Here is a 57,671-nt window from a genome sequence, read left to right as displayed (position 1 = left end):
TTTTTCCTTTGTCGGGTTATCAATTCCCAACTGAAATATATTTCAACATATTTAACGGTCATAAGCGTGACACACTAGTAATGGTATCACCAGAGATGGACCAGTCCCTCAATCATGAGAAGACGCTGCTGTCCCGGCAGGTTGAGGCGGCGGATGCGGCGATCGATGCGCTGGTGTACGAGTTGTACGGGCTGACGGTAGAAGAGATTGCGATTGTTGAAGGAACTACAGTTCCACACAATCCAGTTCAGGAGTAAATATGGGAGACATCAGACTTTTTAAAATAAACGGCAAGGCCGTTTCAGAGCTTCAGGGATCATCATCCTCGATTGAAAGATCTCTCCAGTCATTCATGGAATCTCAACTCAATGATCTTCTGGGTGTACGGTTTCTGGCAACGGAATACTCCACCGGAAAAACACACGGAGGCCGAATCGATACATTGGGTATAGATGAAAACGGGTGCCCGGTGATTATTGAGTTCAAGCGTGCGATGAACGAGAATGTTATCAACCAGGGTCTTTACTATCTCGACTGGCTTCTCGATCATAAAGCAGAGTTCGAGCTTGCAGTCCAGAAAAAATTCGGTAAAGACATTGCTAATATAATCGAATGGAGTAGTCCCCGGTTACTATGTATTGCTGGTGATTTTACCAAGTATGACATTCATGCAATCCAACAAATCAATCGCAATATCGAGCTCATCAGATATCGCAACTATTATCCTGATCTTTTTCTTCTGGAACTTGTCAATGTGAAAAATGCAGATTCTAACGGTTTGACAATTTTAAAAGATGGGGAAAAGAAAGAGACAATTTACAAAACAGTTTCAGAGCAAATGGACTCTTGTGACACAGAACTCTGCGATATATATGAGTCATTGAAATCATATGCCGAAGCTCTTGGAGATGATGTCCAGGTAAAAATTCTGAAATATTACATTGCCTTCAAACGGATCAACAATTTTGCATGTGTTGAAATTTTCCCCCAGAAAAAGGAACTTAAAGTGTATCTGAAAATTGATCCCAACACGATTACTCTTGAAAAAGGATTTTCCCGCGATGTTAGCGACATTGGACATTGGGGAACGGGCAATCTGGAACTTGTCATAAAAACAGATAATGACCTTGAAAAAGCAAAACCGCTGATAGCCCAGAGTTACGACAAAATGTAAGTGAGAATCTCAATTAATAATTGTTGTTAAATCACTCAACACAGTTATTGTATTATCGAATAATTTTTTGAAAATCATATATTTTTACCATATAGGGTTTGGCAATTTTTTTTGCAATTGATTCAACATACTTATCTAGTACTGGGGATTGTGTTGCCCTTGACGCTGCAAAACCAGCCGTTGCACCCCCAATAGATCCAATAAGTCCACCTAAACTACCGATACTGAAACCTACAATTCCACAAATGACATCGACACCCAATTTACATTTGGCCTTATTTCCTTGTATTGCGGTATCATGCCAAACATTATCCATTATTTCTTCTAACTCATTTTTATTTTCAATAATTTTTGTTGAATTCTTATCAATAACTGCTTCATTTAAGGCAGAATATACAGAGTATAAATCATTCTTTTTATAATCAGCAATGACACATTTGCACGCATGCAGACTATCCGGATATTGTGTTGTCTTTTTTAACAGGAAATTGCCAACTTCCGGGATAAATACATTTTTTGGGTCGATTTTTGTTGATACATTCAACGTTCTGGTGTTTTGGATCATCTCTAATGGAACAACAGGATTTGCTTTAAACGGGTCAATAAGAGGATGAACCAACATAGAATATGCAAATTCGAGGTTCTTGGTTGCAAATTCTGGATCAATTAGTATTGTGTCAAAAAATTGCTCACTTAGTTCAGTAAAACCGAAATGCTTTAAAAAGGCATATTGCCGAATGTAATCCTTACGGAAATGACTTTTTATCGAGGGATCTGGGATTTTCCTTAATACTATTTTGAGTATAGAATCAAGATCCTTTTCAGATTGGTCAAAACTTTGCTGCATTGCAGTATTTTGATAATTTTTATTCATTGCATAAACCGGCGGTGCGAGTTCTTCTAAAATTGGATCTAAGTAATCAAGCCCGGCATATGATATGGGGGGCTCTGATAATACAAATTGGACTTTATTTGTATCTTTAACAAATTTTACAAACTCAGCAATATCATTTATTGAAATATTATACGCATTTTCAAAAGTTGCTTGATTCATTGGACTTAAGGGAAAAACGACAGTTCCTGCGAATGCTATCTGACTCCAAATTGATGGTGTTGGACATGAGATATTAAACACAGGACTATCCAACTTGGGGATTCTATCAACAATGGATTCATATTTTTCAAATTGATCTTGTTCATGAAGTTCGTATTCAATTAAATTGTTTTTATCCATGTAATTTTGCTTTATATTTTATGACGATAAAAGCAGTAGGTATAAAAATTCGAGAACATTCTCTTCTATTCATATCAGTCATCCCCTACCGCGGCAATCCCATCGGAGTTATTGAATCTGCTAACAAGTGGAACAGATACCCAAGGAAAAAGCACGATGCCAGATAGAAAGCTGAAAATTCTGAAAAGAATGCGATACCGAGAGCAATCAGTGCTGTTAAACCGAACAGGCAAAAAATGACAACTAATGTCCCGAAACTATGGAAGAATCCCCGGTGCCGGTAACTGGTAGCAGGTTCAATAAAATCGGGAATAATCGAACCAATTACAACTGCTGCTGCTCCCCAAATCAACGCATTGTTTATTGAACTGACAATGTTACCGATAAAATAAGCATACATGAAAAATGCGATAATTCCGATGAAAATATGCTCGCGGGAATTCATTTCTGATTTTCATTTAAATCTCACCATAATAAACATGAGGGCATGTGAAGTGAAAGTGTTGACCCCTTGGTTTGACAAAATACATCATTCCACCCCTTCAGGTTGCATCGATTCAACTCCCGCTTCGCATATAGATCCATTCCCTCACCCAAAATTCCGGGAGGGGAGGTCCCCACACTCCAAACCCCAAGCGGGGGGGTCCCCCACCCCCCTCTCCAAAACCCGAGGGGGGGTATCCACCCCACCACACACCCCCTCTTGCCAAAGACAGGGTACCACCCCCCCTTCCCTGCACGTGCCCCGCCACGGTTTCCGCTGGAGTCACGACGCAGGGGCCTTCCCCTCAGCCCGATCCCGGAGGGGGGTACCCCCCACTCAAAAGTACGAGAGGGGGTACCCTACCCCCCTGTCAAAAAAACGAGGGGGGGTATACCCACCCCCTCTCCAAAAAGTGAGGGGGGGACCCCCTCCCCCCTTGTCTGCACAAAGACAGGGTACCTCCCCCCCTCCGGGTGCAGGCACCGGGCCACGGCATCTTGTGGAGTCACGCCGGAGAGGGGTTTTTGTGGAGGGGGGGTTATGAGGGGGGGATACCCCCTCTCATCCGTACGAGTGGGGGGGACCCCCTCCCCCTCTCCAAAAAATGAGCGGGGGTATACAGCCTACCCTACCCCCCCTCTTGTCCAAGACAGGGTACCACCCCCTCCCCCTCTCCAAAAAATGAGAGGGGGTATACAGCCCCCCCTCCCCCCCTCAAAAAAAGGGAGAGACCCCCCATTCTCAGATCGCGCAACGACCAAAACTACCGGTGCCGGTAAGACCGGGAAACAATTGACCGATAACACCTTGCCATCATCCTACCCATCTAACCATCATGAATAAAGAAAAAGGTCAGTCTCCAAAGATCGAAAATATTGTTGCTTCGGGATCTGTCGCTGATTCGATCGATCTTGAGATGCTCTCTGCCAAAATAGACAGCTGCGACCTCAATAAAAAACGATTTCCCGGTGCAGTATTACGCCTTCAGGACCCCAAAATCGCGGTACTCGTATTTTCTTCGGGAAAGGTAGTATTAACCGGCGCCAAAAGCCCGGAGGATTTGGTCCGTGGCCAGAAGGTTCTCATCCAGAAAATGAAAGAGGCCGGAGTAATCTGCCATGATAAACCGAGTGTGGCCATTACCAATATGGTCTGTTCCTATGACCTCAAAAAGTACATTAACCTCAATAAGGTCGTTATCACGCTCAATGTGGAAAATATCGAATATGAACCGGAACAGTTTCCCGGGTTAGTATACCGTATAGCAGATCCAAAAATTGTTGTTCTTATCTTTTCATCAGGAAAAATAATCCTTACCGGGGGAAAAACCATGGAAAATGTAGAGAGAGGAGTTGTATTCCTTGAACAAATGTTAAAACAGATTTAATTATACTATTTTTTAGAATTCTCCATCCCGCCAAACCCGGCCCCGGCACAAACCTATTGAGCACCGGAATAGTAAAGAGAAAATAAACAATCATCCCGATCCACAAATGGAGGGAACTAAAACAATGAGCTGGCAGGACACTCTGTTTTTCCCGGGCGTAATACCCCAGATCGCGGGGTTTTTTGTCTGGGTATATGGGTTAGGCACCGGGGATCTGGTGATCCAGATACTGGGAGGGGCACTCATGTTCGTCCCTATTGCATTGCATATCGTCCCACTCCTCTGGCGGGAACCGGCCGGGTCTGAATAGCACAGGATACCGGCACCGCATAAGTGAAACCCGGACAAACCGGCAAAAAAAGTTACCTTCCCCCTCACCAGGACAGCAACCCGGGGAAGGATTGGATTATTCCGTATCGATGACCGTATCCACAAACGTGGTCAGCTGGCTGATGAGCATCGGGTCGAGCCCTTTTTCCACGGCAAGGAATATCCCGGAAAGGTCCATGAGCCGGAGTTTGTTGGTAACGAAATGGATGAACTTCGAGATGTTCTGGGACGAGAGGTAGATGAGCATGGTGCTGACCGAATCGTACAGGATGCAGACTTTCTTACCGGAATGATCCTTTAACACTTCCGTGACCGCAATACCAAGGTCAGTAAGGTTAGCCGGGTTATTCACAAAACGGACAACCCCGGGAATATTCTCTGCGCTGCCAATGGAGTTCCGTGTCACGGCATCGATAAACGAGACCGTTGATATGTCAACCCCGTTCTCCACATAGAGTTTTGAGAGGATGTTATACGGGAAATTTATCGTCACGATGATCGTGTGATACCCGTTTGCCGAGATCTCCTTGATCAGTTCGATATTCCGCTGCCGGATATTTGCAGACGCTGCAAGGATCAAAAAGATCTGTTTTTTCTCCAGGTCTTCACGGCTGACAATGGCACCCACTTAATCACCCTCAAGGAATTTCCGGTAGGCCTCGGGAATCGCCCGGTTCTTCTCTAAAATCGCCTGCTGGAATTCCTGCACATTGGCGGCAACCTGCCGGGCGTTCCTGACCTGGCCGTCAAGCAGCATCGCCGTCTCTTCGGTCGTAATCTTTCCTGCCCGCAAAAGCTCTGCCACCTCATGGAGATTATCCCGGATGATCTCCACCGGCTGTTTTATCCGCATCGCCATCTCGGTCATGTAGGCCACGAGCGCCTCTTCGGCAATGCGCTGTTCGGTGATATCGACACCGATAGAGATCACGTGCTTCACACCGCCGATGTTGATCTGGCGGGTGTTCCACGAGATGACCTTCTTCCCGCTGGTTTTGGTCGTGACCCGGGTCTCAAGGTTTGAAAAATGCTGCTGTGCCGAAATGACCTCTTTTATCTGCCGGGTTACGGTCTCCCGGTAATCCTCATCCGGGTAGAGCAATTTCCAGATCCCGTACCCGCCGATCGCTTCAGAAGGGGAATAGCCGGTGATCTCCTCTGCGGCCTTGTTCCACGTCACTACCTTGCCCTTATCGTCAAGCACCGTGATCAGGACATTGGCACTGTCGATGACACTCTCCCGGAAGGAATCGAGTTCCCGGATATGGGTGAAGTCCTGTCCAATGGCTATTACATGCTTCATCCCATCCAGTTCAACTTCCTTGGTGTTCCAGAGGATAACCCGGTGTGCCCCGGAATGGGTGCGGATCATTGTCTCAAAATTTTCGAAATAATTCTTTTTTGCAAGAATTTCTGCCAGCCTGCTGTTAACACTTTCACGGTAGGCTTTGTCCGGGTACAGGTGCCTCCAGATGGAGGTAGTACCGATAACATCCTTTTTGGAATAGCCGGTGATCGTCTCGGCAGCATGATTCCATGCAAGGACCGTTCCTTTCGGGTCAAGAACTGCAACAATGACAAGGGCATTTTCCAGTATTCCCGCTTCAATACATCCGATATGTCCTGGTTTTTTCTCGGTCATAGGTTCCTCGTTGTCCTGCTTACTCCGTTCTCTGGTTCAATTCAGAAAGAGTTGGTAAATGCCACATTTTCAGGTATTCAAATGGGACAAAAGTGGTCTTTTCCACCGTATACCAAGACATATCAGGGTAACTTTAAAATCATTTGCACGATTGATGCATCTCAAAAAAAATTGCCGGCATACCCTGCAGGGATCTTACCGGTACCCCATCGCCGCCCCGAGCAGGTTTGTCGTGATGCGCAGCGCTTCTACCTCATCCGGTGACCGGGTTATTTCGGCCTTATCGAAAAACCCGATAAAACCCCAGAAGTTGTCCCGGATGAAAATCGGAAGGACAACTCCGGACTTTACCCGGAGAAGCTCAAAAAACCGTTTCTCATCTTCAGGAAGGGTAGAGAGCGTGTCTGATATCACATCGCCTTTCACCAGCAGGTCACGCCATCGGGAAAGGTTCAGGTCAGCAAATTTAAAATTTTTCAGTTCCGAATTAAAGAGGTTGGATTTGTACACCGGGCATATCCATTCATAGATGAGGCTGAGTGTTTCCTGACCCGATGTATCGGTATCTGCCTTGAAGATCCCGATTGCGCCGGCATCCAGTGCAAGGCCGATAGGCTCGAGGATATCCCGGATATCCGAGGATTCAAAAATACGGGGAATCGAGCATTCATCGCGGGAGATACGGAGCAGCCATTCAACCGCTGAGCTCACCGCAAAGAGGATTGCATCGCGTTTCTTGATCTCGTGCTCGATCCGGTGCTTGTAGAGCGCCATCTCGATCACCGAGTGGAGTTCCCGCTCATCATAGGGTTTGATAACATACCCGTACGGTTCGGTCACCTTGGCCCGTTCGAGCAGGGCCTTGTCGGCATAGGCGGTGAGATAGATGACCGGGATATCATAGAGCACATGGATCTTTCCGGCGGCCTCGACCCCGTCCATGGAGGTGGCAAGGTGGATATCCATGAGCACGAGTGCGGGATGGAGTTCTTTGATCTTTTCCATGGCGATCTCTCCGGATTTTGCAATACCCGCAACATCGTATTCCAGGCTTTTTAGGGTCTCCTTGATATCATTGGCTACAATCGCTTCATCTTCTACGATAAATATTGCCAATTTATCCATCATGCTCCTTATACGTAATCGTTCATCTGGTAGAATAGATAACAGTTCCGATATAAAATACTCGATTTATCTGGCCGGAACGGTAATTGTCGTTCTCTCTTGATGGGAGAGGTGCCGGAAACACGATAATTTTTTTACAACCGGTGCGGTTGTTCCCCCTGAGGTTAAGAGGAACTGCTTTTACCGGCAGGGGTTTTCTGGATCTCGATAATAAAGGTCGTTCCGTCTCCCGCGCCAAGCACAATGGTGCCGTTTAACTGGCTGACGAGGTCATTTACCAGCCGGAGACCAAGGGATTCGGTGTTCGTCCAGTCAAACCCTTCAGGTATACCGATCCCGTTGTCGTGATACACGAACCGGAGCCTGTCTGCACCATGCGGGGTACATTCGATGGAGACTTTGCCTTCCCGTCCATCAAGGAAGGCATGTTTGAGCGAATTGGACAGCAGTTCGTTCATGATAAGCCCGATGGGAATCACCGTATCGATATTGGCCATGGGGTCTGCCGGGGTCACCGTAATGGTAATCCTGTTCGGATGGAGGGAGTATAACCTGAAGATCTGCTTTGCCAGGTAGTCCAGGTACTCCATGACATTGATCTCTCCAATATTTTCAGACCGGTAAATCCGCTCGTGCACAAGGGCCATGGCCCGTACCCGGCTCTGGCTGTCCCGTAACGTTTCTAAGACCTTGGGATCGGTGATATACCGGGACTGGAGATTCAAAAGACTTGCAATGATCTGGAGATTGTTCTTCACCCGGTGGTGGATCTCGCGGAGCAGGAGGTCTTTTTCTGCCAGCGATCGGGTGATCTGCTGCTCGGCAAAGTTCCGTGCCGAAATCTCGGCAGTCAGCTGCAGGTTGGCCATGCTCAGGGCCCGGGTCCGTTCTGTTACCCTTTTTTCCAGGGTCTCGTTTGCTAACCGTATAGTCTCCTCAGCCTGCTTTAATGTGGTAATATCCGTCAGGACATTCAGGCTTGCTGGTCTGCCCTCGTATTTGATGACAGCGCCATTGACCAGGACCGTGTGGTACGTCCCATCCCGTGCTGCAATCTCTATCTCGTAGGAGGGAAATTTCTCTCCCGTCATCCGCTTCGGAATCGCCTGCCGTATTGTATCATGATACTCCGGTGCTATGAACGGGAGAACCGGTTTGCCGATGAGTTCTGCGGGTTCGTAACCAAAATACGAAGCCGCTACCGGGTTGACATAGAGTAAGATCCCGTCGCGATGGACAACCACGTAATCCGGCAACTGGTCGATGAGGGTACGGTAGCGTTCCTCACTCTGCTTCAGTTCGTTCCGGGACTCGGCAAGCTGGGAAAATACCGGATCGATCTCCTGCACAAGCCGGGATAGTTCATCCTCACCCGTGTCACCGGGTAAAACGGCATCATGCCCGTTCTCGCCGTTCTTTCGCACGGTACTGATGACCGCGTTGAGGCGGGAGAGAACGATCCGGTCAATGAACAGCAGGACAAACAGGATGATGAATATACCCGCACCCAGCAGGCTTGCGAGGAAAACGAAGAGGGTGTCCTGCCCGATATGATAGGTTGTCCGGGGCCCGGTGATCCTGACATAAAAACCGCCCGGGTTCCGCATATCTTCGACATGGACGTACCCCGTCACAGTATCGGCATCCTCCGGGACGACCACTACGGGAGATTCAGGGGTAATCTGGGCTACCGCACGGGCAAGGGAAGGATCCGTTGCGATCTCCTGCGGCGTAATCAGGGTTACCTGGTATCCCTCACGGGTGGCGAGAGCCGCAAGGTAACGGCTGTCGATACTGCGCAGGATGTACAGCCTCCCGGCAGCAGGCCCTTTGAAACCATCATTGAGCACCGGGTGAGACGAAAAGATGAAAAGGCCGGCCGGGCTGTCAAGAATCCCGTACGTGCCTTCCGTTGAAGTAACATTATTCTCCGCCCTGTTGAGGTCCTGGAGATCGCTTTTGAGCGGTGCCGGCACCATCTCGATCATCTGCGAACTCGCATTATACCCTCTTCCGAACACGAACGTATTTGAGCCGTTGAAGAGCAGCACGTAATCAAGATCGAACCGGGTAAAGAAATCGCTCCCGGCATTATGGTCAACCCAGCCGGGATTCTGGCCTTCAACAAAAAGGTAGGTATCCGTCCAGGCGGCATAATCGCGGTTGACCGAGTACGTGTGTTTCATATCGCTCTCAAGAGAGCTGACCGCATTTTCCAGGGTATTCTGGACTTCCTGCTTTTCGAGCGTTCGGTAACTCTGCTCCAGGGAAATATACGAAAAGACGGCCACAAGGGTAAACGAGACCATGAGCGCAATGCCGATACCCAGGAGTAATTTCATTCGCAGGTTCATGGGAACACACGGAAATACGAATATAAATGGCTATTATTGCCTTTTTTTATAAGGATTTAGATATTCCTTTTTGCCTTCCTTAACCACAAAAAGAGCAGAATACTTCGCCGTACACGTTCTCCAGATGAGGCAGGGGGAAAAGAGGTCTGTTCCCCGGGAAACCCGTTAAGATTCGGGTTTTCTTTTCAGCGTAACGGTAAAGGTTGTTCCCTCGTTGCTGTCCAGTGTGATGGTTCCGTCTACCTGGTCGACAAGACTGGTCACCAGGCGCATACCCAGCGAGGTGGTGTTTTTCCAGTCAAGATCTGCCGGCATCCCGATGCCATCATCCTGTACAGCCAGGGTGATAAGATCCCCGGTGTCACCGCCACTGATACGGATCGTTCCTTTCCTCTCGTCCGGGAAGGCATGCTTGAGGGCATTGGAGACGAGCTCATTCATGAGCAGGCCGAGGGGAACAGCCGCATTGATGTCCACCATGATCTTTCCCATGGACATGTCCAGCTGCACTCTCTGCGTATCCATGCCGTAATAGGAAAAGAGCTGGGTTGCAAGGAACCGGGTATAATCGGCAAAGTCGATCCGGGAGAGACTGTCAGAGCGGTAGAGTTTCTCGTGGACCAAAGACATTGCCCTCACGCGGTTCTGCGTTTCGGCCATGATCTGTTTTGCCGCGGGATCATCGGTCTGGCGCATCTGGAGGTTGGTTAAGCTGATGATGATCTGGAGATTGTTTTTTACCCGGTGATGGATCTCCCGCAGCAGCAGGACTTTTTCTTCCAGTGACGCCCGAATCGATTCCTCATCCTGTTTCTGGCGGGTAATATCATGGGCGGCAACGATAATCCGGTCTTTTCCCCCGTCCATCCCCTTAATGACCGAGGCGTGCACGGACAGGGGAGTGACATGGCCATCGGTTCTCCGGACCTGGATAACATACTCGATCTTGCCTTCCGAAAGGAGTTTTGAAAATGCATTTAAGATATTCCCATCGTCAACGAGAAGGCTGATATACGACATTCCGATCAGCGTTTCTTTGGGCATACCGGTCATGATTTCACCGGTGGCATTGACATCCAGGATAATACCATTCTCGTCGAGGACTGTCACGAGGTCAGGGTTTGATTCGATAACCGACCGGGTGTAACTGAGCGCTTTCTGTACATCCTGTTCGGCACGTATGCGCTGGGCAACTTCATCTTCCAGCAACCGGGTCCGGTCCTTAACGATCTGTTCAAGATCCCGGTTCATCCGGGCCAGATCAGCCTCTGTTTCCCGGATACGGGAGATATCCCGCAGGGATTCGATCGCGCCGGTGATCTTTCCCTGTGCATCGACAAGCGGGGATGCAACAAGCGAGACGGGTATCCTGTGCCCGTTTTCGGGTACAGTAATCTCAGCCTGGGCAGTGACGGTGTTGTCCTCCGAATGAATATGGGTATAATTCATCCTGGCGGCGTCCTGGTCCGGGTGGAGAACCAGATCGATAAGGATCGAACGACGTTTCCCATACTGCCAGAGACTGTACTCGTGGTCGCCTTTACCGATGATCTCTCCGGCAGGCACGCCGCTGAGTTCTTCAAGGGCCCGGTTCCAGGCAAGCACCTTCCCGTCATTGTCGATGACAAATGTTGGATCCGGAAGGAAACGGATAATATCCGAGAATAACTGCCGGGACTCGTGAAGCGCTTCTTCAGCCCGTTTACGATCGGTAATGTCCCGGGCCATGGAAATGACGCAGGGCTGACCTTTGATTTTAATGAGCCGGATACTCGTCTCTATGGGCAGGAGCGTGCCATCTTTCCTGACCACTTCACTTTCAAAGGTGGCATATTTTTTTATGGGCAGTTCTGCTAAGATCGATGGCAGCTTCCGGATGATATCAGGAGAGTCGATTAAGGCAGAAGTTCCGGACAGGAGTTCTTCTTTGGTATAGCCGGTCTGTTTGACGACCATATCGTTCACATCGATAATCCGGCCAATCATCCCGTTCTCCAGGACTCCCATTAAGAGAATCGCATCATTGGAATTTTCAAAGATCATCCGGAATTTCTCTTCACTATCCCGCAATGCCTCTTCCACCCGCTTGCGCTCGGTGATATCCTGGTTCGCACCAAAAGTCCTGAACACGTTTCCCTGTGCATTCAGGATTGGGGCATACCGCGCAATAATCATCCGGATCTCCCCGTCACGCCGGATGATCCGGTGTTCCATCTGGCCACGGTAGAGGGGATCTTTTGTTGCCAGTAATTTTTGGATCTCCGCACCAACCGTACTAACGTCGTCGGGATGGACAAATTCACGGGCATAGGTCTCCGCAGACATCCGGTAGCCTCCTTCCCGTTCTGCAGTGGTACCATACAGGGCGTAGAACCGGTCATCGAAGGTAAACTCCCCGGTCCCCACATCGAACACCCAGTTCACGATTAAGGCGAGATCCATGGCATTTGCCAGCAGCATCTGGTTCTGGCGGAGCAGTTCTTCCACTTTTTTCCGGTAGGTGACATCCCACACGGTTGATATCATAATTTTTTTATCAGGAACCGGAACATTTCTCGCAATAACAAACGTAGTCTCTTCTCCCTTACGGGTGATCGGGATATCGGGCCAGTTCATACGTTCAAGATCGCCACTGGCGCAGTCGTCGAGCACTTTCTTTTTCATCGTTTCCCGGAGGACCGGATCCTCATAAACCACGTCCCAGAAAGCATCCGGCCGGGCAAGTGCCTCGCGTGTTGTCCGGTAAAATTTTGCGAAATTGTCGTTCATGTAGGTAAACGTTACCGCGGGATCGACTGAGTTTACGGCAACCCCGATCGGGAGGCTGTCCATGACCGCCTTGATATAGGCTTCATTCTCCCGCAGGGCATCTTCTGCACGTTTTCGCTCGGAGATATCGTGTGCAACTACCTGGACTCCGGCATATACCCCGTGGGTGAAAACAGGAATACCGGAACCTTCAAAAACAGCGAGGGATCCATCGCCTTTCAGCATCCGGAACTCGACCTGCTCTTTTGCGCTTCCGTTTTTCAGCCTCTCCATTGCCTGCGCTATCTTCATGAGATCTTCTGCCGGAATAATGTCCGGGCCCGCCCTTTTCCCGATAAACTCTTCCGGTGGACGTCCGAGAATAGAGGTAACGGAAGGCGAAACAAACGTTGGGTATCCTTCCGGATCTACGATGATGATCAAATCGAAGATTCTCTCGGTGATACCGCGGAACCTTTCTTCGCTGGAGCGCAGCGCCTCCTGAGCGAGCTTGCGATCGGTGATATCAAGAATGATACCTTCGTAATGGGTGATAATTCCCTCATTATCACGGCGGATATGAGTATAGTCATGTATCCAATGCTCCACGCCGTCTTTTCCTAAAATCCGGTAGATTTGACTGAATTCGTCGATAATATTTTTACTGTTATTTTCTACTTCTGCAGCTACCCGCTCAAGATCCTCAGGATGAATGATAGAGCTGAATGGCACCCTGCCCGATACAAAATCATCAACAGAATACCCGAACTGGGAAATATTGCTGCTCACCATTTCGACAGGCCAGTTCTCTTCTGCTTTCCAGAGGAACGCAACCGCCGGGCTGGTATTGATAATCCTCAGCTGCTCTTCTTGTAAGTGAAGCAGCTCTTTGATGCGATCCTGGATTGCTTTCGTCCCGGTAATATCCCGTATTGAGCCCTGGAAACCAATAGTATTACCGGCTGCGTCTTTCCGTTCAACCGTGGTGATGAGTGTATTGAGTATGGTTCCGTCTTTTTTCTTTAAATCCACAGGATATTCAACCGAAAATCCTTTTTCGCGAATATACCGGATATGTGCGTCCCTTTCGTCAGAATTTGCATATATCTGGGAAATTTTTGTCTTGAACAGATCTTCCCTGCTTTCATAACCAAGTAATTCAACTGCCGTATCATTGAAATCCACCCACCTGCCATCCAGGGTAGTGATAAAAACGCAGTCCCGCGACGTGGTAAAGAACGCACGGTATTTCACTTCGCTCTCGCGCAATGACTGTTCTGCCTGTTTGCGATCCGTGATATCGATGAGGAGGAGGAGAATGGCGGGATTATTCTGGTATTGTATATCGGTAGCTTTTACAATCACCGATCTCCGTGGGCCGTTTTTGGTGATCATCTCGATCTCATAAGGCGAGGTGTCCCCTCCTTTCTGGCGGGCAGTCATTTTGGCAATGACCGTTTCGTGATACTCTTTTGCCACATACGAAAGCACGTGGGTGCCAACCAGCGTACCTGCATCATACCCCAACCCCTTCGCCGACGCAGGGTTCACGTAAAGGAGATTGCCGTCCAAGCCGTACACAGCAATATAATCCGGCAGGTTCTCCACGAGACCACGGTTGAATGACTCGCTCTCCTTCAGCGCGATCTCCATACGCTTGCGATCCGTAATATCAAGGAAGGCACCGATCAACCCACCCAGGGAGCCGTCTTTGTTGAAAAACGGGGCTTTGTAAAAGATGACGTCACGGCGGGAACCATCCGCATACTGCACCTGGGTCTCGTAGCGCTGGGAAACAGGATTGTCAAATACCTCCCGATCGGCCGCGGTGTATTTGTCTGCAAGGTCCTTTGGCGAGATATCATAGGCGGTCTTCCCGATGAGACTGTCACAGCTGCTCCCGATATACTCTGCAAACGGGGGATTGCAGCCCAGGTATTTCCCGGTGGTGTCCTTGAAGAAGATCGGGATGGGAAGCGTGTCGATCATGGCGGCAAGGAAGCGCGAGCTTTCCCCGGCACGGAGCTCGGCTGATCTCTGCGCCGTAACATCACGGCCTATCGCGATATAGCTGGTGATGACCCCGTGATTATCATGCAGTGCCCGGGTATTCCAGACAATGGTCTTTTTTGTCTGGTCTGCACACTGGATCTCGGTCTCAAAGTTCTCTAAAAACACGTCCCGCCCGATAACCCGCTGAATATCCCCGGTCACTTTCCGGCGGTATGTTGCATCCGGGTAGAGTTGCCTCCAAACGGTCTTCTTTCCCAGCACATCCCTTTTCTTGTACCCGCTGATCGCCTCGGCAGCATCGTTCCAGACAAGGAGGATGCCGTCCGGATCGAGCACCGAGATCCAGACATTCGCGTTGGCAATTACGTTCTCCTGGAACTGCTGCATCTCTTGAAGAGCATCCTGCGCCCATTTCTCCTCGGTGATATCCTCACCAAACCCAAGCACTCCCGTAATGGCCCCACTCTCATCGTGCATAACGGTGTTATGCCACCGGATGATCTTCCCGGTACCGCCACGGGCCAGTACCGTATTCTCGATAACCCGGTTGGGTTCAACCACACCGGCAATCATCTGTGAAAATACACGGTTCACCCGTTCCCGGTCTTTTTCCGGCAGGAACTGGTCAGCCCAGGATTTCCCGACAACCTCTTCGGGGAGATACTCAAGGATTTTTCCGCCGTTCTCATTGAGGTAGGTTATCACCCCGTTCCGGTCAAGAGCGAGGATGATCGCCGGTGCAAGGGAAAGATATCGCTCCCGGAGTTCGGTGGACTGATGCCGGGCATTCCGGGCCTCGATAAGGCGCTCTGAGAGGTACGCCACAACCGCAGCGATACCCACAAAAACAAAGAACCGGTATAATGCACCCAGGATAACATCCGGCTGCCCGGGTTCGAAAATGATGACAAGGCCAAGATAGGCAAGGCCAAGGAGCGTGGCAAGACCGCATCCTTTCCAGCGGTAACGATAAGCAAGGAGAACAATGGGGAAATAATAGAGGTGCATGAAGATGGTGGTGATCCCGTTAGCCAGGCACCAGATAGTAAAGAGGATGACTGCTGCTGAAAGCGCAAGGATAATGCCCTTCCACCACGTTTCTGTCAACAGTAATGACGAGGAAGCCGGATGATTCATGTACCGATCACGCAGCTCCGTTTCATGTAACACCAACCTGTGCAAAGGAGCTGATATCGCGCTCCCCTGCGTATTTCACGGTTCCCCGTGAACTGGCTTTACCGGTATCCATCACTCAAAATCCCTTCTTGCTGGATCTCCCTGCAGTACAGGTATACTGACTGTCAGGTTCGATCCTCAATAATGTTTCGCAGGTTTTTGTCCGCACAGGGGGATATACAAGAACCGGGGACTTGACCGGGTTATAGGAATCGTATCATAGATCCGTTGGGATTACGGGAAAGGCAACACTCATACCAGATAAATAACCTATACCTGTTTCAGGAATCGTATGGAGATCGTAACGGGTATTCACCAGGTGGACGGGGTCAACGCCAATTGTTATATCCTTGTCCGCGATGGCCTCACGGTGATCGATACCGGCCTGCCGGCCGGCAGCGGGAAGAAAATCATTTCCTATATACAAAATACGCTGTACCGGGAGCCATCGGAGATCAAAACCATTGTCATCACCCATTTCCATATGGACCATATCGGGGGAGTGGCAACCCTGAAAAATGCTGCACCGGGTGCAAAGGTTGCGATAGGAAAAGAAGATGCAGGGTATGTATCCGGACAGATTCCCCAACCGGTATATCCGGGAATCCGGGGTCTTCTGCTGCGGTTCGCTGGTGCGATCATGCATCCCGGCCTCTTTTCCATAGATATACGGTTAAACGACGGGGACCGGGTTGACGGGCTCCAGTGCATCCATATTCCCGGACATACTCCCGGGAGCATCGGGCTGTACGATGAGCGGACAAAAACGCTCTTTGCCGGGGATATTCTAAGGTACAACGGGACTGCCCTTGCCGAAGGCCCGGCTCCGTTTACCCTGGACCTTAACGGTTCGCGCCAGTCGATCCGGAAGATTGCTGCTCTCGATTTCGATCTCCTGCTCCCCGGTCACGGCGTACCGCTCCAAGACGGGGCATCAGCAAAGGTGCGGGAGTTTGCTGCATCGCTTCCCACAGACGGGTAAAGTCACGCCCGGATTTGCCCATTTATTTTTCCTCTAACCACGTATGGGCATGTATAAACCCGAAAAGTACCCACCTACTACTTAAGAGACTTTTCCATGCAGCTCCACTCCTGCAAAAAGACCTACAACATCGAGACACAGCGGGCGAGTCCGTTAGATGAGACACTTGCCCGCATCGAACCCAAAGTTCCCACTGCCGGCATCACCCGGGTTGCGGATATCACGAGCCTTGACCGGATCGGGATACCGGTCTTCTCCTGCATCCGCCCGACGGCAGAAGACGGTGCGATCACCGTGTACAACGGGAAAGGCGCAACCATTGAAGAGTCGCGGATATCGGCGATCATGGAGGGGATCGAGCGGTATTCGGCCGAGGTGCATGACCGGGATATCCGGGTAGCACTGTTCCAGGAACTTGAAGGAATCGAGCCCGTCATCAATCCCAATGACCTGATCATGCCGGAAGGTGCCACAACAGACCGGTTCATGTCCTGGTGCCAGGGATACGATATCGTCAATAACCAGACGGTCTGGGTCCCGGCCTTTGCGGTCTTCCACCCGGTCCCACCCCGGCACCGCGGGCCTTTCCGCACGAACTCAAACGGCCTAGCCTCGGGAAACACGATGGAAGAGGCGATCTTCCATGCCCTGTCCGAGGTCATCGAACGGGACGCGTGGTCGCTGGTTGAGACCACCCGGAACACCGGCCCCGCGGTTGTGGGTATCGATGACCCGGTGATCATGGACATGCAGAAGAAGTTTGCCGATGCCCAGGTCGAGGTCACGATTCGGGACATTACCAGTGACATCGGTATCCCGACGATCGCCGCAGTAGCAGATGACGTGCTCTTAAAAGACCCGAGTCTCCTCACCATCGGCATCGGGACGCATACCAGCGCACGGATCGCCGTTATGCGGGCGCTTACCGAAGTGGCCCAGAGCCGGCTCACCCAGATCCACGGGGCACGGGAAGACACCACTCTCGCCGATCTCCGCAAGAAGATGGGCTACGAGCGGGCGAAACGGATCAACGGGTACTGGTACCGGGATAACGGGACCGTGGATTACGCAAAGATTCCTTCGTCGGATACCGATGATTTCTTAAAAGACATCCATAATGTCATCGAAGCCCTGGGAACGAAGGGACTCGACCGGGTCATCGTCGTTGACCTGACAAGAGAAGAGATCGGGATTCCGGTCGTGCGGGTGATTGTGCCGGGCCTGGAAGTCTTTGCAATGGACCCCGAACGCCGGGGCGAACGGGTGAAGCATGCCAAAGATCATCGTATTTCTCGGCCCAAGTCTTGATAGAAAATCGGCAGAAAAGATCCTCCCTGCCGACTACCGGCCTCCTGCTAAACGGGGCGATCTTATCACAGCGGCACGGGAGGGTGCAACCATCATCGGCCTGATCGATGGCGTCTTCCACCAGGAATCGGCCGTTGCCCACCGCGAGATCCTTGCAGCAGTGAAAGGCGGCATCCGGGTGGTCGGCTCATCGAGCATGGGCGCTCTCCGGGCAGCCGAGATGGATACGCTCGGCATGGTGGGCATCGGGGAGATCTACCAGATGTATAAGAGCGGGGAGTTGATCGCCGATGATGAGGTCGCCCTTGTCTTCGATCCCGAGACTGGGCTCTCGCTATCTGAGCCACTCATCAATATACGGTTCACCCTCAAAGAGGCGGAACAGCAGGGAATTATTACGGCACCGGAACATGCAGCCCTGCTTGCGGCTGCACAATCCGTCTTCTACCCGCAAAGGACATACGGGAGGATTGTATCAGCAGCAGGTGCGACACTTGCCTTAGAGACGCAGGAGCGGTTCTTAACCTGGGTAAAACTGCATGCCTGCGACCAGAAGCGGGTCGATGCGGTTGCGGCGCTGGAGTATATCCGGGGGATTGCGGGAGAGGAGAGCGGGGAGTAAATTCCGTTCCCCTTTTTTTGTGACCTGCACAAACACAATTTATAAAAAAATCTCAGCAACAGAAAGGAGAGTGACCCCCTCTCTCCCCCAGAGGGGGAGGCAGCCCAAGGGGAGCGTCCCCTTGACCCCCGGTACTGAGTTTTTTTCATTAACCATTCTGACGGCTTTCGCAATATTGAGCGGTAATCGAGCAGGGTAAAATCAGCGCACTTCGCGGCGGAACGATGACTGCTGAAATATGTTAAAACCTCCTTGCCCCGCCGTGCCTCGGAGAGGCCCTGAGGCGGGGGACCCTCATAATAGTAATGAATTTTTATTTTTCAATCACCGAACTCACGGTTTATGTACTTTTCAAACAGAATTCAAACGAACTACAATTCGGGATATCACCCAATTAAAAAAAGAAAGAAAATTATTGTTTTAATAGCCGCCCATGCCGGGTGGCATTCCACCCATGCCGGGGGGCATACCGCCCATACCGCCCGGGGCACCGGACTGGGACGATGCAATGACGTCGTCAATGCGGAGGATCATGACTGCTGCCTCCGCAGCGCTGGAGATTGCCTGGGTCTTTACCCGCAGGGGTTCTACGACTCCTGCCTTGAGCATGTCAGCAGGTTTGCCGGCACTGATATCAATCCCGTAGGTCTTCTTGCCCGATTCATGGGCTGCACGGAGGTCGACTAACATATCGATCGGATTAAGCCCTGCATTCTCGGCAAGAACGAGGGGGATGATCTCCATTGCGCTTGCAAAGGATTCGATGGCAAGCTGGTTGCGGCCACCAATGGTTGAGGCATACTGGCGGAGTCTTAACGAGAGTTCGGTTTCAGGAGCACCGCCGCCGGGCACAATCTTTTTGCCGGAAACTACGACACTGACGACCATGAGGGCATCGTGGATTGCCCGCTCGAGTTCATCAACCACATGCTCGGTTCCCCCACGGACAATGATGGAGACCGCTTTGGGGTTTTTGCATTTCGAGATATAGATCATATCGTCGTTCGAGATAGTTTTCTCTTCGACAAGGCCGGCCATGCCGAGATCCTTTGCCGTGATTGTATCCACGCTGTTGACGATACTTGCACCCGTTGCACGGGCAAGGTTCTCAACATCGCTCTTTTTTACCCTGCGGACGGCAAGGATACCGGCCTTTGTCAGGTAGTGCTGGGCAACATCGTCAATGCCTTTCTGGCAGATGACAACGTTTGCCTTGCTCTTGATGACCTTGTCCACCATGTCGTGGACCATCTGTTCCTCTCCATCGAGGAATGCCTGTGCCTGCCCGGGTGAGGAGATGTTGATCTTTGCGTTCACTTCGGTCTTTTTGTATTCAAGGGCTGCATTGAGGAGCAGGATCTTTGCATCCTTGACGAGCTTGGGCATGCCCGGGTTTGCACGTTCCTTACTGATGACCATGCCCTCGACAAGGGCCGAGTCATCCACCGAGCCGCCAACCTTCTTTTCCACGTTGATGTGGGCAAGATCGGCTTTACCGTCAGCATCGGTGACGAAGGAGATTGCCCTGACAATGATATCGCAGAGGTGGCCTTTTGCCACTTCGGAGTTCTTGCCGGTGAGTGCAGTCTCTGCGATCTTCTTGAGTATCGCGGTATCGGTTGGCTTGACGGTGATGGCGTATTTATCGAGCAGCTCGAGCGACTTCGATGCGGCCATCCGGTAACCCTCGGCGATACTGGTCGGGTGGACACCCTGTTTGAGCAGTGCTTCGGCGTTCTTTAAGAGTTCGCCGGCAATGACTACGGATGTTGTCGTTCCATCGCCGACTTCAGCATCCTGCGTCTTTGCGATCTCGACCATCATCTTTGCGGCCGGGTGATCTATATCGAGCTCCTTTAAGATAGTGACCCCGTCGTTGGTGATGGTAATATCCCCAATACCATCGACGAGCATCTTGTCCATGCCCCGGGGGCCAAGGGTTGACTGGACTGCAGTAGCAACGGCTCGTGCAGCGGCAAAATTACTGTTCTGGGCGTCCTGTCCGTGGGTCGTCGTTGATCCTTCCCTGAGAATTATAATGGGTTGTCCCCCGAGTTGTTGTGACATTGTTAACCTCGCTCTTAATTGTTCCATCCATTGTGATTTTACGACGGCAATGATATGTTTTTGATGGGATCAAAAACAATGCGGATACCGGTGCCGGTAAAACAGAAGTCATCGGCCCTGTTCGGGCGATTGATGGTGGACTTCATCACCAGATGATAAAACAGATTAACCTGCATCCATTTTATGTGTATCCATCGGATGCGTGGGAACTGCCGGGATCCTTTTTTATGATCTGATCGTCCGATGTATGCGATAACGGGGAGAAAACGGAAAAATATGTTCTTACCGGGTATCCCGTAACATGACCGCGTTATTGCCATCCCATTGCAGGACGATATTCGAGCTTCCCAGCAGTCTGCCCGTTGTTGTATCGGTGGCCGTGACCGTAATGATCACCGGCTCAATGGTTGATGCAGGCTGTTCGGTAAACGACCAGTAGAGTTTCTCGCCATGATTGATGGCCGTATTTCCTATCTCATCTACGGTGTAATTTACCGGGCCCCACGAGTAAAACTTACCGTACGTGGCATTCCATGCGAACCGGGATCGGGCTGCATCAAAACCATTGGCATCGACCGTGATACCTATCCCCGGGGTGGATGACATGATGGGGGAGTAACGCTGCGGACTTGCGGTGAGCGTGACCGAGGTCTTAGTAATGAGCGATGGCGTTGTGGGCTGTGCCTGTATTACGGAGCATCTCCCATTCGTGCACCCGCAACTGCCGGCGCCGCAGTCAAGGGGTCCTTCGCAGCTCATGGTGCAGAGCGCAGCAGTACAGTCAGGTTTTGCTGCCTGTCTGACGCAACCGGTCGGGTGGCAGCACTGGGCCGGGACACAGTCGGAATCAATTGTGCAGGTCTGGTCATCAACGGGGACGGCCGGTAAGGGTGTTGTCGGGGGAATCGTGGGGGTGACTTCCACCACCGGAGTTGATGAGGGGGATGTGCAGCCCGCAAGCAGGACTGCAGCAATGCAGATGAAAATGAGTGCTGGTGCGTATGTATTCATACAGAAAAATGATCCGTTGTGGCACGTATTAAACCAGATGGAGAGGGTGAAGAACTTCACGGGTCAGGAGAAAAAAGGAGAAAATTGCTATGAGGGTAAACAAAAAAAGGAGAGATCACTCCACCTTCGCCCACACATACGCAAACCGCTGGAACGCGGTGATATGCCCGAATATACCAAAGAACAGCAACAACCAGCCGAACCAGCCGAGCCCGAAGAAGATCATCGGTGCAACGAGATTAATAATGCCGACTGCCATGATCAGGACGAGCCGGTCCGCCCTGCCCAGCAGCCCGCCGTAATAGCGCCCGACACCCACGGCCTGTGCCTGCGTGCCAAGATAGGATGACATCAGGACCCCGGTGAGTGCCAGCACGCCGATTGGCCACGGGACCATGCCGCTGGCAAAGATACCGGTGATGATGAAGATATCCGCGTACCGGTCCACCGCATGATCGAGGAAGTCCCCGCGTTTGCTCTGGCACTTCATCTCACGGGCGACCGCACCGTCCATCGAGTCGCAGAATGCATTGAGGGCAACGGCTAAAACGCCCCAGAGTTCGAGCCGCAGGTAAAACAGGATACCAGCTGCGGCCGAAGCAATCAGGGCGGCGATCGTAAAGAAGTTCGGGGTGAGCCGGCACCGGATTGCAATGGCAACGAGCGGATCAAAGTATACTTTTACATGGGAACGGTACTGGTCGAGCGTCATGGTTTTAGATCTCCAGGAATTCCGACCAGTCGAGGTGGCCGAAGTCTGCGGGAATCTCTCCCCGGTAAAATCCCTCGATCCGGTCGGCACAATACGCGGCATCCTGGCCGGTGGTGTCCAGTTCAAAGATCTGCGAGGGTTCAAACTCATCTGCGGTCTCGATGAGGCAGACATCGAGTGCCTCGGCTTCAGCGTTCTCCCGGATCTTCATCTCCCGGTACTTCCGCTGGGCGAGCCGTTTTTTCAGCTCATCGGGTCGGCAGCGGAGAACAACAATCTTGTCGCAAGGGAGCAGGTGGGCGATATGTCCCTCGACAAAACCGTTGACGGGGACAAACTCATCTGCCCAGCGATCCACATCAATAACTTGTGCATCGCGCTCCTCATCATCGCCGATCACATAGGGGCCTACGGTTGCGGTCAGGTGGACAACCGTGTGCCCCCGCCGGGCAAGCTCATCGCCGATAAGCGATTTGCCGGTGCCCGGGGTGCCGGTGATGCCACACATCATAGTTTGTTGATCTCCTGTACGAATAACTCGTTCTCCCAGTCCTCACCGACACTCACGCGGATGTAGTGGTCGGGCAGACCGGCAAAGCTCCTGCACGAGCGGACGACAACGCCTTTCCTTGCAAGGCTTTCGACCATGGCATCGCTCTTGTGAGGTGCGACATCGATCATGACAAAGTTCGCGTCCGAAGGGAGCACCGGGTACTTCACCTCATCGGCAAACCGGGTGCGCCACCGCTTCACCTGCGCGATATACCGTTCTGCACGTTCCTTGTCCGGCAATGCCGCTGCTGCCGCTGCTGCCGATACCGAATTGACGGTAAACGGTGTACCGGCCCGCTGGTACCAGGGAGGAAGCCAGCGCGGGGTGAAGGCATACCCTATCCGGAGCCCGGCGAGAGAGTAAACCTTGGAAAATGTCCTTCCTAAGACAAGGTTCTCGTGTTTTTTCATGAGGGGGAGATAGTCGATACCGGAGAACTCGATATAGGCATTGTCTAAGAAGAGAAGACCTTCGATTCCCTCGAGGATCTCGGCAACCGCTTCAACAGAGGTTGCATTTCCCGTGGGATTATTGGGAGAACAGAGAACGGTAATCTTTGCCTCTTTGGCAGCCTCAATCAGTTTCCCGCAATCAACCGAGAAATCCGCTTCCCGAGGTATCGTAATTACTTCCGCACCCTGGCCCATTGCCGCAAGTGCATAGAAGGAAAAAGTCGGGGTGGAGATGGCCACCGTCTCTCCGGGTTCGACAAGTGTGCGGATGATCGTCTCGATCACGCCATCCATCCCGACACCGGTAACAAAGTGATAGTCGCCGTAATATGCCCGCAGGGCATTCATCAGGATGTTGACCCGCTCATCGGGATACCGGTTGACGGTCCGCAGCGCCTCTTCAGCTGCGGCTAATGCAGCGGGAGAGAGAGGTTCGGGATTCTCATTGCTGGCAAGCCGGGCAATCTTACTTATCCCGTACTCGCGGGCGATATCCTCCGCTTTTTTGGCAAAGACATAGCCGCTCTTTTTTTTATAGCAGGATCTAACCAAGTGCTCCATTGATCACTCCGACCACGCGGTCGATCTCGGTATCGGTAATCACCAGCGGCGGGACAAGACGCAGGTTCCCGTCTGCTGCACAGTTGACCAGCACACCATTTTCAGCACATTTCTTCTGGACATCCGGGCATTTGTCGCCAATGGTCATACCGATCATCAGCCCGCGGACACGGGGGTTCAACTGAACCAGACCCTTGCCGAACCGCTCGCCTTTCCGGGAAACATCCGGAAGGATCTTCTCGATCACACCGATGGTGGCAAGCGCTGCTGCACAGGCAAGCGGTCCACCGGCAAACGTGCTCCCGTGCTCGCTCTTTTTGAACTCAAGGTCTTCGCGGGCAACAAGTGCGCCCATGGGAAACCCGCTCGCAATCCCTTTTGCGAGCGTGACAATATCGGCCTGCACCTTGGTGTGCTGCATGGCAAGCCATTTACCGGTACGTCCCATGCCGGTCTGGACTTCATCGGCGATCATGAGAGCGCCGGCATCATCGCAGATTTCACGGATGCCTTCAATGAAACTGTCGGGCGGGATGATAACCCCTGCTTCACCCTGGATCGGTTCGAAGATGACCCCGGCGGTATCCTTGTCCACGACCTTTTTCAGCGCGTCAAGATCACCCCATTCGACAAAGGTCTTGACCATACCGAGCGGTTCGAACGGCTCGCGGATGGCAGGCTTGTGTGTAACGCTGAGTGAACCTACGGTACGTCCGTGGAACCCATGGGTAAAGGCAACAAATTTCTTCCTTCCGGTCCGGACCCGGGCCAGCTTGAGTGCCCCGTCGGTTGCTTCTGCTCCCGAGTTGGAGAAAAACGCTTTGTGCATTCCCGTAATTTCTACGAGTTTCTTTGCGAGATCCCCCTGGTGCGGCACGTAATAGAGGTTCGAGCAGTGGATCAGCTGGTGTGCCTGGTCACAGATCGCTTTTACCACGGCCGGGTGGCAGTGCCCGGTGCTGCAGACTGCAATGCCTGCGACACAGTCGAGATACTGTTTTCCTTCTGCATCCCAGACGGTTGATCCCTCGCCCTTGACGATTGCCATGTCCCGCGAGAACGCAGGCATAAAGTAGCGTTCATCGAGGGCTTTGAACTGGCTTGTAGTTTCCATTTTTATCACAATTCTTTGTTGGTTGATTTTGTTTGATCTTTCTTTGTTTTTGTTCCACGTTATTCATATTCAATGGTTGCCGGCGGTTTTGCCGTGATATCATAGACAACTCTTGCAACCCGGGGAATGTCGGCTGTAATTCTCGAGCCGATTCTCACCAGGTGCTCAAAGGGGATATCGAGCGGGTCTGCCGTCATTCCGTCCCGGGAGTTCACGGCCCGTACCGCAACGATCCACCCGTGGATCCGGTTGTCGCCTTTGACCCCGGTGCCAAGGCCAATGAGTGCAGCAAAGCACTGCCAGGGCCGGTACTTCTCGACCAGTTCGTCTTCTACGATCCAGTTTGCCTCGCGGATGATCTCCACTTTTTCTTTCGTGATATCCCCGATGATACGAACCGCAAGCCCGGGGCCGGGGAATGGCATCCGGTGCTGGATCTCCTTTGGCATACCAAGGGCTCCGGCAACTTCCCGCACTTCATCCTTATAGAGGTCGCGGATCGGTTCGATCACTTTCGTGAACTCCATGTGCAGCGGCATACCGCCCACGTTGTGGTGGCTCTTGATCCCGCCCTCGCTCTCGATGCGGTCCGGGTAGATGGTGCCCTGCAACAGGCATTTTGCCCCTACCTTCTTTGCCTCGCGCTCGAAGACCCGGATGAACCGCTCGCCGATTGCCATCCGCTTGGCTTCGGGATCGGTGATTCCCTTGAGCGATGTAAGGAATTCATCACTGGCATCGACTATCTGGAGATGGATATCGCTAAAGAGCGTCCGGATTCGTTCGGTCTCACCTTTGCGCATCAGGCCGGTATCGATATAGATAGGGATGAGATTGTCGCCAATCGCACGGGCCGCAAGTACCGCACAGACCGAGCTGTCCACGCCGCCCGACAGGGCCATGACCACCTTATCATTACCGGCTGCGGTCTTGATCTCTGCAATGGATTTGGCAATGAATTTCTCTGTATTGACCATTCTTTTGCTCCTTTAAGTTGTCCTCTTGTTTGCCCTGCACGCCTCAACAAACCCGAGATACGGGGGAGACGGGTGGGTTGGCCGGGACCGGAACTCCGGGTGGAACTGCGTGGCAAAGAAGAACGGGTGATCGGGAAGTTCGAGGCACTCCATCCGGTTCTTATTGGTTGCCGAAAAGACGAGCCCTGCCTTCTCCAGGTCCCCGATATACTTCGGGTTCACTTCATACCGGTGCCGGTGGCGTTCGGTAACCTGCTTTTCCTTATAGAGTTTCATTGCCAGCGTGCCGTCACGGATATCTGCAGTGTAATTCCCCAGCCGCATGGTCCCGCCGAGTTCGTTGACACCTTCCTGTTCCGGCAGAAGCCCGATCACGTGGGTGCCTTCGCCGAACTCCTCGCTCGTGGCATCGGCAAAACCTGCCACGTGACGGGCGTACTCCACGGTTGCCAGCTGGAACCCGAGACAGAGCCCGAGGAATGGCACCTTGTTCTCGCGGGCAAACTGGATCGCTTCGATCTTGCCCTCAATGCCCCGTTTCCCGAACCCACCGGGAATCAGGATGCCGTCATAGTCCTTGAGATGGCACCGCTCATAGCGTTCTGCATCCAGCCAGGCAATCTTCACTTCAGTGGAGAGTGAACGACCTGCGTGCTTGAGCGATTCCTTGATGCTGATATAGACATCCTCGATGCCGTACTTGCTGACGATTGCAACTGTCACGCGGTTGGTATATTCCTTGTTTACCACCCGGTACCAGCTGGTGTCGACCTCTTTCTTATCGAGCCCGAGATGAGCGGAGAGCACATCGGCAATGCCTTCCTTTTCCATCTCCATCGGGACAGCGTACGTATCCGGGGCGGTTGCCGCAGAGATAACAGCTTTCTGGGGGAGATCGCAGAAAGCGGATATCTTGCGTTTTGTACCGGCACTTATCGGGTTCTCGCTCCTGCCGACAATAATGTCTGCATGAAGACCGAGTTCACGCAGGGCTTTTACCGAGTGCTGGGTGGGCTTGGTCTTCATGTCGCCCATCGTATCTTCGGGAATCAGGGTGACGTGGATGAGCACGATATCGTGTTCGGGAAGTTCGCCGTGCATCTGGCGGACTGCTTCTAAGAATGGCATGCTCTCGATATCACCAACCGTGCCGCCAACTTCCACAAGGCAGATATCCGCTTTTGTGCCATCCGGGAACTCCTCTTCTGCGGCCTGCCGGATGCAGGTCTTGATCTGGTCGGTGATGTGGGGGATGATCTGCACGGTCTCGCCGAGGAAATCGCCGCGGCGTTCCTTGTCGATGACCGTCCGGTACACCTTGCCGGTAGTAATATTGTGAGCAGCGGTCAACTCAATGTCTAAAAACCGCTCGTAGTTGCCGAGGTCAAGGTCAACTTCGCTGCCATCCTTGAGCACGAACACTTCGCCGTGCTGGGCCGGGTTCATCGTCCCCGCATCGATATTTAAGTAGGGATCTATCTTGACTGCTGTGACCCGGTAGCCACGGTTCTGCAAAATCCGTCCCACTGATGCTGCGGTAATGCCCTTGCCCAGACCGCTCATCACACCGCCGGTAATAATGATGTACTTCACGAAAATCTCCCCGATTGCATTATATTTGACTCACAATCCTAATAGTGTTATCTTCCTTGAATGCAACGGGATAAAACCAGGCTTTTCCCGCTGGCGTAATCTGCACCGGTACCGGGCAATGGTTTAAGTAAGATTAATTTGCGAAAACATCTCACTGAGTAGCTATGAACTTCAGGCAGATTATTCATATCCTGGCAATCTTTGCATTGATTGCCTGCTTCATCCCGCCGGTGCTCGCAGCGGACGAAACTCCAAACGCCGATGCACCGAAGGACGAGGCAACCACCCTCTATAACCGGGCGGAAGTGCTCCTCAACACGAATGACTATACCAGGGCGATTGAAACATTTGACCAGGCGCTCGCAGCCAACACCTCCATGATCAAGATGTCCGATGCCCTGCTGTACACCTATCGCGACAAGGGCTATGCACAGATCCAGCTCAAAAAATATGATGATGCCATCCAGACCTTTGACCAGGGCCTCGCGCTCTATCCCGAGGACAAGATGCTCTGGAACAACAAGGGCTATGCAAACTATAATCTTGGAAAGTATCAGGACGCACTCGCAGCCTACAACAACGCCATCAAGTTTGAGACGGGTTATACAACTGCCCTGATCAACAAAGGCGACACGCTCTCAAAGATGGGAGATTACACCGCAGCAGTGGATTCCTATACCAAAGCCCTTGAAACGGATCCCGGCAACCGCGATGCAACAGCCGGCCTTGCCGCTGCACAGAAAGGAGCAGCCTCTGCCTCGCAGACAACCATGATGGTGGTCGTTGCCCTGGTAATCATTGTCGCGATTGGCGCTGTCTGGTATATCAAATTCAGAAAACCGGAAGTAAAACCAGAAGAGAAGAAGACCCAAAATAAGAAGGAATAATCTTTTTTTATTCTTTTGCCGTCACGGCAAAGGCAGCCGAAGTCCGGGAAAGCATCGTCTTTTCGCCATTTTCCAGGAATACTTCGGCCTCGGCAAAAGCAACACGCCTGCCCTTCTTGATCACCTTTGCCTCGGCAACGATCACACCCTCCCGTACCCCTTTGACAAAACTGGTGGACTCGGAGATGGTGGCAATCCCTTCGTTCTCTTTAAGCAGGGTATAGAGAGCCAGTGCAATCGCTTCATCGGCAAGCGCCACGAGCATGCCACCCTGGAGCCAGCCGACCCCGTTGAGCATGTCGGGCCGGACCTGCATTTTCAGTACTGCCGTTCCTGCATCATAGCTGACGATATCGATCCCCATCTGGCAAAAGAACGGGTTGGCATTCCGGCCCTGCTGCCGGATATTTTCAAGATAGGACATGATTCTCGTATGAGAATTTATCCGGACACAGATTAAGAATATGCCTTTGTCGAAAAGCCGGTTGCTTAATAATGATGGTTGGACTTACCTATTCACCATGCAGGACCCTGAAACAAAAGAGATGCTTGCCGACCTCATCTGGCTCAATGCGGTCATCGCAACAGAACTTATCCAGATCACCGAGAACACATCAGCCATCCTCCGAAAAAGTCCGCCACCCGAAAGTTGCCTTGCCGAACACCACGAACTCCGGAAAACCGCGCTCCATATGGCAGAAAAATATCGCCCCACAACGGTGCTTGGCCAGCACCTGCTCAAACACCAGTAACGTTATTGGGACACTCTGCCCACGAATATAGTACAATAAACCGGTTGCTACGGAAGAGTCCGCTTAAGCATACGATACAATAGCGTAACACTCTTCACCTGTACATCTTTATTACCTGGAGCAAGCCCGTCATGACCAATCCCGGCGTATCGTTCAGTCTCGTCATTCCCGCATACAATGAGGAGAACCGGATCCAGTCCCTCTTTGATGAGATATCAGTGTTTGACGGCGAACTTATCGTAGTCTGTGACGGGACCGACAGGACTGCTGATTGTGTCAGCAGGATCGCAGATAACCGGAAGGATCTCACGATCCGCTGTCTCGTTTTCGATCACCGGCTGGGAAAGGGAGGCGGCGTGATCGAAGGACTCAATGCCGCACGGGCGCCGCTGGTGGGGTACTTCGATGCGGATGGATCTACAAGTATCGGTGAGATGATCCGGCTTTTCTCCCGGCTTGCTGATTCCGACTGTGCGATCGGTTCACGCTGGGTGCCGGGTTCAACACTTCGCGTGAGACAGGGATTTATGCGCAGGATGGAGAGCCGGGCATTTAATCTCCTGATACGGATGCTCTTCGGGCTCACCTTCAATGACACGCAATGCGGGGCAAAGGTATTCAGGAAAACCGCAATCGATACGGTTTTGCCACAGATGACGTCGCGGGGATTCGAGTTCGATGTCGAACTGCTCTGGCGGCTGCAGCGTGCAGGATACAGCATAACTGAAGTTCCCATCATCTGGCAGAACCAGGGGGACTCGCGGGTACAGAAGCGGGACATGTTCCGGATGCTTAAGGGGCTTTTTGCGATCCGGTTCGGTTCAGGAAACGTATGATTCCATTATCCCGGGAAGAGCAGAAGAAAGAGGCGTTCCGGCTTTTTGAAGACGGCCGGTATATCGAATCCGGTCAGGTTTGCTCCCTTCTCCTTGAGTCCGGGAAGGATTCTGCGATCGACGTCCTTGCCGCAACCAACCTCTATTACATGGGGAGACTTGACGATGCAGAGGTATTTTTCCGGGACCTGGCACAGAAGATGCCGGACTCTTCCTATGTGCACAGTTACCTGGCAAAAGTGCTCGAAGCCCGTAGTGACGAAGGCGCGATTGCGGAGTACGCAACAGCCGTCCACCTCGATCCCTCCAACCAGGACGCCCTGCGGAGTTATGCGGAATATCTTCTCGGCCACAAGGATTACCGTGCAGCACTGCCCGTCTTCAAACGGCTCGTGCAGACAGGAAGAAAACAGGAAGATGTCCGGCACTTGATGCAGGCACTCCTGGGAATTGGCGAGGCAGAAGAGGCACTCACCACACATGACATACTGGGGGGCGGGACTGCGCCGGGCCATGAATATGTGGATGCACTGGTCAGGACCGGAAATTTCCCTGCAGCAGCGGAGTCTGCGAACCGGATCTACAAAGAGACCCGGGATCCCGCAGTCCTGAGGAAATACCTGTCAGCTCTCTCCTGTTACGATGTGCAGGCTTCATTTGAGGCCTATACCGATCACATCGGTTCCGATACGGATTGCGAGATCCACTTTGACTATGTGCTGCTCCTGCAGACACATGGGAAAACTGAGGATGCGCTCGGTGCCGCACGGGCGCTGGCAGAGCGCTCGCCCCGGCCGGTATACCGCCTTCTTGTCTGCGATCTGCTGGCCATCCGGGCTGATACAGAAGAGAGGAAAAAAGATGCCCTTGCTGCATATGAGCAGTTGATCCGCGATGAACTGGCAACAAAGAATGACCTGGACCTGCTCCGGACGATCGTGAGCAGGTACCGCCGGCACCTCACCGCGTGGGTACCTGCAGAAGAAGCAAAGCTGAGATTCCTGAATCACGTTTCGCAGGATGTGAACGTTGCCAGCCTGCTCGAAACCGCCCTGTTATTCGAAGATGCCGGTGATGCCGCAGAAGCCCGGTCCTGGTATTACCGGGCGTACCGGGCAGACTTCCTTACGGGTGGGCTTTCCTATGCGCAGTTCCTCGATGCACACGGTGAAGGACGCGAATGCGAGAAAGTGATGCTCTACATTCTATCGAACGTGAAAAAAAGCGCTGACCTGAGCCGGGTTGCCACTGTGATCGTGGATAAGACCGGCACTATGCACCGCTTAAAGCGGCTGATGGAGCAGCTGCTTGCAAAACTCGAAGCCCGGCGGGCTACGCTGAATTCCGAAGGCCTTGAACTCCTTGCAATGACGTATTTCATTGCCGGGACCAATGCTCACGAAGAGCAGGATTATGCGGGGTGCAAATATTGCTGCCTGAGCGGGATGGACGTGATGCCAGCCCATACCCGGGCCATTCACCTTGAGGATTTCCTCAGCCTGATCCGGGCCTGCAAGGAGAAATCAGCAGCCGATCGCCCGATTATGAATGTGCCGCGGGTAAAAAAACGGGCAGCAGCGGGTCCTCCCGCGCAGGTGATCACGGACCAGCTCGGCCTTACGGAACAGGAGGCAAAGATCCTTGAGTTCATCCGGCTGCACCGGATGGCAAGCGAGATGGACTTGAGAAAAGTGCTGGGAACCCGCAGGGTGGTTGGGATCGTCAACCGCCTGATCCAGAAAGCAGAAGCACAGGGATTGTTACTGATCGCAAAGAAAGGAGTTGGGGAGGATGGAGAGGGCTATGAATTTACCGGAACCTGAACGGATGGACCAGCGCCGGCTCGAGAGCATCAACATCATCAATGCGTTACGCAGGGGCACGGTTCCTGCGAGCGGGCTTGAACGGATCGCTGTCGGCCTCGATGTTGAAGAGGGTGTGATCAGCAAACAACTGGATTACGTGGCCCAGAGCGGCGGGGATCTCAAGTTTATCCGGGGCGAGTACGGGAGCGGTAAGACATTTCTGGTTGCCCGGGCACTTGAGATCGCCCGCACCAAGGGGTTTGTCACCTCGCATGTGATCATATCGTCCTCCACCCCGCTCTACAAGATCAAGGGAATCTACCAGCAGGTCTGTGCCAACCTCCGCACCGGCAATGAAGAGCATGCGATCAAGACAATTCTCGACAACTGGCTCTTTGCCATCGAAGAGCGTCTGCTTTCCGTGAGCGGAAGCGGTCTTGAAGATGCTGCCCTTGAAGAGGCCACCGAGCGGGAGATCGAAACGGCACTCAGCGGTATCAGCGAGGTCAACACCGCACTTGCAGCGGCACTGCGCACCTATTACCGGGCGAACAATGCCGGCGACTTCCAGCTGGCACAGGCAGCACTCGGCTGGATTGCCGGCGAACCGAATATCGGGCGGGACTTCAAGCAGAAAGCGGGGATCAAGGGCGAGATCGATGACACCATCGCGTTTCTCTTCCTGCGGGGCCTGGTCTCAATCATTCACGGGGCGGGATACAACGGGATTGCGATTGCGGTCGACGAAATGGAGACCACGCAGGGGCTCCAGCGCAGCCAGCGGGAGAAGGGTTACCACACGCTCGTGCAGATCATCGATGCCCTCGACCGGGGCGATATGCCGCGCTGCTTCTTCCTCTTTACCGGCACGCCCGCCATGTATGACGGTTCCCGCGGGATCCGTTCCGTCCCTCCGCTCTATGACCGGATCAGCGTGGTGCAGAACGATGCCTATCGCAACCCCCGCCAGCCGCAGATCCTGCTGGAGAAGTTCGATACCTCAAAACTCGAACTGGTGGCGCTCAAGGTTGTGGATGTTTATGCCCAGGCATACACGGAACCGGATCGCGAACGGGTCTCGCACCGCTTTATCCGGGCCATGATCAAAAAGATCACTACGCGTTTCGGGGGACGGATTGACGTAATCCCCCGGATATTCTTAAAAGAATTTGTCGATGTGCTGGACAAATGCGAGCTCTACGAGGACTATAAGCCCGGAGATGCTTATGACTTCGATGCCGAACATCTCAAGGGCGACTTAAAAAAAGAAGAAGAGGCGGTGATGGTGGTCAGGTTCTGATTCCATTACCGGAAAAGACAATGTTTTACGCTTTAACAGCACACCATTCCGGCATGCGCCGGGCACATCTCCTGTTCATCCTTGCCGCAATCCTGCTGTGCGCACTGGTCCCTGCCACAGGAGCCGTGACACTCACCCTCAATGCCTCCGAGAACGAGGCGCATATCGGGGATGTGATCACGCTCAGCGGATCAGTAACCGGTATGAAAACGATTGCCGCGTATCTCTTTGTAACCGGCCCGGATCTCGATCCCCGGGGGGTGACACTCGATAATCTCAATATCCCTGCCGGTCGCGGATTGTTCACAACGGCCCCGGTGCATCTTGAGAACGGCACCTGGTCCTATACCTGGGACACAGCGGTCATTCTCGGCAACCTCAAGCCCGGTTCCTATATCGTATATGTTGTCAGTTCCCCGGTTGACCGGCTCCGCTATGACAGGAATGAGTATGCCACAACCGAGATCGTTTTTCATCCATCAGATGCACCACCCGGTGAAGCACCGCTCGGACCCGGTATGCCGGTTGTGGCACTGGTGATTGCCGGGGTTATTTTGCTGGGATATCGGGGTATGCGGCGGGAATAGAGATTTTTTTTTAATATTTTTTATTGACCGCTTTTTTCTTTGTTCATTCATAGAGACTGATACCTCCATACCCCAATAGCGATGCTCCCGCCACCTTTGACCGGGCGCCCCCGCGGCGACCCGGGAGCTACTCATCCGGTTGATCCCAAACGGAATAGATGGGGGTCAGTGAGGGACATTTGTTCCTGCACGGAACGGTGAGATATGAAAGAGTGTCTTCGTAATTTTTCAAATTTTTCTGCAGTGTACGAATCATTTACAACAAATGTCCCTCACTGACCCCCCATCACCCCCATTGATTTTCGGGCCGGATTTACTGCATTTTACGGAGTGTATGAGACTCAAGATCGTTGTGGTGAGCGAAGGTGGGTCAGTGAGGGACAAATGTAATCTGCGCCGATCATTTGTCCGGAGCGATGTCAACGTTGCTGGAAAAACCGTATTGCCCTGCCGTACTTCAGAGATGCACTGATGCGGGAACCATCGCAATAACAGGGTTCTCTTGAAATGATGAAAACAAAAAAAATATTGACGTATCGTTTTTTAGCAGCCTTTCCGGCCGAAATCCCTGCGCACCCGCACGGATTCTGCATGGGCGTGAAGGCCTTCTGCATCGGCAATCGTCTCAACGATATCGCCAATCGTCTCAAGCCCGTCCCGGTCAAGGATCTCGACCGATGCGGTCTTGCAGAAATGGTTCACGTCAAGACCGGAATAGGTCTTTGCATACCCTGCGGTGGGGAGGCAGTGGTTGGTCCCCACGGCATAATCCCCGCAGGCAACTGCCGAGTAGCGCCCGACAAAGATTGCCCCGGCGTTCTTCACTCTCGTGACAACGGATAAGGGGTCGGCAACCTGTATCGAGAGGTGTTCAGGAGCAACAGCATCCGATGCAAAGATCGCTTCTTCCATCGTGTCGGCAATGAAATACCCGGAGTTGTTAAGCGACTGTTCGATGATCTCTTTCCGGGGGGCAACCTTTGTCATCGCTTCTATCTCGCGGCCGACTTTTGCCGGGAGGGCCTTATCGGTCGTGATCAGGATACAGGCAGCATTGGGGTCATGCTCGGACTGGGCAAGGATGTCGGCAGCAACGATACGGGGATCGGCGGTTGCATCGGCAATGATCCCAATCTCGCTGGGGCCGGCCGGGAAATCGATCTCCACCTTTTCGCGGAGCATCATCTTTGCCAGCGTGACATACACGTTGCCGGGCCCGACAATCTTCTGCACGGGCCGGATGGATTGGGTTCCGAGCGCCATCGCGGCAACTGCCTGTGCGCCACCGGCATTATAGATCTCGGTGACACCGGCAATGTCCAGTGCAACAAGCGTTAATGGCTTGATCGGGGGCGGGGAGCAGGCGCAGATCTCCTTTACCCCGGCAACCCGGGCGGGTACCGCACACATAAGAGCGGATGACGGGTATGCGGCCCGGCCTCCGGGAATGTAGAGCCCGACACGGTTTAAGGGCGTGGTCTTGACACCGAGCACGATACCCGGTTCCATCTCCTGCAGCCAGAGGTCGCGGGGCTTCTGGAGTTCGTGGAAGCGTTCGATGCGGGCATGGGCCTCGATCAGGCTCTCGATGATCTTCGCATCAACCTGCTCATAGGCATCCTCGCGCTCATCATCCGACACGGTTACATCGGTCAACGCACAGTGCTTCTTTGCCAGATCAATAAGTGCAGCATCCCCTTCGTTCTGCACGCGGCCGATGATCTCTGTTACGGTGGCCCGGACATCCTCGAGGCTTGACTGCCTTCCCGCGATCCACGCATCGATCTCCACTGCCTTCCACATAGTGCCAATATTTTCGGCAGGAAAGGTTGTTAAGGTTTCGTCAGTTTTTATAAAAACAGGAACTGCCCTGCATCTGCTCTGCGCAGGGTTCATGTCAACACATCAGCATTAATTACCCGATTTTACCATTACTGATCAATGCGCACGAATTTTGGCATTCATATGAAAGGGGGCGTCATCACCGAACGGAATGCAGACTTCTGCACCATTCGCATCAGGGCCCCGGCGGGTGTTTATTCGGTCGAACAATTACGGGGGATCGCAACCATCGCGAAAAAATACGGGACGGGTACGGTTCACTGCACCACCCGCCAGACTTTGGAGATCCCGCATGTCAATCCGGCCCTGTTAAAAAAAGTTGAAAAAGCACTTGCAAAGAACGGAACCCCGGTCGGTTCGGAACGGGACGAGATTGTAAACATCATCGCATGCCCGGGCATTGAACGCTGCAAATTTGCCAATATCGATACCATCGGCCTTGCAAAAAAGATCGATGAGAAATTGTTTGGAAAAGAGATGCCGGTCAAGATGCGCATCGCATTGTCGGGTTGCCCGAATGCCTGCACCAGTCCCATGCTCAACGAGATCGGGATTATCGGGAGAGTCCGGCCCCTCAGGACATCCGGCCGCCTCTGTACGGGATGCGGAAGCTGTGTCGAGTACTGCAAGGAAAAGGCGATACGGATTAAAAACGGCATCTCGGTACTCGATGAAACGAAATGCGTGGACTGCGGAGTGTGTATCCAGTCCTGCCATTTTGACCTGATTGAGGCAGAGCACCGGCATTTTCTTATCACGGTCGGCGGGAGGAGAGGGAGGCATCCCCGTATCGGCAGGGAACTGATGACGGTTGAGACCGAAGAAGAGGTACTTGCCACCATTGATAAGATTGTCAACTGGGTGTACCGCCGTGCCTGGAGCGGAAGGCTCCTGTCCGAGCAGCTCGATGAGCTCCATTTCGAAAAATTCCGTCAGGAGATTATTGCCCAGGGAAAACCAGCGGCAAACGACAAATCAGCAAAAAAACCAGTCTCCTAAGGGATTTCTTTTTTTTTTGATTTTTTTACGATTACCGGCGGGCCGGAAAGAAAAAAGCCCGTAGTTCATTGTTCCGCAGTTTCATGAAAATCTCCCGCTGCTCGCGGAGCTGTCAGGAAACAGGAGACATTTTTAAAGAACGTTAAAAAAAAGAATTCGCAGGAATCAGGAGCGTTCCTTCCTGATTGCAAGGACACCTGCAATACCCAGTCCGATAACAATGAGGGAGAACGGGAGGGGTGATTTTGTGGGTGCCGGGATAGGCGATGCCGTTGGTGCCGGATTGAGGGTTGCATAGAGAGTCACAGACTGTCCCGGGCTGGGGACACTTGTCAGGGCAGCGGTATAGGGCAGGTACCCATTCATCGATACAGTATAGGTCTGGTAGGGTGTGCCGGTAGTATAGACCGGGACCGTTAATGTTCCCTGGGTGATCACGCCAACAACCTGGTTGTCGAACGAGACGGTTGCACCATTTACGTTACAGTTGACAACGTACCATCCCTGGCCGCCACCAATAACTGCAGGAGTCGTGGGTGCAGCTGCATTCAGGGTAGCATACACATCGAACGTCTCTCCCTTCCCGGGCATGGCGGGGATAGGACCGTTGTAGGTTGTGTACCCGGGGCTGCTCACGGTGAATGATTTTATCGGGGTACCGGTGCTGTAAACCGGAACGGTGAGAACTCCTGAGGATATCACACCTTCATACGTACCATCGAAGTAGACCGTTGCTCCATCGACATTACAGTGCACGGCAATCCAGCCCTGGTTCCCGCCAATCGGCTCAGCAGCAGATACTGCCGAAAAGCCTGCAAACATAAGCATAACGACAATTAACGCTAGATAAATACGATTCGTCTTCATCACAATACCTCGTTTATACAGGATAAAGGCGAAATAGGTATAAAAAATAATCTTCCGGTGAAAGAGCTTGCAATGGGAAAGGGAATTGCAGGACAAGGATCGTTCGGGTTTGGAAATGATAAAGATACAAAAGAATCATTCAACTATTAGATAAAAAATATCAGGTGCATAATTTCTTTAAAATTGGTTAACAAAGCACCTGCGCCAGATCGGTAATGACTGACAAAATCCTGTTCCCATGAGTAAAGCCCCTGATATCCGTGTCCGACACAGCCCTACCTCCACTGAGATTCAACCTCTCCGAGCTGGCGGGATCGCTCGGGGATTTCGGGACAATCATCCCGCTCATTCTTGCCGTGGCACTGGTCTCGGATGTAAACGCCCGGTATATCCTCCTCTTCTTTGGGATCTGGTTCATCCTCACCGGCCTGTATTACCGGCTGCCTATCCCGCTCGAACCAATGAAGGCGGTGGCAGTGATCGTGATCGCGGGATCCATCGGCAGCGGGGAGATCGCCGCTGCGGGTCTGATACTCGGGGTCATCTTTCTTGTGCTCGGCTATGGCCGGTTCTTCGCGGTCATCGAAAAATGGGTGCCGCAGAGCATTGTGCGGGGAATACAACTCGGACTTGCCCTGCTCCTGTTCCGCTCATCGCTGGGGTTCGTAGTCAAGGATCCCACGTTCTTTATCATTGGCATCGCCATCATCGCGGGCTTTTATCTCCTTGCACGGTATCGTTCAATTCCGGACCTGTCAGCGATCGTGGTAATAGGGGTTGGCCTTATTGCGGGAATCGCACTGTACGGAGTTCCCCCTATCAGCCTGATCCCTGCACCGCAGCTCATTTTACCCATCCCTGCGGATTTCTCATCCGCTTTCTCGACACTGGTGCTTCCCCAGGTAGTTCTTACCATCTCCAATGCCATCCTTGCCACTTCCCTCCTGACAAAAGATCTCTTTGGAAAGGATGTCCCGCCAAAGAAATTCTCGACAAGCATCGGTCTTATGAACATCTTCTCGGTCCCGTTCGGGGGATTTCCCATGTGTCATGGTGCCGGCGGGATGGCCGGGCAGTACCGGTACGGGGCCCGGACCGGCGGTGCAAATATCTACGCAGGCCTGATTTTCATCATCCTTGCCCTCTTCTTCTCATCCCCCCAGGTCCTCTCCATCATCGCTGTCGGCGTGCTGGGGGCCCTTCTCGTCTTTGTCGGGATCGAGATGAGCCGGCACAGTTTTAAGACCGATTCCCTGCTTATCACGGGCGTCATTGGTATACTCGCCCTGGTCAGTTCGATGACCGTCGCATTTATTGTCGGGATGGTTCTTGCCTATATCACCTACGGGATTAAGAAGAAGTCCGGACCGGATATCTGCTGATTACCTTCGGTCCTGGATTAAACCCTGATGTGACGGGGAAAATCTTTTCCCGTTTTAAAAAAGGTGAAATTATTTTGTACTGGCTGCCGGGGCAGCAGTAGTTACCGGTACGGTGGTTGCAGCAGGTGCCGGTGCGATCGCTGTTGCCGGTGTGCTGTAATCCCCTACCCAGCCCGCAGTTGCGGTCGGAACCTCGACACTCATCGGGATGAAGAGGGATTTTCCGTACTTGTCGACACCAAAGGCGCCGATCTCCGTCTGGGTCTGCGGATCAATGAGGAAGTTGACGAAATTGTTGGCCATCTGGATCTTGTCGGCCGGCTGCTTGTCGTTGTAAACCGTCATCACGCTGTAGATGTTCAGCAGGCTTGCACCTTTGCTGACAACCGGTACCAGGTTGAGATTGTTCTTGTATGCAAGGAAGGTCCCCTCATCGGTCAGGACGTATGCACCTTTCTCGTTTGCCATCTGGAGCGTCTCTCCCATACCCTTGCCCGCTTCTAAATACCAATCCCCGGACTTCTGGATCTGGGTCGTGTAATTGTATCCAGCCTTGGCCCAGACATTTTTCTCGGCGGAGTGAGTACCGGAGCCGTCACCACGGGATACGAAGAAAACACCTGCGGTCTTGTTGGTGCCTTTCAACCGGAGTGTCGTCATCGCCAGCTCGGGGGTCATATCCTTGATGCCCGCCGGATCCGCTGCCGGGCCTACAATTACAAATGAGTTTGAGGCAAACGAGCGCCGGTTCAGGCCATAACCGCCTTTCATGAATGCCAGTTCCTGGCTTGGTGAGTGGACGAGCAGGACATCGGCGTCACCATTTTTTGCCAGCTCAATTGCCTTGCCGGTTCCCTGTGAGGTTATCTTGAGCTGGACATTATACTTCTTCTCGAATATTGGCTGGAGATAGTCGAGGAGGCCGGTATCGTACAGGCTCGTAGTCGTTGCGATAAGGAGCGTCTGCGGTGCGGCTGTTGTCGCGACTACCGTAGGGGTGGCCGCGGGGGCGGGCGTAGTCTGGCTCGTACATCCTGCAAAGCAGGTCACAAGGAACAGCAGAACAAATACTGCTGCAATAAATCCAACATGCACATTTTTTGTCATAGTTAAACCGGATTACCGGTAGGCCAGAACACTATTCAATGTTTCTTTTTCATACAGGTTAAAAACATCTGGTTACCAACTGGTTATCAAATGGTTTCAATGATTTGTTCTTGACATTGAAACGTTGTTAACAATAATTAAAAGTGAATTATGCTGCAAGCTCAGCATTTTTTGAGCAATTCTTCGAAAATTGCCGCGCCCAGGATCTCGCTGCTTTCCTTGCGGTACTTTTCCTGCATAAGTGCTATCATTTTCCGGCTGCCTTTTGCGGTTGTTAAAATTCCCACCCGTTCTGCCCGGGTGACCAGCTCCTCCTGCTCCATCATGGCAAAATAGGGCAGTACGTAATAGTGCTGGACATCTAAAAACTCGGCAAGTCGCCGTGTTGTCGGGAACTTCATCCTTATAGTATTATCAGCAAAGGAAACGGTGATCGACCGCTCCAGCAGCTGGATACGGACTGCGGCATCAAAGAGGATATCAACGGAAAGGGCTGCCATGAATGAACTTCATGAAATAATTGAACATACTCCCATAAAGAGCATTAGCAATCGATCGTGACAGCATAATCCTCTGATACCGGCCCTGCCATGGACCGGTGTGACGAAAAAAGTTAATGTTTCTTCTTGTGTTCATCATCTACCGGCTTCATGAACACGACTTCTGCGCCAACATCTTTTGCGATCTGCTCGACTTCGAATTTCCGGAAATGGGTTGCCTCAATCTGGAGCTGTCCACCGGTTACGGCAACAATGCGATACTTGGGTGACTCGACACCTTCTCCAACTTTTTGGCGCTCACGCACATAGATCTTCATGGTCTTTTCCTCCCTGCCATTCTTCAGCCCGGAGCATATGAATTTTTTCTCGCGGGATAAGTACTGGCCCTGATATATCAACTGGTTTACGTGGGCTTATAACTATGCATGGTGATAGGCTAGATGGCAGACTAATCATGAAAAAGCGGTTTGAACTCGAGAGCGGTCTCCAGGGTGAGACCCTTGTCCGGAAAGGCATGATGAAGACAAAGAGGAAAGCATCCGAACAGATCCGCATTGCCCCTGACATTAACATTGTCAAGATAGGAGGGCATGGTGCAATCGATTACGGGCGCGAAGTGATGTACCCCCTCTGCGAAGAGATCGGGGAGGTATCCAAAAAGCACAAACTTCTTGTCGTCACTGGCGGGGGCGGACGGGTCCGCCACATCATGGACATAGGAATGGATCTCGGCATGCCCACCGGAGTCCTTGCCGAGCTCTCGGCAAAGATCTCTGAGCAGAACGCAATAATGGTCTCAATCCTCCTCTCAAAATACAGCGGGACGCGGATCCACACCACCGATCTTCTCGAACTTCCCATGCTCTTGAAACTCGGCATACTGCCGGTCATTCACGGAACACCGCCGTACGGACTGTACGAGCATCCGGCGCGGAACGAAGTGATCCCCCCGCACCGCACCGACACCGGCGCGTTCCTGATCGCAGAAGTGCTCGGAGCAAAGAACTGTATCATCGGCAAGAATGTCGACGGCCTGTATACCGAGGATCCCCGGAAAAATCCTGATGCCGAGCTCATTCGGGATATCACGGCAAAGGAACTGATCGACATGGATCTAGAAGACATGGTCCTCGAACCCATGGTAGTCGAGTTACTTAAAAATGCAGTCAATATCCGGGAAGTGCGGATCATCAACTGCCACAAACGCGGAAATATCGAAAAAGCAATCAACGGGAAAAATACCGGAACAATCATCCGGGCAGAATAACCTGCATCTTTTTTACTGCCGGGGCGGCCGCAATAGGTGTGATACTATGACGACAAGCGGCCGCATCCGGGAAATGAGGAATAGATCAAGTTCAGACATCGTGGCATGATGCCGGATACCGTGAAACGGTTTTTTTTAACCTGACCTGCCCGTTCTCCTGGGCAAAAGAGTATTATTTTCTTGTTAATAAAAGGGTTTTGTTAATTATTTTAGTTTAATAAAGTTGTTTCACGGTTTTTCTTGAGACCCGGAATTTTCACGTAACAATTTGAAATATCAGATAACGATATCCCTTAAAAGAAGTGTAAAAATGAATCATTGTTAGTTAAATGTATTTAACATAATATTTTTATTTTTAAACAAAGTAAGTTAACTGATCACATATGGGTATCTGCACCGACATTATGCACGATTTTGTATTGCAGGAGATAAAGCACATCTACTCGACCTTTGATGGCTGGAAAATAACCCTGAAAAAGAAGGGGACTGGGTATGATACGATTGTTCTTGTAAAACGGATGAACAACGGATACCATGAGATTGTCAGGATCCTGGTCACGTTCAAAAAAGAGGTGACACTGGATATGATTGACGAGCTGATCCACCCGGAGCCGGTATTTGACGGAACCATACCGCGCTATGATTATGCAATCATCGTGCCGGCCCATGCAGATACATCGAAGTTACCAAAAGATCTGAAAATTTTTGTTATGAAATCCTTTGCCTTCGAGGGTAAGGAACTGGCCTGGATAAAAAAACCTGTCCGGAAAACAGAAACACCCGGCGTCACGCCGTAAATATCCCTTTTTTTATCCCTTACCCGCATAGCGGTTTCTGAACGTTATACAGGTCCTGTCGTTAACCGATGAAAAAAGGTATGATTTGTTCGTGAGCCGGATTTCCCAGATTATATCTTCTCATAATATTTCATGGATCCGCAGGCACCACAGCGATCCCCTTCAATCAGGTAATCGGGAACTGTCTCGCCGCAACAGGGACAGGTGACCGAGGACCATTTTTTCTTCTTCTTCACCATGACTCGAACCCGTTCAAAGGAGAGAATGTTTCGCCCGGCACGGAAGATCTCGTCTTGCAGTCGCCCTTTCATAGTATCTTTGTCATATGCCGGGCTGTTGGCATACCAGACATTGATCGTGGAATAGTTCCTGAGTTTCTCCAGGTCCACAAACACCCTCACCGCCTCAGCAGTTTCGCCATCGGAAGAGGCGTTCAGGGTAATGGCAAATTTCCCGATAGGCACAACTTTGAGCCGGTTGTTTCCGGTTGTACAGTGGGCGATTACCTGCAGGGCATCCGGGAGGCACTTGGGAGTCTCGCAGACACCGTAGAGTTTCCTGTCGGCAGTCACCCTGAGCAGCTCCATCGCATAATCCACCATGAAAGCCCCGATGAGGACACCGGGTGCCGGGTAGGTATGGAATTCTGACAACCGAAGCACATCTTTCTGGAGCTCTGGCTGTACCCCGCCTTTGTCCATGCTGGCTTTCAGCGCTTCGGGCATCTCTTCAGGGTGAACTGCTTGCATGGATTAACGGTTGTCTATAATGTAATAAACATTTTATGAAAAACAATTGATTGTAATAAACACAAATAATTGGAGTAAACCGGGCACGACCACAAGCAAACCCCCAGTTAATCTCCACTTTCAGGATGTTTTTCATAATCTATAAATATCACATTTACTCAGATCAATAATCAAGCAAAATTAATTAACAGATTTTGCGGGTTGCCGACACGCATCATAACGTGTTGTGTATACACGGGCGCCCCGGCCATTTTCTGGCGTGAAGTTCCCGTGAAATTATGGTGATAGAAGATGAGCGAACTCAATCCTGATTCTCTTAAATATACAACAACGACTTGTCCCTACTGCGGGGTTGGCTGCGGCCTTAACCTCGTATCCAGGGGAAATGAGCTCGTTGGTGTCGAACCGTTCAAGCGGTCCCCGATCAACGAAGGCAAGCTCTGCCCGAAAGGCACGACCTGCTGGGAAACCGTCCAGAAGGAAGGCCGGCTGACCAAACCCCTGATCAAGAAGGGCGACAAGTTCGAGGAAGCCTCGTGGGACGAAGCCATTGACCTGATCACAAAGAAGTTCAGCGAGGCTCACAAACAGGGCGGCCCCAAGGCGCTGGGTTTCCACACCTCGTGCCGTACCGTCAACGAGGACTGCTATGCCCTGCAGAAGTGGGCCCGTGTTGCCTTCCAGACCAACAACGTTGACAACTGTGCACGTATCTGCCACGGCCCGTCCGTTGCAGGTCTCTCGCTCTCATTCGGTTCCGGTGCAGCCACCAACACATTCGAAGATGTGCTGAACTCAGACCTCATCGTCATGTGGGGTTCGAACGCAGTCGAGGCCCACCCGCTTGCCGCCAGGCGTGTAATGCAGGCCAGGAAGAAGGGGATCAAGGTCATTGTCGTTGACCCGCGGAAAAGTGCAACAGCAAAGATTGCCGATGAATGGATCCCGTTCACCCCGTCAACCCACATTGCCCTTGCCAACAATATGATGTACTACATCATCAAGGAAGGCCTCGAGGACAAGGAGTACATAAAGGAGCGCACGAAAGGCTTCGAAGACATGAAAAAGACCGTCGAGAATTATGCTGACGCCACAAAAATCCATGGTGTCCCGCAAGAGAAGGTCAAGGAGTTTGCCCGCCAGTATGCAAATGCAAAGAATGCAGTCATCATCTACTGCCTCGGCATCACCGAGTTAAGCACTGGTACCGACAATGTCCGGTCCATGGGGAACCTCGCGCTGCTCACCGGCAATGTCGGACGCCCCGGTGTCGGTGTCAACCCGCTCCGTGGCCAGAACAATGTGCAGGGTGCCTGCGACATGGGTGCATACCCGAACGTCTTCTCCGGCTACCAGGCAGTTGCCGTCCCCGAGAACCGTGCCAAGATGGAGAAGGCATGGTTCATGAAAGAAGGAACCCTTCCCGACTGGTACGGTGTTACCTTAACCGAGCAGATCACCCAGTGCGGCGACCCGATCAAGGCGATGTACATCCTCGGCCTGAACCCGGTCGTTTCCTATCCTGACTCGAACCACGTCAGGAGATCCTTGGACAAACTCGACTTCCTCGTTATCCAGGATATTTACTGGACCGAGAGCTGTGAGTATGCAGACGTAGTCCTGCCCGGTACCTGCTTTGCCGAGAAAGACGGCACATTCACCAGCGGCGAGCGCCGTGTCAACCGGGTCCGGAAGGCCGTCAACGGTCCCGGCGAATCGAAGTACGACTGGGAGATCATCGGCATGCTGGCAAAGAAGATGGGCCTCAAGGGCTTTGACTGGAAGACCGCAAAGGATGTCTGGGACGACATGCGTGCAGTCACCCCCGGCCAGTTCGGCGTAACCTACGAGAAGATGGAAAAGCCCGAATCTGTCCACTGGCCCTGCCCGACCATCGAACACCCGGGAACACCAATCCTCCACGTAGGAAAGTTCTCCGCAGCGGATGGCAAGGGCACCATGTTCGGACTTGAATACCGCCCACCCGCAGAAGTCGCCGATGCAGAGTACCCGTACACGCTGATGACCGGGCGTTGTATCTTCCACTACCACACCCGGACCCAGACCGACCGGAGCCCGACCCTGCACAACGATGTTCCCGAAAACTATGTCCAGCTCAACACGCAGGACGCAAAGGAACTCGGCATCAGGCCGTACGAGAAGATCAAAGTGACCAGCCGTCGTGGTGAATCCATCGCTGTTGCACGGGTATCTGAAGATGTAGCCCCGAAAGTGCTTTACATGCCCATGCACTTTGTCCATGGAGCAAACGATCTCACCAACACTGCGCTCGACCCGCTCTCCAAGATGCCGGAACTCAAGCACTGTGCTGTCAAGGTTGAGAAGATCGTGGAGGCCTGATCATGACCAAAAAAGGCGAAATGCTGTACGCATGGACCAATGACGCAGAGATCCAGAAGAAAGCCGAGCTCGGTGGCGCAGTCACCGCATTGTGGAAGTATGCCCTTGAATCCAAGATGGTCGATGCAGTCCTTGTGGTAACCAAGGGTGTTGACCTCTACGACGCAAAGCCGGTCATCGTCACGGACCCCAAGGATCTTGCCAAGACCGCCGGATCGCTCCACTGCGGAACGCTTCTGCTGCCCAAGCTTGTCAAGAAGTACCTTGACGGGGCAGAGGACAAGAAGATCGGTGTGACGGTCAAGGGTTGTGACATGATGGGGTTCTACGAACTCGCAAAGCGCAAGCAGATCAACCTTGACAATATCATTATGATCGGGGTCAACTGTGGGGGATCGGTCAGCCCGGTCATCGCCCGGAAAATGATCGCCGAAAAGTACGGTGTCGATCCCGAGAAAGTGCACAAGGAAGAGATCGACAAGGGCCAGTTCATCATCGAGTTCGAGGGAGGCCACAAGGGTATCTCTGTTGACGAACTCGAAGAGGCAGGCTTTGGCCGGCGTTCCAACTGCCGCCGCTGCAAGTTAAAGATCCCGCGACAGGCTGACCTTGCCTGCGGAAACTGGGGAGTCATCGGCGAAAAGGCCGGTAAGGCAACCTTCGTTGAAGTCTGCTCCGAAAAGGGTGCAAACCTGATGGCCGGTGCCATCAAGAAGGGCATCCTGGAAACAGCGCCAGCTAACCCCAAGGGTCTTGAGATCCGTGCCAAGATAGAAGGCGCAATGCTCAAGCTCGGCGACAAGTGGCGCAAGCACGACTTCGAAGCACTTGGCGAGGGCAAGGATCGCTTACAGAAGATCATGGCCGAGACCTCCCGGTGCATCAAGTGCTACGGGTGTATTGACCAGTGTCCGATCTGCTACTGCGTTGACTGCACCACCAAGAACCCGGCCTATGTTGCACCCGGCGAGTTGCCCGTCAGCTTCATGTTCCACCTCATCCGGTACGCCCACATCGCAGACTCCTGCGTGAACTGTGGACAGTGCGAGGAAGTCTGCCCCGCAGAAATCCCCAATGCGCTCTTCATGCACGCCCAGCAGGTTGAACTCGAAAAGATGTTCGGCCATGTCCCGGGTGTCAGCATGGAACTCCCGCTCCTTGCCTTTGCTGAGGAGAAGACCGAGCGTGGCCGGCTCCACAATACCGGCAGCGACATGATCTACGAGAACGTCTTCAACCCGTTTGTCAAGAAGTGAAGCATTCCTTCCTGAACGAATCTCTTTTTTTTTTATTTGCTCTGTTGAAATCCTAAGAAGAGACGGGCTGTTGCTCGTGGTAACCTGAACACATCGTGCTTTTTGCCCCACCGTTTGGGCATCACCCGATATTACGACAACAGAGGCTGATGGAAAACTCCGATAGAGAAGAGAGGGAGATGTATTCAGATATACCCGGCCGGCAGGCTTCCCGGGGATAACGGGGTTAAGATATTCTCGCCGTTCAGTCCCCGGATAGTGCCGGTGAGGCTGGTATCATACCCCCCGGTCTTTGCAAGGATCGCGCGATACCCGGGAGACTGGATGAGCGATACCAGCGTGCGGATACGGGAATCTTCCAGCATCTCCCGCCGCACTGCAAGTTCATAATCCTCATGGGCAACCGGTACGAACCGGAGCCCGGCGGCGCTGGCAATACTGGATGTGCACATCCCGGCATCAGCAAAACCGTTCCGGACAGCTGCTGCCACTGCCGGGGGACCATGTACTTCCTGCAGGTACCCGTTCACCTGCAATGGATCAATACCCTCTGCGGCCAGCAGGGCATCGAGAACCATCCGGGGAGGCGATTCTCTCCGGGTATTGATGAACCGGCAATGGGTGAGATCCTTAAGTCCCAGCCCATCGCAGGAAACGATACCCAGCTCAACGGTGGCAATATGAATAAAAGCCAGATCACCGGCCTCCAGGAATTTTATGAAAGGCTGGTAGGATGTCAGCAGGGACCGCGCCGGCAGGCTGAGGGGAGCGGCATGGCAGGTATTGTTGCGGAGGGCAAGAAGTGCTGCCGTATTGCCGGGGTTGGTGGCATGGATATACAATCCCTCATCATGGGCAAGGCTCGCGAGTTCCTCTAAGGTGGGATCCAGCGATCCGGTCAGGATAAGCGTTCGTTCGATACTTCCCGGGTCCGTGGTGAGAAGGACTTCGAGCTCGGTGCCGGCCTCGCAGCCTTCAACCTGAGCCGGGATGCGTGCGTAACCGTTGGCCTTGACCGTTGCCATCTGTACGCCGGCTTTTTTCAGATGCGGGGTTGCGAAGAGACAAGAGCCGATACGGCCGACAAAGACCGGCACGAAATCATCAAACCCGGGATCTGATACCAGCGGCTGTGCGAGCCGGGCCGTGACTGCGAACCGGGGGGCCGGGGGAAATCCCCAGGATTCCAGCAGGGGTGCGGCAAATTCCCGGAGAGCAGTCTGGGCAGCGAGCGGGTAGCCCGGCAGCCCGAGGACCGGTTTTCCCTCCACCTTCCCCAGCATCACCGGTTTACCCGGCCTGACTGCCACGCCATGGAAGATCAGCTCACCGAGCGAACGTATGACACTCTCGGTAAAGTCCCGGGTGCCGGCTGAAGAGCCCGCGGAGATGATGACCAGATCGTTTTCTTTCACGGCCTTAAAGAGCGCCTCCCTGATGAGATCGGGATCGTCTGCCACAATCGGCAGGCGGGTGCAGTGCGCTCCCATCTGGTCGAGAAATACCTGTGTCATGATGGTGTTGCTCTCCACCACCTGCCCCGGTCCTGGCCGGACACCGAGCGGTACCAGCTCGCTGCCGGTGGGGATGATCCCGACCCTGACGGCAAGGACTTCAACCGTGGTAATCCCATAGGTAGCGAGCGCCCCGATATCGAATGGCCGGATCAGGTGACCACGGGGCATTACGAGCCGGTTCTCCTTGATATCTTCTCCGGCCGGGCGGACATGCTGCCAGGGTGCGGCAGTCCGGCGGACCTGGAAACGGTCACCGGACTCCCAGACATCCTCGATCATGATGACCGCATCGAACTCCGGAGGGATGATGTTGCCGGTGTTGACCCGGGCGAAATGGTCCAGGGTTACCGGGTTCCGGTCGCCGGCACCTATGGTGTCCCGGCTCCTGACCGCAATGCCGTCCATTGCAGAGAGGTTTACCTCAGGTACGGAATATTTTGCAAAGACCGGTTCGGCCACGACCCGGCCGACCGATTGCATAACCGGAACCTTCTCGGTTCGCCGGGGGGCGGCAAAAGAAGTGGTGAGCAGTTCGAGCGCTTCGTCAAGGGATCGGAGCTCAAGGTAACGTTTTACCATAGCCGACTGCCCCTTGTATCTGCTCCCTTTTTACGGCCTCGTCTGTCCATACCAGGAACCCCTAAAATGATTTACATTAACAATGTGCTTTTGTAAAGGTAAAAAAATGTCGAACCTTATCTCTAAAAAATAATGAATGAGGGGGCCGGATCCTGTTTTTATGCGAGGGTAACACTCCTCTCCACCTTTCCTACAGCCGCAAGATACACCGGCCACTGGGTCTCCGGGTCAAGGTTCGCAAGTTTGACGATCAGTTCGTCATGGAACATGTCGGTGGGAAATACATCATAGCCGAGACCAGCTGCTGCCAGGATGAGATTCTGGCAGGTATGCCCGGCCTCGATGAGGACACTCCGGTAGCCCCGGTTCCCCAACGCCCATGTGGAGCGGTACGGGATTGCAACCCAGATGAAGGTGACTGCGGCCCGCGTCATGATCTTGAAATTCATGCTCGCCGTGCTTATCTCAAGGGTGAGGCCGGAATCGATCCGTTCCGCAACAATGCTATTGGATTTCGGGAGGTACCGGTACAGGCCGGTCTCAAGGCCTTCAACATCACTTACCACAAAGTACGTTTCCAGGGGATAGCGCAGACCACTTGACGGAACATTGCGGAGCTGCATGGTATCGACCAGGACCTTCTTGAATCCCTGGCTGCACCAGAGCAGGTACGAGAGTTCCTTGAGCGTTATCGATGAACGGGCAAAGTGCCCGATGGGTTCCCATCTCTCGATGGCTTCCCGGACGGGTATATCCTTCACTTTGAACCGTTTCGGGCTCGGGAGCTTGATTACCTTCTGTCCCTCACGGACCGGAAGTTCTTGCAGGGGTTCCGGGACACGGAGGACGAGGTCGACCGTGGAATAATCCGGGTACCGGGTTCCATAGATGAATTGTTTTCCAACTTCTTTCATGGTCTCTCCTCGGGACAACAGGCGTCCCGGTATCATCATATCCTTGTAAAAAAAGATTGGTGGCTAAAAAAACAGCCGGACGTGTGTGATAGACAGGGGGTTCATGCCACTGCTTTCAGGTACAGGTTGGCATACACGATCTGGCCCTTGCTCTTGCCGTGGCGCTCCCCGAGGTCGCCGATGTAGTGATCGAAAGTCGCCTTGACACCGTCAACTTCTTTCTCAACGGTATCGATCTTCTTGTAACCGGGCATCATGAACTTGATCTGCCCGAGCACATACATGTCGCCCTTGACCATCTGGCCACCGACACGGCCTTCAACATCGCCCTTGATGATGACGGTGCCTCCCTCGGCATGGGTGGAGACATGGATGAACGCGTTCTTCTCGATGATGATGGTGCCGCCGAGCATGAAGGTCCCGATATCGTTGCCGGCATTACCCTTGATCCGGATCGTGCCGCCCTTCATGCCTCTCCAGTCACCGCGGTAGGCGCAGCCGACATGGTTTCCGGCATTGCCATCGCAGAGGAGCTCGCCTCCTTCCATCTGAATCCCGCAGAAGGAATCCATGTTCCCCTTGATGTGGATCTTGCCGCCCTTCATCCAGCCGCCGACATACATGTCGGCATTGCCGTTGACGGTCACGGTTCCTGCAGTCATCTTGGAGCCCAGGTATTTTACCCGTGAGCAGTCACCGGCAATCATGATGTCGGTGTCTGCTGCGGTTGCGCCTGCGTCACCGCTGACGGTAAAGTAGTCCCCGATGGTGACGTGGATCTTCCCTTCGTGGCCGGGAAGTGCTGTAATCTGTGCAGCAGTCTTTCCTGCAAATGCGTCAGGGGTGATGCTATAGCCCTCGAACATGAGCTCGGGGATCTTGGTGGGTTTTAAGGTAACGGTTGCCATGATCGATCAGGCCTCCACATCGACATTGATGACGAACGGGTGCGGGGCAAGGTAGTCCTTGACCGGGTAGTTCTCGAGCTGGACCGTGTAGTCCTTGGTAAAGGACTGGGTGATGTCACGCATCACCTGCGGGTTTTCGGGCATGTTGACATTGACCCAGACGGTCTTCTTGTGACCATTGCTGACGACTTCGCCATCCATGACAACAACTTCACCGGACTTGATGAAACAGGCAGCCCGCTGGAATGCCTTCTCGATCATATCGGGGTCGCTGGGCATGTTCTTGTAGTTGAGATTAAACACCGAAACATCTGCGCTCATACCGGGGGCAAGGCCGCCGTAGATGTTGCCAAGACCGAGGCTTTTTGCCGGGCCGGAGCGGGTCATCTGGGCGATCTCAAAGAGGGTGAGTTCGCGGTCTATCTGGTGGAGGGTGGTGGCGGCTATGACTTTGTCCTTGTGCTTGAACGAGTCAATTACTGCCTCACGGGACTTCTTGGACATCAGCCACTTCATGACGCGGGGGTACCGGGTGAACGGACCTGCATTCGGGTGATCGGTGGTGATAAAGATCCGGTTCATGTCCTTGGCATAGAGTGCAAGTTCAAGACCGATTGCCCACTGGATGTCGCAGACCTTGATGTTCGGGTCGTACACGTAGGGGACGACACCGGCAGCGGTCTCCATCTCGACATCCACATTGCACCACTTGAGGTGGTTGAGACCCTGGAGGTGGTGCTCGAACGGGCCATCCGCAGTCATCGTGGTGGTCTCGTCAAACGTGACGTTACCGGTATCGACCGTAAGTGCCTTGTTCTTGTTGACATAGTCCATGACTTCCTTTGCCTTGGACTCGAAGTCGCCCCAGCCGGTTCCGCCATACGAGTGGAACTGGAGGTGGGTGGAGTGCATGACCTGTTCGCGCCCGAACTTGTTCTTCGGCTTGACACCTTCTGAAATTTTTAAGGATTCGATGGTTCCCTTGTAGTTGCCGGGGTTGCCGAGATCGTTCTGGTGCATGTGCATCGAGTGAGGGAGGCCGAGGTACTCGTTTGCCTCGAGAAGTCCCTTGATGATCTCCCGGGGGGTAACCTCGAAATACGGGACCGGGTCGTCAAGGCTGACACAGTTAAGTCCCCAGCCCCAGGCAGCAGTGCCGCCGGGGTTGACAACCTTCACACCATAGCCTTTCGTGGCCTTGAGGAGCCAGGCTATGTAGGATGCGGTGTTCTCGACCTCGCCCTTCTTTAAGTAGTCCATGACGAACCAGTTGTTACCAAAGACGGGGAGTGCTGCCTCATCGATGATTGGGGTGTCGTGAATCTCCTCGTGCACGTGGGGGGAGTGGATCGGGGGCATCGCGGCTTCCATAACAAAACCGTAGCCCATCCGGGCATAGTCGTAGCCGGTCTTGAAGGTGCTCGGGATCGAGAACCCGGATTCCATGCGATAGCCGTTCTTCTGTGCCATCGTGCTCCTGCAGAATCCTGATAAGAGCTTGTCCTCAGGCCGGAATAACCTCCCGACATTCACCTTGGGGCCTGCTACGTGGGCGTGGATGTCCACACCGCCGGCCATGACAACCTTGCCCTTTGCATCGATAACCTTTGCAGACGAGCTGACCTTATCGACAATCTTGCCATCCTTGATAGCAATATCGCCTACGTCACCGTCGATTTTCCGGGTCGGGTCAATAACAAATCCGCCCTTGACAATAATTTCTGCCATTTCAGCTCACCATCGGGTTCGTGTTGTGCGGGTATTTCCGGTTTTCTTTGGCCGCAAGCCAGATAGGCTGGGTCAGGGTGATCTCGCACATCCGCTCGTACACCCGGTCGAAAAGTTCCTCATCGCTCGGCACGCCCGGTAGCCCTTTGAGAACTGCCTTGAACTGGATCGGCACGTTGTCCATACGATAGACAACGCCCGGCTCATCGACACCGGCAATCCTGACCGGAATGTGGAGGTCAGCGATCTCGCTTGCCATGTTGAAGTTCGGGTCGACGACGATGAATGGGTGTTTCTTTAAGTGCTGGACTGCCTGGATCGGGAAGTGGGCACCGGCATCGGCACCGACATTGACAAAGCAGTCCACTTCGTCCCGCATTGCGAGATCGATCGAGCTGGTCTCGCCCGGGTTCATGTGGGCGTGGGTGCCCTTCGAGAGATCAATGCAGTACGGGAACCCGAACTGCCATGACCAGACCTGGCCGGGGCCGGCGATATTGTAGTGGCCCCGCATTGCCATGATCGAGCACTTGGTGTGGTCGTTGAGATCCCGGGTCATGCTGATGGCGGCATCGATGTTGTGGTTGCGGCCATCCGTGTGGGTGCAGCCCATGCCAAAGAAGATCATGCAGAAGCGGGCCTTCTTCATGATGTCCACCGACTTGATGATCGTCTCCTTGTCGATACCGGCTACCTTGTCGGGGATGTCGTGGCCCCGGAGGACGGTCCTGAAGGCATCGAAGAGCTCGTAGTCATGCCCCTGGTCGAGCATCAGGTGGACATCGGCAAGTTTCGCGGTGTCGGTCTCACGGGGATCAACAGAAATTACGGTCCGCTGCATCTGGCCCTTACCGGTGAAGTAACCGCGGGGGAAGATCGAGTACCGGGAGGTGTGACGCGGGTGGGCGTGCATAGGGTTGCAGCCCCAGAAGACCACGACATCCGCACGGTTCTTTGCCTCCCCAAGGGTACAGCTCGGGTAACCGTTGTCGAACATTGCAAGGAACGAGGGGCCGTGGCAGATGGTGGCGCAGTTGTCGAGCACGGCTCCGGCTTTCTCAGCTATCCGGCCGATCGCGCTCATCCCCTCGCAGTTGGTGGAGCCGAACCCGTAGATCAGGGGCTTTTTCGCCGCCAGCAGGGTCTTTGCGAAGTAATCGATCGCTTCTTCGTACGGGATCTCCTTTATCGAGCCGTCCGGCTGGCGCTGCCGCGGGAGCCGCGGGCGGGTGGGGTCGTTTGCATGGTGGAAGAGATTGCTTCCGATGATGCAGGAGTTGTGCACTTCGAGAACCTTGGTCTCATCGTCCGATACAAGGACTTCAAGGTCATCGCAGGATGACCCGCAGTAGGGGCACCCGACGCCGGTGATAAGTTTAGGCATATTACTTTCCTCCTTTCCAGAGACCTACCGAGCCCTGCACGAGCTCGAGAGCGGTCTTGAGTTTTTCATTGATTGCAGGCTCTATGGTGACCGGAAAACCGCTGTACTGCGGGGTGCCGGTTGACTGGGTCCGGGGCGGGACAACCTGGTTTGCCCAGACACCCTGCCGGATGTGGGCGAGGCCGGGCGGGCAGAACTGGGTCGGCTCGATGGCCTTGACAATCACACTGCCGCACTCGCTCGTGACCCGGACATTGGTGTTCTTCCAGATGCCGAGCTTCTTCATGTCTTCCGGGTTGATCTCGCAGATCGAACAGGCGTCGAAATAGTCGGGATTGGTCTTGCCCTTCTCCATTGCAGCGCCTTCCTCGATGGAGCGCTGGGTGATCATGTTCATGATAACTTTTGACATTCGTCTCATCCCCTGTTTCAGACTATTCCGAGTGCCCCGGTCTCGCCCCGGCCGGAGAGGGTGATCACGTCGTACGGGCAGGCATTGACGCAGACGCCGCAGCCCGCACAGAGTTCCATCTTCACATCGAGGCTGACCGATTTCCCGTCAACAACGGTGTAAATCTTATCCTTCGTTACAGGGTCGAGCGTATAGAGCTCGATCGCGTTCACCGGGCAGGCAACTACGCAATTGCCGCACCCGGTGCACCGGTTCATGTTTACATGTACTGAAAACGCCATGCACATCACAACAAAAATTTTGTTAACTCTGATCTTTTGTTGAGGTTTTTAATTAAACCTTCCTTATTATTCAAAGAGTTAAACAGTTTATGTTTATATTATCCTGAATTATTTCACGAATGGTGTACTTGAAGGATCAATGAGAATCAGCCAGAGAGAGAAGGTCTCATTATCTATCCGGAGGGAACCTCCCCCACTCACTCAGGAAAATAGGCCATCCAAAAGAAGTTTCCTGACACAGGAATGAATTGCAATAATGATTCATCACTTTATAATTCATCTGATATACCAACTGATTTAAACCACGTGCGATAATACACTGCATAACGATGATTGACCCCATCACCGCAGAACAGGTCTTCGATGTTGCAATCCGGATACTGGTTTGCGAAAAAAAATCCCTGGAAGTTGATTTTTTCATGGACAAGATCCGGGTGCACCTGCCTCCGAAGCGGACACTTGCCGAGTTCTGTTCGATACCGATGTCAAAAATGACCGCCATCCTGTCGGAAATGGAGCAGGATCAGCTGATCGGTACGGAACAGCGCGGCGGGATGTGGGCCACCCCGCTCGGAAACCGGATCATCGCCGATTGTCTTGCAGGGAAATACCGGAAAGAAGCAGAATTCGTGCTCGGGCCGGTAGTACTAAAAACTCTCCTCCAGCGCCTGTAATATTGTCTGGCCTTAAAGGACGGGAATGAAAATGAGTATTCATCCCTCTGTCAGCGGCATATGGAATAGGGGGTCAGGATCCTGAGGACAAATAAGCCCTTTGCGGGCTCCGATTCCCAAAACCGGTTCCGGCAAACCCCGTAAAACCGCCGGATTCCACCCACCCGGGAAATTCGCCCGAATTTAACCCTGATTGCCAAAATATGAGCGGAAACGACCTCCACGGATTGCCGCCAATGGCCATTAAACAGGGGCAATTTTTACCACATAGTTTACCCAATACGGGCCCCGGAAATGTTGCCGGAATGCCACTATGAATATCATTTTTTCTTAGGGGAAAATAACTACCTTCAATCCACCGCGTCTGTTCTCACATCCCCAGACTGAGCACCCTAAACGCAATCCCGCCCAGTGCAATCGCCATGACAATCTCGGCCACGGAAATCCCCAGTGCTTTCCTCCAGCCGAACTCCGATGCAAGCACGAGGATCACCGAGATACAGGGGATGTAGAGCATCGAGACCAGGGCAAGGACAATCAGCTGGACCGGGGACATGATCGACGCAAAGTTGGTTGTATGAAAGATAACCGCAAGGGTGAGGATCGTGAGTTCTTTGCGCACGATCCCGAAGATCAGCGTAATCCCGATGACAGCCGGAAGACCGAGCCAGAGGACGGTTATCGGTGAGAGAAGATCATTTACCGGGTTGAGGAACCCTGCTGCATAGAATGCCTGGATGATTGCACTCCCGATGATGTACGCGGGAAAGACGATCCAGATAAGCGACTTTGTCCGGGTCCAGGTCTGTTTCATGACGACCGATACCGAAGGGATGTGATAGTCGGGCATCTCCATGATCAGCCCGACCGACTCGCCCGGTACCGCTTTGAAGGCAATTCTCCCGACAACGAGGATCAGGAGAATGTCAAAGGCATAGAGTGCGAGAGCCCACCAGATGTTAACGAACGCAGCAACAAGCCCAAGAATAACGACCGTCCGAGCCGTGCAGGGGACGAGGGTCACGAGAAACGCCGCGAGAGTCTTCTGTTTTGGTGTTTCCATAATCCGGCAGGAATAGATTGCCGGAACATTACACCCGTACCCGAGAATCAGCGGAATGATCGCTTTGCCGTGAAGCCCCAGCTTGTGCATGCCACGATCGAGCATAACGGAAATGCGGGTGAGATAGCCCGAGTCCTCCATAACCGCAAGGAGCAGGTAGAATGGCAGGACATAAGGAATGACCAGGGTCACACCCGCGACAAAACCGGTGAATGCCCCGTTCCAGAGAATGTCCATGAGCGGGCCCGTGATCACCGGTTCGTACTGTTCGAACTGTGACAGGAAGCCGGCAAGGAAGGCCGAGACCTGCGCCCCGATCAGGAACGTCCAGAGCAGCAGGCCCCCAATCACGGCGACAACTGCGAGGTACCCTAAGACCGGGTGAAGGGCAACTTCATCGAGCCGGTCTGTCAGGCTCTTTTTCTGAGCCCCTTCGCCCAATGGCCTCAGGGTTATCACTTCGGCAGCAATCCGGTCTGCAATCTGGTACCGCTCCGCACTCATGACAACGCAGACCGGCTCCCCGTGAATGGACTCGATCTCGCCGGCAAGCAATCCAGCCTTTGTAACGATACTCCGGTCCTGTTCGTTTACCATCTGCACGATCGCCGGATCGCGTTCGAGCAGTTTGATGGCGGTCCAGCGAACGGGATACGGTGTGGTTACCGTCTCCAGCAGTGGGATAATCTTCCCGATCCGCTCCTCGATCTCCTTTCCATAGAGAAGTGCCGGGGGAACCGGGTGATCCTGCATGAGACCCGTGATCGCGTCGGTGAGAACCGGGATCCCCTTTCCTTTGATGGCAATCGTCGGGACAACCGGGACGCTGAGCAGTGCCGAGAGTTTTCCGGTATCGATGGTGATCCCTTTCTTCTCAGCAAGATCGATCTGGTTGACTGCGATCATCAGCGGGGGTGCCAGTTCGAGGAGCTGGATTGTGAAGAACAGGTTGCGTTCCAGTGCCGAAGCGTCGATGACGTTGATAACGGCATCCGGGTGTTCGAGTGCGATGAAGTCCCGGGAGACGAGTTCCTCCATCGAGTACGTGGAGAAGGAATAGATGCCGGGCAGATCGATGACACGGATACGTTTCCCTTTGTGCAGGAGGAGACCTTCCGCCCGCTCAACGGTTTTACCCGGCCAGTTACCGATGATCTGATCAACACCGGTCAGCTGGTTGAAGATGACGCTTTTGCCGACATTGGCATTGCCGGCCAGGGCAATCGTATAGTCCGCATTCTTTATCGTGCACTCTTTGCCGGACGGGCAGGCTTTGCATTCCCCGCAGCCGCTCATAG

General features: G+C 53.0%; 51 protein-coding genes (2 of these 51 cut by a window edge). 20 read left to right on the top strand and 31 right to left on the bottom strand.

From position 1 onward, the window contains the following. Both CVV30_00850 and CVV30_00845 read left to right on the top strand, forming a co-directional pair. Positions 1–257, top strand: partial view of a hypothetical protein gene (locus CVV30_00850; GenBank protein PKL69955.1) — the 3' portion only. The gene continues 28 nt to the left of window position 1, outside the view; the window shows 257 of its 285 coding nt (coding positions 29–285); the start codon falls outside the window, past its left edge; its stop codon occupies positions 255–257. A 2-nt stretch (positions 258–259) separates the two neighbouring features. Then, positions 260–1,174, top strand: coding sequence for a DUF91 domain-containing protein (locus CVV30_00845; GenBank protein ID PKL69954.1), 915 nt, complete (start codon positions 260–262; stop codon positions 1,172–1,174). A 52-nt stretch (positions 1,175–1,226) separates the two neighbouring features. Here the strand turns inward: CVV30_00845 and CVV30_00840 are convergent, their stop codons facing one another. Together CVV30_00840 and CVV30_00835 are read right to left on the bottom strand one after the other, a co-directional pair. Then, positions 1,227–2,228, bottom strand: coding sequence for a hypothetical protein (locus tag CVV30_00840; protein ID PKL69953.1), 1,002 nt, complete (start codon positions 2,226–2,228; stop codon positions 1,227–1,229). A gap of 265 nt (positions 2,229–2,493) precedes the next feature. Beyond that, complete coding sequence (locus CVV30_00835; protein ID PKL69952.1) at positions 2,494–2,853, bottom strand: hypothetical protein; 360 nt, start codon at positions 2,851–2,853, stop codon at positions 2,494–2,496. Between the two features lie 874 nt (positions 2,854–3,727). Here CVV30_00835 and CVV30_00830 point away from each other — a divergent pair. Beyond that, positions 3,728–4,279 (top strand): TATA-box-binding protein, encoded by a 552-nt coding sequence (locus CVV30_00830; protein PKL69951.1) that lies wholly within the window; start codon positions 3,728–3,730, stop codon positions 4,277–4,279. 124 nt (positions 4,280–4,403) lie between these two features. Further along, complete coding sequence (locus tag CVV30_00825; protein PKL69950.1) at positions 4,404–4,589, top strand: hypothetical protein; 186 nt, start codon at positions 4,404–4,406, stop codon at positions 4,587–4,589. A gap of 96 nt (positions 4,590–4,685) precedes the next feature. Here the strand turns inward: CVV30_00825 and CVV30_00820 are convergent, their stop codons facing one another. The 5 genes from CVV30_00820 to CVV30_00800 all read right to left on the bottom strand — a co-directional run bounded on the left by CVV30_00820 (position 4,686) and on the right by CVV30_00800 (position 15,628). Further along, positions 4,686–5,237 (bottom strand): hypothetical protein, encoded by a 552-nt coding sequence (locus CVV30_00820; GenBank protein PKL69949.1) that lies wholly within the window; start codon positions 5,235–5,237, stop codon positions 4,686–4,688. Then, complete coding sequence (locus CVV30_00815) at positions 5,238–6,251, bottom strand: hypothetical protein (GenBank protein PKL69948.1); 1,014 nt, start codon at positions 6,249–6,251, stop codon at positions 5,238–5,240. A gap of 195 nt (positions 6,252–6,446) precedes the next feature. Further along, positions 6,447–7,379, bottom strand: a complete 933-nt coding sequence (locus tag CVV30_00810) for a hypothetical protein (GenBank protein PKL69947.1) — start codon at positions 7,377–7,379, stop codon at positions 6,447–6,449. A gap of 161 nt (positions 7,380–7,540) precedes the next feature. After that, positions 7,541–9,730 (bottom strand): hypothetical protein, encoded by a 2,190-nt coding sequence (locus CVV30_00805; GenBank protein PKL69946.1) that lies wholly within the window; start codon positions 9,728–9,730, stop codon positions 7,541–7,543. 165 nt (positions 9,731–9,895) lie between these two features. Beyond that, entirely contained in the window at positions 9,896–15,628 is a 5,733-nt protein-coding gene (locus CVV30_00800) for a hypothetical protein (protein ID PKL69945.1), read from the bottom strand. Between the two features lie 331 nt (positions 15,629–15,959). Here CVV30_00800 and CVV30_00795 point away from each other — a divergent pair, with 331 nt between their 5' ends. The 3 genes from CVV30_00795 to CVV30_00785 all read left to right on the top strand — a co-directional run bounded on the left by CVV30_00795 (position 15,960) and on the right by CVV30_00785 (position 18,579). Further along, complete coding sequence (locus CVV30_00795; protein ID PKL69944.1) at positions 15,960–16,649, top strand: MBL fold metallo-hydrolase; 690 nt, start codon at positions 15,960–15,962, stop codon at positions 16,647–16,649. 96 nt (positions 16,650–16,745) lie between these two features. After that, the gene (locus tag CVV30_00790; protein PKL69943.1) at positions 16,746–17,957 is read left to right on the top strand and encodes a YcaO-related McrA-glycine thioamidation protein; all 1,212 of its coding nucleotides are present in this window, start codon (positions 16,746–16,748) and stop codon (positions 17,955–17,957) included. Further along, positions 17,920–18,579: a TfuA-related McrA-glycine thioamidation protein gene (locus CVV30_00785; GenBank protein PKL69942.1), complete on the top strand. Its 660-nt coding sequence runs from the start codon at positions 17,920–17,922 to the stop codon at positions 18,577–18,579. The genes CVV30_00790 and CVV30_00785 overlap by 38 nt, the downstream gene beginning before the upstream one ends. A 420-nt stretch (positions 18,580–18,999) precedes the next feature. Here CVV30_00785 and CVV30_00780 read toward each other — a convergent pair whose 3' ends face one another. The 8 genes from CVV30_00780 to CVV30_00745 all read right to left on the bottom strand — a co-directional run bounded on the left by CVV30_00780 (position 19,000) and on the right by CVV30_00745 (position 27,619). Next, complete coding sequence (locus CVV30_00780) at positions 19,000–20,646, bottom strand: thermosome subunit (GenBank protein PKL69941.1); 1,647 nt, start codon at positions 20,644–20,646, stop codon at positions 19,000–19,002. 282 nt (positions 20,647–20,928) lie between these two features. Beyond that, on the bottom strand, positions 20,929–21,657 hold the full coding sequence (locus tag CVV30_00775) for a hypothetical protein (protein ID PKL69940.1): 729 nt from the start codon (positions 21,655–21,657) through the stop codon (positions 20,929–20,931). Between the two features lie 115 nt (positions 21,658–21,772). Continuing rightward, positions 21,773–22,369 carry a CDP-alcohol phosphatidyltransferase family protein gene (locus tag CVV30_00770; GenBank protein ID PKL69939.1) on the bottom strand — a complete coding sequence of 199 codons (597 nt, stop codon included), beginning with the start codon at positions 22,367–22,369 and terminating at the stop codon, positions 21,773–21,775. Between the two features lie 4 nt (positions 22,370–22,373). Beyond that, a complete protein-coding gene (locus tag CVV30_00765) occupies positions 22,374–22,880 on the bottom strand; it encodes an adenylate kinase (GenBank protein ID PKL69938.1) in 507 nt (168 codons plus the stop codon). Further along, complete coding sequence (locus CVV30_00760) at positions 22,877–23,935, bottom strand: histidinol-phosphate transaminase (GenBank protein PKL69937.1); 1,059 nt, start codon at positions 23,933–23,935, stop codon at positions 22,877–22,879. Before CVV30_00760 ends, CVV30_00765 begins: the two co-directional genes overlap by 4 nt. Continuing rightward, positions 23,919–25,049 carry an aspartate aminotransferase family protein gene (locus tag CVV30_00755; GenBank protein PKL69936.1) on the bottom strand — a complete coding sequence of 377 codons (1,131 nt, stop codon included), beginning with the start codon at positions 25,047–25,049 and terminating at the stop codon, positions 23,919–23,921. The genes CVV30_00760 and CVV30_00755 overlap by 17 nt, the downstream gene beginning before the upstream one ends. 59 nt (positions 25,050–25,108) lie before the next feature. After that, on the bottom strand, positions 25,109–26,026 hold the full coding sequence (locus CVV30_00750) for a glutamine-hydrolyzing GMP synthase subunit GuaA (GenBank protein PKL69935.1): 918 nt from the start codon (positions 26,024–26,026) through the stop codon (positions 25,109–25,111). 12 nt (positions 26,027–26,038) lie between these two features. Further along, positions 26,039–27,619, bottom strand: a complete 1,581-nt coding sequence (locus CVV30_00745; GenBank protein PKL69934.1) for a CTP synthase — start codon at positions 27,617–27,619, stop codon at positions 26,039–26,041. 164 nt (positions 27,620–27,783) lie between these two features. On the opposite strand from CVV30_00745, the gene CVV30_00740 reads away from it, so the two are divergent. Continuing rightward, positions 27,784–28,506: a hypothetical protein gene (locus CVV30_00740; GenBank protein ID PKL69933.1), complete on the top strand. Its 723-nt coding sequence runs from the start codon at positions 27,784–27,786 to the stop codon at positions 28,504–28,506. Between the two features lie 7 nt (positions 28,507–28,513). On the opposite strand, the gene CVV30_00735 is transcribed toward CVV30_00740, so the two are convergent. Next, entirely contained in the window at positions 28,514–28,930 is a 417-nt protein-coding gene (locus CVV30_00735) for a phenylacetic acid degradation protein (protein PKL69932.1), read from the bottom strand. Between the two features lie 97 nt (positions 28,931–29,027). Here CVV30_00735 and CVV30_00730 point away from each other — a divergent pair, with 97 nt between their 5' ends. The 5 genes from CVV30_00730 (at position 29,028) to CVV30_00710 (ending at position 33,786) form a co-directional block, all read left to right on the top strand. Beyond that, entirely contained in the window at positions 29,028–29,258 is a 231-nt protein-coding gene (locus CVV30_00730) for a hypothetical protein (protein ID PKL69931.1), read from the top strand. Between the two features lie 131 nt (positions 29,259–29,389). Further along, positions 29,390–30,094: a glycosyl transferase gene (locus tag CVV30_00725; protein ID PKL69930.1), complete on the top strand. Its 705-nt coding sequence runs from the start codon at positions 29,390–29,392 to the stop codon at positions 30,092–30,094. After that, on the top strand, positions 30,091–31,917 hold the full coding sequence (locus CVV30_00720) for a hypothetical protein (GenBank protein ID PKL69929.1): 1,827 nt from the start codon (positions 30,091–30,093) through the stop codon (positions 31,915–31,917). The genes CVV30_00725 and CVV30_00720 overlap by 4 nt, the downstream gene beginning before the upstream one ends. Then, complete coding sequence (locus CVV30_00715; protein ID PKL69928.1) at positions 31,898–33,199, top strand: BREX system ATP-binding protein BrxD; 1,302 nt, start codon at positions 31,898–31,900, stop codon at positions 33,197–33,199. Before CVV30_00720 ends, CVV30_00715 begins: the two co-directional genes overlap by 20 nt. 20 nt (positions 33,200–33,219) lie before the next feature. Then, complete coding sequence (locus CVV30_00710; protein ID PKL69927.1) at positions 33,220–33,786, top strand: hypothetical protein; 567 nt, start codon at positions 33,220–33,222, stop codon at positions 33,784–33,786. A gap of 543 nt (positions 33,787–34,329) precedes the next feature. Here the strand turns inward: CVV30_00710 and hisD are convergent. Then, a complete protein-coding gene (gene hisD, locus CVV30_00705; protein ID PKL69926.1) occupies positions 34,330–35,589 on the bottom strand; it encodes a histidinol dehydrogenase in 1,260 nt (419 codons plus the stop codon). A gap of 138 nt (positions 35,590–35,727) precedes the next feature. On the opposite strand from hisD, the gene CVV30_00700 reads away from it, so the two are divergent. Next, positions 35,728–36,627: a nitrite reductase gene (locus CVV30_00700; protein ID PKL69925.1), complete on the top strand. Its 900-nt coding sequence runs from the start codon at positions 35,728–35,730 to the stop codon at positions 36,625–36,627. A gap of 165 nt (positions 36,628–36,792) precedes the next feature. On the opposite strand, the gene CVV30_00695 is transcribed toward CVV30_00700, so the two are convergent. Continuing rightward, a complete protein-coding gene (locus CVV30_00695) occupies positions 36,793–37,494 on the bottom strand; it encodes a hypothetical protein (GenBank protein ID PKL69924.1) in 702 nt (233 codons plus the stop codon). A gap of 260 nt (positions 37,495–37,754) precedes the next feature. On the opposite strand from CVV30_00695, the gene CVV30_00690 reads away from it, so the two are divergent. After that, positions 37,755–38,876, top strand: coding sequence for a sulfate transporter (locus tag CVV30_00690; GenBank protein ID PKL69923.1), 1,122 nt, complete (start codon positions 37,755–37,757; stop codon positions 38,874–38,876). Between the two features lie 69 nt (positions 38,877–38,945). On the opposite strand, the gene CVV30_00685 is transcribed toward CVV30_00690, so the two are convergent. The 3 genes from CVV30_00685 to CVV30_00675 form a co-directional block, all read right to left on the bottom strand. Then, a complete protein-coding gene (locus CVV30_00685) occupies positions 38,946–39,983 on the bottom strand; it encodes a tungsten ABC transporter substrate-binding protein (GenBank protein ID PKL69922.1) in 1,038 nt (345 codons plus the stop codon). Between the two features lie 161 nt (positions 39,984–40,144). Next, a complete protein-coding gene (locus CVV30_00680; GenBank protein PKL69921.1) occupies positions 40,145–40,483 on the bottom strand; it encodes a hypothetical protein in 339 nt (112 codons plus the stop codon). A 113-nt stretch (positions 40,484–40,596) separates the two neighbouring features. Next, positions 40,597–40,800: a hypothetical protein gene (locus CVV30_00675; protein ID PKL70918.1), complete on the bottom strand. Its 204-nt coding sequence runs from the start codon at positions 40,798–40,800 to the stop codon at positions 40,597–40,599. A gap of 137 nt (positions 40,801–40,937) precedes the next feature. Here CVV30_00675 and CVV30_00670 point away from each other — a divergent pair, with 137 nt between their 5' ends. Together CVV30_00670 and CVV30_00665 are read left to right on the top strand one after the other, a co-directional pair. Then, positions 40,938–41,750 (top strand): uridylate kinase, encoded by an 813-nt coding sequence (locus CVV30_00670; GenBank protein PKL69920.1) that lies wholly within the window; start codon positions 40,938–40,940, stop codon positions 41,748–41,750. Positions 41,751–42,133: 383 nt separating this feature from the next. Then, a complete protein-coding gene (locus CVV30_00665; protein PKL69919.1) occupies positions 42,134–42,547 on the top strand; it encodes a hypothetical protein in 414 nt (137 codons plus the stop codon). 110 nt (positions 42,548–42,657) lie between these two features. Here the strand turns inward: CVV30_00665 and CVV30_00660 are convergent, their stop codons facing one another. Beyond that, positions 42,658–43,272 (bottom strand): formylmethanofuran dehydrogenase, encoded by a 615-nt coding sequence (locus tag CVV30_00660; protein ID PKL69918.1) that lies wholly within the window; start codon positions 43,270–43,272, stop codon positions 42,658–42,660. Positions 43,273–43,587: 315 nt separating this feature from the next. Between CVV30_00660 and CVV30_00655 the strand changes: the two genes are divergently transcribed. Beyond that, on the top strand, positions 43,588–45,657 hold the full coding sequence (locus CVV30_00655) for a formate dehydrogenase subunit alpha (GenBank protein PKL69917.1): 2,070 nt from the start codon (positions 43,588–43,590) through the stop codon (positions 45,655–45,657). Between the two features lie 2 nt (positions 45,658–45,659). After that, positions 45,660–46,913, top strand: coding sequence for a formate dehydrogenase (locus CVV30_00650; protein PKL69916.1), 1,254 nt, complete (start codon positions 45,660–45,662; stop codon positions 46,911–46,913). 185 nt (positions 46,914–47,098) lie between these two features. Here CVV30_00650 and CVV30_00645 read toward each other — a convergent pair whose 3' ends face one another. From CVV30_00645 to CVV30_00615, 7 genes are all read right to left on the bottom strand, one after another. Next, positions 47,099–49,009 carry a molybdopterin biosynthesis protein gene (locus tag CVV30_00645; protein ID PKL69915.1) on the bottom strand — a complete coding sequence of 637 codons (1,911 nt, stop codon included), beginning with the start codon at positions 49,007–49,009 and terminating at the stop codon, positions 47,099–47,101. 158 nt (positions 49,010–49,167) lie between these two features. Next, on the bottom strand, positions 49,168–49,923 hold the full coding sequence (locus CVV30_00640; protein PKL69914.1) for a nitroreductase: 756 nt from the start codon (positions 49,921–49,923) through the stop codon (positions 49,168–49,170). Positions 49,924–50,024: 101 nt separating this feature from the next. After that, entirely contained in the window at positions 50,025–50,831 is an 807-nt protein-coding gene (locus tag CVV30_00635; protein PKL69913.1) for a formylmethanofuran dehydrogenase subunit C, read from the bottom strand. Positions 50,832–50,837: 6 nt separating this feature from the next. Next, entirely contained in the window at positions 50,838–52,559 is a 1,722-nt protein-coding gene (locus CVV30_00630; GenBank protein ID PKL69912.1) for a formylmethanofuran dehydrogenase subunit A, read from the bottom strand. 1 nt (position 52,560) lies between these two features. Next, a complete protein-coding gene (locus CVV30_00625; protein PKL69911.1) occupies positions 52,561–53,943 on the bottom strand; it encodes a formylmethanofuran dehydrogenase subunit B in 1,383 nt (460 codons plus the stop codon). Between the two features lies 1 nt (position 53,944). After that, positions 53,945–54,355 carry a molybdopterin dinucleotide-binding protein gene (locus CVV30_00620; GenBank protein ID PKL69910.1) on the bottom strand — a complete coding sequence of 137 codons (411 nt, stop codon included), beginning with the start codon at positions 54,353–54,355 and terminating at the stop codon, positions 53,945–53,947. Positions 54,356–54,372: 17 nt separating this feature from the next. After that, the gene (locus CVV30_00615; GenBank protein ID PKL70917.1) at positions 54,373–54,636 is read right to left on the bottom strand and encodes a ferredoxin; all 264 of its coding nucleotides are present in this window, start codon (positions 54,634–54,636) and stop codon (positions 54,373–54,375) included. 329 nt (positions 54,637–54,965) lie between these two features. Here CVV30_00615 and CVV30_00610 point away from each other — a divergent pair, with 329 nt between their 5' ends. Beyond that, the gene (locus tag CVV30_00610) at positions 54,966–55,310 is read left to right on the top strand and encodes a hypothetical protein (protein ID PKL69909.1); all 345 of its coding nucleotides are present in this window, start codon (positions 54,966–54,968) and stop codon (positions 55,308–55,310) included. A 370-nt stretch (positions 55,311–55,680) separates the two neighbouring features. Here the strand turns inward: CVV30_00610 and feoB are convergent, their stop codons facing one another. Beyond that, a complete protein-coding gene (feoB, locus tag CVV30_00605) occupies positions 55,681–57,669 on the bottom strand; it encodes a ferrous iron transport protein B (GenBank protein ID PKL69908.1) in 1,989 nt (662 codons plus the stop codon). Then, a protein-coding gene (locus CVV30_00600; protein ID PKL69907.1) for a metal-dependent transcriptional regulator crosses the window boundary here: on the bottom strand, positions 57,666–57,671 show its 3' portion. The gene runs 714 nt beyond the window's last position; the window shows 6 of its 720 coding nt (coding positions 715–720); its start codon lies off the right edge, out of view; the stop codon is at positions 57,666–57,668. Before CVV30_00600 ends, feoB begins: the two co-directional genes overlap by 4 nt.

This window comes from Methanomicrobiales archaeon HGW-Methanomicrobiales-1 (genome assembly GCA_002839675.1).
GTDB lineage: Archaea > Halobacteriota > Methanomicrobia > Methanomicrobiales > Methanospirillaceae > Methanoregula.
The sequence above is the reverse complement of the archived record's forward strand: the minus strand, read 5'-3'. Positions and strand labels throughout refer to the sequence as shown.

Bases quoted from the DNA above. Each gene is read 5' to 3' on its own strand.
- CVV30_00845 (PKL69954.1), top strand. From the start codon at position 260: ATGGGAGACATCAGACTTTTTAAAATAAACGGCAAGGCCGTTTCAGAG.
- CVV30_00840 (PKL69953.1), bottom strand. From the start codon at position 2,228: ATGAATCAAGCAACTTTTGAAAATGCGTATAATATTTCAATAAATGAT.
- CVV30_00835 (PKL69952.1), bottom strand. From the start codon at position 2,853: ATGAATTCCCGCGAGCATATTTTCATCGGAATTATCGCATTTTTCATG.
- CVV30_00830 (PKL69951.1), top strand. From the start codon at position 3,728: ATGAATAAAGAAAAAGGTCAGTCTCCAAAGATCGAAAATATTGTTGCT.
- CVV30_00825 (PKL69950.1), top strand. From the start codon at position 4,404: ATGAGCTGGCAGGACACTCTGTTTTTCCCGGGCGTAATACCCCAGATC.
- CVV30_00815 (PKL69948.1), bottom strand. From the start codon at position 6,251: ATGACCGAGAAAAAACCAGGACATATCGGATGTATTGAAGCGGGAATA.
- CVV30_00810 (PKL69947.1), bottom strand. From the start codon at position 7,379: ATGATGGATAAATTGGCAATATTTATCGTAGAAGATGAAGCGATTGTA.
- CVV30_00805 (PKL69946.1), bottom strand. From the start codon at position 9,730: ATGAACCTGCGAATGAAATTACTCCTGGGTATCGGCATTGCGCTCATG.
- CVV30_00800 (PKL69945.1), bottom strand. From the start codon at position 15,628: ATGAATCATCCGGCTTCCTCGTCATTACTGTTGACAGAAACGTGGTGG.
- CVV30_00795 (PKL69944.1), top strand. From the start codon at position 15,960: ATGGAGATCGTAACGGGTATTCACCAGGTGGACGGGGTCAACGCCAAT.
- CVV30_00790 (PKL69943.1), top strand. From the start codon at position 16,746: ATGCAGCTCCACTCCTGCAAAAAGACCTACAACATCGAGACACAGCGG.
- CVV30_00785 (PKL69942.1), top strand. From the start codon at position 17,920: ATGCCAAAGATCATCGTATTTCTCGGCCCAAGTCTTGATAGAAAATCG.
- CVV30_00780 (PKL69941.1), bottom strand. From the start codon at position 20,646: ATGTCACAACAACTCGGGGGACAACCCATTATAATTCTCAGGGAAGGA.
- CVV30_00775 (PKL69940.1), bottom strand. From the start codon at position 21,657: ATGAATACATACGCACCAGCACTCATTTTCATCTGCATTGCTGCAGTC.
- CVV30_00770 (PKL69939.1), bottom strand. From the start codon at position 22,369: ATGACGCTCGACCAGTACCGTTCCCATGTAAAAGTATACTTTGATCCG.
- CVV30_00765 (PKL69938.1), bottom strand. From the start codon at position 22,880: ATGATGTGTGGCATCACCGGCACCCCGGGCACCGGCAAATCGCTTATC.
- CVV30_00760 (PKL69937.1), bottom strand. From the start codon at position 23,935: ATGGAGCACTTGGTTAGATCCTGCTATAAAAAAAAGAGCGGCTATGTC.
- CVV30_00755 (PKL69936.1), bottom strand. From the start codon at position 25,049: ATGGAAACTACAAGCCAGTTCAAAGCCCTCGATGAACGCTACTTTATG.
- CVV30_00750 (PKL69935.1), bottom strand. From the start codon at position 26,026: ATGGTCAATACAGAGAAATTCATTGCCAAATCCATTGCAGAGATCAAG.
- CVV30_00740 (PKL69933.1), top strand. From the start codon at position 27,784: ATGAACTTCAGGCAGATTATTCATATCCTGGCAATCTTTGCATTGATT.
- CVV30_00735 (PKL69932.1), bottom strand. From the start codon at position 28,930: ATGTCCTATCTTGAAAATATCCGGCAGCAGGGCCGGAATGCCAACCCG.
- CVV30_00730 (PKL69931.1), top strand. From the start codon at position 29,028: ATGCAGGACCCTGAAACAAAAGAGATGCTTGCCGACCTCATCTGGCTC.
- CVV30_00725 (PKL69930.1), top strand. From the start codon at position 29,390: ATGACCAATCCCGGCGTATCGTTCAGTCTCGTCATTCCCGCATACAAT.
- CVV30_00720 (PKL69929.1), top strand. From the start codon at position 30,091: ATGATTCCATTATCCCGGGAAGAGCAGAAGAAAGAGGCGTTCCGGCTT.
- CVV30_00715 (PKL69928.1), top strand. From the start codon at position 31,898: ATGAATTTACCGGAACCTGAACGGATGGACCAGCGCCGGCTCGAGAGC.
- CVV30_00710 (PKL69927.1), top strand. From the start codon at position 33,220: ATGTTTTACGCTTTAACAGCACACCATTCCGGCATGCGCCGGGCACAT.
- hisD (PKL69926.1), bottom strand. From the start codon at position 35,589: ATGTGGAAGGCAGTGGAGATCGATGCGTGGATCGCGGGAAGGCAGTCA.
- CVV30_00700 (PKL69925.1), top strand. From the start codon at position 35,728: ATGCGCACGAATTTTGGCATTCATATGAAAGGGGGCGTCATCACCGAA.
- CVV30_00695 (PKL69924.1), bottom strand. From the start codon at position 37,494: ATGAAGACGAATCGTATTTATCTAGCGTTAATTGTCGTTATGCTTATG.
- CVV30_00685 (PKL69922.1), bottom strand. From the start codon at position 39,983: ATGACAAAAAATGTGCATGTTGGATTTATTGCAGCAGTATTTGTTCTG.
- CVV30_00680 (PKL69921.1), bottom strand. From the start codon at position 40,483: ATGGCAGCCCTTTCCGTTGATATCCTCTTTGATGCCGCAGTCCGTATC.
- CVV30_00675 (PKL70918.1), bottom strand. From the start codon at position 40,800: ATGAAGATCTATGTGCGTGAGCGCCAAAAAGTTGGAGAAGGTGTCGAG.
- CVV30_00670 (PKL69920.1), top strand. From the start codon at position 40,938: ATGAAAAAGCGGTTTGAACTCGAGAGCGGTCTCCAGGGTGAGACCCTT.
- CVV30_00665 (PKL69919.1), top strand. From the start codon at position 42,134: ATGGGTATCTGCACCGACATTATGCACGATTTTGTATTGCAGGAGATA.
- CVV30_00660 (PKL69918.1), bottom strand. From the start codon at position 43,272: ATGCCCGAAGCGCTGAAAGCCAGCATGGACAAAGGCGGGGTACAGCCA.
- CVV30_00655 (PKL69917.1), top strand. From the start codon at position 43,588: ATGAGCGAACTCAATCCTGATTCTCTTAAATATACAACAACGACTTGT.
- CVV30_00650 (PKL69916.1), top strand. From the start codon at position 45,660: ATGACCAAAAAAGGCGAAATGCTGTACGCATGGACCAATGACGCAGAG.
- CVV30_00645 (PKL69915.1), bottom strand. From the start codon at position 49,009: ATGGTAAAACGTTACCTTGAGCTCCGATCCCTTGACGAAGCGCTCGAA.
- CVV30_00640 (PKL69914.1), bottom strand. From the start codon at position 49,923: ATGAAAGAAGTTGGAAAACAATTCATCTATGGAACCCGGTACCCGGAT.
- CVV30_00635 (PKL69913.1), bottom strand. From the start codon at position 50,831: ATGGCAACCGTTACCTTAAAACCCACCAAGATCCCCGAGCTCATGTTC.
- CVV30_00630 (PKL69912.1), bottom strand. From the start codon at position 52,559: ATGGCAGAAATTATTGTCAAGGGCGGATTTGTTATTGACCCGACCCGG.
- CVV30_00625 (PKL69911.1), bottom strand. From the start codon at position 53,943: ATGCCTAAACTTATCACCGGCGTCGGGTGCCCCTACTGCGGGTCATCC.
- CVV30_00620 (PKL69910.1), bottom strand. From the start codon at position 54,355: ATGTCAAAAGTTATCATGAACATGATCACCCAGCGCTCCATCGAGGAA.
- CVV30_00615 (PKL70917.1), bottom strand. From the start codon at position 54,636: ATGGCGTTTTCAGTACATGTAAACATGAACCGGTGCACCGGGTGCGGC.
- CVV30_00610 (PKL69909.1), top strand. From the start codon at position 54,966: ATGATTGACCCCATCACCGCAGAACAGGTCTTCGATGTTGCAATCCGG.
- feoB (PKL69908.1), bottom strand. From the start codon at position 57,669: ATGAGCGGCTGCGGGGAATGCAAAGCCTGCCCGTCCGGCAAAGAGTGC.